Origin of the sequence: Pseudoalteromonas sp. ND6B, assembly GCF_000764215.1 — a bacterium.
GTDB lineage: Bacteria > Pseudomonadota > Gammaproteobacteria > Enterobacterales > Alteromonadaceae > Pseudoalteromonas > Pseudoalteromonas tetraodonis.
In genome coordinates this window covers 1-57671 of the sequence record NZ_JQFL01000021.1, presented here as the reverse complement: position 1 = coordinate 57671, position 57671 = coordinate 1, and the positions used below count along the sequence as shown (strand labels likewise).

Here is a 57671-nt window from a genome sequence, read left to right as displayed (position 1 = left end):
ATTCAAATTAGTACTCCTGTTGGTAAAGACGCCCTTTATTTAACACGCTTCGTTGCGCAAGAAGCCATGTCAGATTTGTTTGTTATGTCGGTCAATATGTACACCATAGGCCAACAAATTGCACATGAAGATCTGGTTGGCAAGCCTGTTTCTATCAAGGTAAAAAATGCCGAGGGTGGCGGAGAGCGTTATTATCACGGTATTGTGAGTCAGCTTGTTTCTAACGGAAGCCGAACGGCGGATGTTGATGAGCAAAAAAATTACATTGATTATCAAGCTACCATTGTACCTTTTGCCGCTTCTATGCGTAATCGTAAAAACAGTCGCATTTTCCAAAAGAAAACAATTAAAGATATATTTGCTGATTTGTTTGGCCAACACAATGTGGCTTTTTCAGATAAAACCAGTAAAACCTACCCCAAATACGAATACTGTGTGCAATACCAAGAGTCAGATTTTGACTTTATCCAACGCTTATTACAAAGCGAGGGGATTTTTTACTTCTTTGAGCATACAAAAAGTAACCATACATTAGTTTTAGCAGATGATATTACCGCATATGAAATGTGTGGTGAGGCTAAAGTTGTTCATTCAACTGGCCATTTAAGTGAGTCTCATGTTTCGCGTTGGCAGGGCGGATTAAGCTTAGCGCCAGGTAGTTTCAAACGTTTGGGCTACGATTTTAAACAGCCATCACGTTACCCTGATGCAGAGCAAGCAAACGCAGAATTACCGACCCAATCGGTATCAGAAATTTTTGAATATACAGCTGAAGCAGAGTGTCATCCCCGCGCGGCTAAATTGGCATCAGTTCAACTAGAGTCACTGCAAAGAGACATGAAGCTCTCGAGCGGGCGCAGTGACTGCCGCTCATTCTCTGTTGGTAAACTGTTTAGTTTCAAAAAACATGAAGACCCACGCCTTGAAGGTAAAACCTTTGCTATCACCTCGATGATGACGTCGATTGTGGTACCAAACCAATCAGGCGCTGCACAAGCATCAAGTGAAGAAGTGTATTCTAACCACTTTGAATGTGTGCCAAAAGACATTCCATACAGAGCGCAAGTGAGCAAAAAGAAACCGGTTATCAACGGCGTACAAACAGCCATAGTAACGGGTGATAGCGCCGATGAAATTATGATTGACCAATATGGCCGCGTTAAGGTGCAATTTGATTGGGATCGTGAAGGTAAAAAAGACTCTAAAAGTTCATGTTGGATCCGAGTTGCACAAAATTGGGCTGGCAAAAAGTGGGGCGCCTTTTTCTTTCCCCGCGTAGGTCAAGAAGTTCTGGTTGATTTTATTAATGGCGACCCAGATCAACCTATTATAAGCGGTGCTGTTTATAATGCAGACCTAATGCCTCCGTACGCATTACCTGGTGAAAAAACGCAAAGTGGTATTAAGACTCGCTCAACTAAAGAAGGTGGAGCAGATAACTTTAATGAGCTGCGCTTTGAGGATAAAAAAGGCAGCGAGCTTGTGTATATGCAAGCCGAAAAAGATAAACAGCTTTACGTTAAAAACGATCAAAACGAAAAAATAGATAACGACCGTAATGTTGAAATTCTTAATAACGATAATCTCAAAGTCACAGCTAACCGTGTTGCTGAAATGGGTGAAAATGACACCTTAAAAGTCGGTAAAACACTTAATATTGAAGCCGGTGACGAAATAGTGATTAAAACAGGCTCGGCGCAAATTAAAATGAGCAGTAGTGGCAATATTACTATTGAAGGTACAAACATTGATATTAAAGGCAGTAATGTAAAAGTAGATGGCAGTGCCATTACCTTATCTGCTGGTGTAATTAAGTTAAATTAATGATGGAAATAGTCAATAACTTTCAATCAGGATTTAGAAACGGCATTGCAAATAACGGGCACGTTGTTTACTGCCGTTATGGTTTACCGCATTTAGTGTGTTTACCGATAAACAGGCCAGATGATCCATTACTAAGCCCGGCTTTAAGTCATTTAAAAGCCATGAATGGCTATTATGCACAGCAGTTTTTTATTCATTTAAGTGATGCACTTAATAGTGAAAATGTAATTTCAAACTTATATCAATATGCAACTCAAAGCGCTGTGGCACTTTCTGATCACAGTAAAGATGAGTTAATTGAAGAAATTTCGCTACTGGTAACCAGTAACAAGCTATTAGTTATCCCGCTTTATGAATAGCATTTCATAAACCAACAAAGACACGACAAGGAGTCAAAATGGGTAAACCCGCTGCTACAATTGGTCATATGCATGTATGCCCTAAAGTGACCGCTAAAGTTCCACATGTGGGCGGACCTATAGTTGCTGGCTCTGGCAATGTATTAATAGGCGGCATGCCCGCTGCCCGCAAAGGCGACATGATAGTGTGTATTGGCCCACCAGACAGCGTAAAAACAGGCTCGGGTAGTGTTCAAATTAATGGTAAACCTGCCGCCAGAATGGGCGATGATAGTGGCCACGGCGGAAAAATCGTTGTGGGCAACCCAACCGTGTTAATTGGTGGTTAACTTTGCTAGCGACCTATTTAAGTGATCATCAAGCACAATTACTACAAATTAGTAACGCTCAACTGTGCCCGTTTACGTGTATAGGTCATGTTCGCTATTTAAGAAAAACCCTATTAGAAAGCTGTTGGTTAACGGCAAAAAATAATAATCAAAAAAATAACTTTGAATTGCCCACCACTGAGCAACTAGTCGAAATAATAACTAACACCAAAAACGAAGAATTAGTTGCCCAAGCATGTATTGAAGTCATGGCTAACTTGCCACAAAATAAAAATATTATATTTATAAATGAATTACTTAATGAGCCAGCGCTGAGTACCTTTTTTAAAATCATTATAAATAAAGTCGTTATTCAACAGCATAGCTTTAACTTAATTCGGCTATTAAATTTAAACACCTTGTTTTTTGCTTACAGTGCTGATGAAGAGATTGCCCCGCAAACACTGGCAACTATAAATAAAATTACCAAGCTTGCGCAGCACCACGACAGACAGATATTAACGACTATTTTTGATGCATTAAGTGAGCAAGCCCATCTATCACCCTTAATGTCGTTATTTTTGTTGTCGTTAAATTTTGAGCAAGTAAATAGCTTAAGCAATCATGCCAGTAATACCTTATCGGTTGATCATACATTGCATATTTTATTACAAAGCGGTTTTGTAAAACTGATTGTTTTAGCCAATTCTCTATTACAACAAGTAGAGCAACCCGCGTTAATTATTGCGCTAATAAGGCGCATGTTAGGTGATAAACTCGATCAGCTAGTGGAATACGATATCCAGCGACTCGCTTGGCAAGGTGATGAAAGCGCGCTAATAAATTTTCAGCAGCAGTTAAAACATAACTGGCCTAAATATGAAACCGCCATGTCGAGTTTACGACTGATTGCAGGGCACCCTCTTGATGAAGTGCCTAATGCCATTTATTTATCGGCCATGGATAGCTATAGCCAAGGGGTGTTTAATTTATATCGCTATTATCAACATCTCGCTGCCAATAAAACTCAGGACGAGGTGGCATCATGAGTGCATTTTCAATCGAGATGACATGCTTTTCAGCCCCAAATATTAGCAGCGTAGATGCATTATTATTTGACGATAACAGTGCTGTTTTTAATGAGTTGCAATGGCAGTCTTGGGATGCCTGTGTTTACGATTGCATAATTAAATCTAAAGAATTAATGGCAGAAGTCACCGACAGCACATTGCCGATGATTTGGTTACTACCGGCATTATCATTTCAAGATGAGCTCAAACAGTTATTAGCTCAAAGCTTACAACAGTTATACCCCGATCATAGCAGTGAGCTGATTTTTCATGGAACAACAGGTGCACACTCTGCTATAGCTTTGGCTGGTGAAAAAAAATGGCAAAAATTTAATGTAATTGCTTTAGATGCAACTTTTAAAGCAAATAAACAGCAGCAGTTTGTATATCAAGGTGTAGGTGGTGCGTTGGCTGTAGTTGAAATGGTGCCTTGCGGGTGGTCGCAGGTAAGCCATGAGATTGCAGCATCTATTGATTTTAGCAAACATAATCAGCTAGCAGGTATGCTTACGCGATTAGCTGAACAAACAGAGAATAAGATTGATCTAATTTTTGCACCAGGAAATGGGGTAGATGATGATAGTTGGCTAAACAATTTACAGCTACTTACTAGCTTAATTGATGAGCACACATATTACGAACTACCCAATTATAAATTAGGGAAAATAGGCGCACTAGAAGGGTTAGTTAATTTGTACCAATTAACCACAAGCCCTGCAATTGTTGAGCATTTTAGTTATGCATTAATGCTCTCCCAAGAGCAAGCTAAGCATCAAGGTGCAGCATCATACTTATGGATAAGTGAGGAAGTAGACAGCTAATGCAAAGTAATACCGTTGTTTTACAAGGAATAAGTTACCCAATTTGCCTCGTCGCTGGTAAAGGTTCTGCGCCGTCGGGCTTTGTTGCTGTAGCAGCTAACACGCCTGAAAGTGCCAAAAATCAAATTGCACAAGTCGGCAGTGCGCTTACTAGCGACGCCGCTAAACGTTTAGACGTTATTAACTTGCTTAACCTTGCAGGAATAAGCTGTTCGCGCGGTGCGTCTGCACGTGAAACCGCGAGTGTATTAACCCAAGCTTTGGTTGCAGGTACTATTAGTTGCTATCACCAAAAAGCTAAGTCGGCCATTCAGGTAAGTGATAACACCAATAGCGCCGCAGCAGGTAAAAAGCCAAGTAGCAAGAGTAGTTCAAAAGCCTCAGGTAAAAGTGCCTCCCAAGCGCCGGCTAAAAACAGTGGCGGTGCAAGTAATAATACCCCAAGTGAAGAACCTATCACCCAACAAGAGTGTCGTTCTGATCCGGTTTCTATGCTCTCGGGTGAAGAAATACTGCCGCTTATTGACTTCACCTTAGCAGGCAGCAAACAATTAATTTGGCGACGCCTATACCGTTCATCGCATGCGGATGTATGCAGTGTAATGGGGAATGGTTGGCGACATGACTTTATGGTGCAGTTAACTGAGCATTACTTACCGCCACCTAAAGTAGGCCCAAAACAAAAAGGCACCTACTGGTTAGAATACCAAGATGAGCATGGCGCTAAACATCGTTTTGAAAAAGTAAAACCGGGGCAATCGAGCTATCAATTAAGCAGTAATTTAGCGTTGCATTACCAAACTAATGGTAAGCAAGTATTAGTAACCCCAGATGATCAACACCTGACGTTTAAAGCCGGCGAAAACTCATGGTTGCTTGAAAAAGTTATTAACGAAAAAGGCCAAAGTATTGGTTTTTATTACGATGCCAAAGAGCGCTTGCATCGCGTTGAGGTAAATAAAGCGCGTGGCTGTATTTTAAAATATAACCCGCAAGGGCTGCTGGCGAACATTTCGGCTTACCGTACAGGTGATAACAACAAGCCTGTATTACTAACGCCGTTACTTGCGCAATATGATTATGATGAAAACAAAAACCTCGTTCGTGCGACCAATCAGCAAGGTGAAACAGAGCATTATGGCTATAACGCCGCTAACTTATTAACTAAGCGTACCCGTGCCAGTGGTTTTAGCCATCATTTTGAATGGGACAGTTACTCATCGAGTGCTAAATGTATAAAACAGTGGGGCGATAACAACACTTATACGTATCAGTTTGAATATAATGTAGACGCTGGTGAAACAACCTGTATAGATTCGCGTGGGCATAAAGAACACTTTGTACATAACGCGCAAGGTAAGTTAGTTAAGCACACCGACCCAAATGGTAATGTGTGGCAATACCGCTATAACGCGCAAGGTCAAAAAGTTACTGAAATAAAGCCAGACAGCAGTGAAATAAAATACAGCTATACCCCTTACGGCCAGTTAGAATCAATAACGCAGCCAGATGGCAGTGTCACAAAATTTGCTTATAACCAATTGGGTCAGCGTGTATTAACCACCTTGCCTGATGGCCAAACCATTACCCGTAAATATAGCGTGGCGGGTTTACTGCAAAGTGAAACCTTTGGCGACGGTCGCACCGTACTTTACAGCTATGACAAATTTGGCCAACTAACCCAACACATAAATAAAAATGGGCAAGTCACACAATTTGTATGGAACGAGCAAGGCGAGCTTTTAGCCAAGCACCATAACGATGAGCTTATTCGTTACAGCTACGACAGTTTAGGCCGTGTTAATGCCACCATTAATAACGCAGGTTTGTTGACTCAATATAAATACAATGAGCATGGCCAGCTTGCGCAAACCATTGCCTTTGACGAAAAAGACCCTGAGCACAAACAGCAGCAACATTTTAGTTACGACGATGCAGGGCGGTTAATTAGCTCAAAAAACAGTAAGGGTGATACCACCGAGCAACACTTTGAAGGGCTAAGCCAACCACATTGTGTTATTCAGCCCGATGGCAGTGCACTGCATTTAACTTACGATAAAGAGCGTAACCTAACCGCCATTGAGCGTAGCGACGGCCATGTATACCGTATAAGCTATGACGCTAACGAAAACCCAACGCAAGTAACTGGGTTTGACGGTACGGTACAGCAATATAAATACGATGCTTGCAACCGCTTAACCTCGGTGACACAAAGCGATAAACGCCATGTAAAAATTGAGCGCGATAAATTAGGCCGCGTGATTGCGCAGCATGCAAGTTTGGCAACCGATACTCACATCGTTAATAACGCCAATTACTACAGCTATAACCTGCAAGGTAAAATTACCCGTGCGCATAATGCACAATCAACCTTAAAGCAGCAGTTTGATAAAGGCGGGCGGTTACTGCATGCTGAGCAAGTACATAATCAGCAACAAGCGCACACCTTAAAATACAGTTACGACGACTACTGCAGAAGGCAATCACTGACCTTGCCAGATTCAAGTACGCTTAAATATAGCTACAATAAATTCGGCCAGCTAAGTGCTATTCACTTACAGCAAGCCAATAGCACGGCTGTTGAACTTGCAGCGCTTAGCTATGACAGTCAAGGCAATATTCAAACGCAAAAGTTTGGTAATGACGTAACCCTTATCCAACAATTTGACGTATTTAACCGCTTAACACAGCAGCAGTTAACCCATCCTGCGCAAGCACTATTTGATACCTGTAAGTACAATTACGACAGCGTAAATCAGTTGATTGCGCGTAAAGAGGAAGGTGTTAGCAGCCACAATATTAATTTTGAGTACAACAGCCTTGGCCAGTTAATTCAGCAAAATCTAGCCAGTGGTGAGAACACAAAAACTACCCAATACCAGTGGGATAGTTTTGGTAACCCAGTTAGCCAGTCAAAAATTAAAAATAACGAGTTAGCCGAGCAGCAAACTACTCAGCACAATGATGAGAGCGATGCTAGTGGCGCCAGTAATAAGGTTGAAAGTAACCAGTCAGAAAGCACACATAATGTAATTAATAGCGAATATAACGATTCAAATGCAGCAACGTTTGCTAGTGATTTAAGTGATAATGATGATGTTATTACAGGCACCACTGATGCCGACCGTTTAACCCACTTTGGCGACAGCGACTTTCATTATGATGAATTTGGTAACCAAATACGCGAAACCGGCAAAGGTATAAAAACCCGCCGCGAATACAATGCATTTAATCAGCTAAGTTGCTTTAACAACAACGGCACGCTTACTCAATACGATTACGACCCACTCGGCCGGCGTATCGCCAAGCACACCGAGCAGGGCAAAATTGACTACATTTGGGATAACGACCAGTTAATTGGTGAATACCAACACGGTGAATATACCTGGTACATTAACCTGCCAAATCAATTTCACCCAGTAGCGCTAATTAAAAAATGCGAGGTGTATTACTACCACCTAGACCAACTTAACACCCCACGTTTTGTAACCAACAACAAAGCAGAAGTCGTTTGGGAAAACCAAGCCGATGCGTATGGATATGAAGAGCCAGAAGTAGATTCAGGCTTTAATAAAGAAAGTAGCTTCACTCAGCCAATCCGCTTTCAAGGGCAGTATTTAGATGAAGAGAGCGGCTTACATTACAATCGCTACCGTTATTACAGCCCTAAACAACAACGCTTTATAAATCAAGACCCGATTGGCTTAGTGGGTGGCATAAACCACTATCAATATGCGCCAAATCCGGTTAATTGGGTGGATCCGTTTGGGTTATTGTGTAAAGAAGGGCAGGCAAAAGTAAGAGCAGCGCTTGATGTTAATGCAGCTATTTCGCCAGAACTAAAAGAAAAACTAATTAAACTTTCTCAACTCCCAGAGGATGCATCTCCTTATACAGCAGATGAAATGGTTAACCATATAAAGCAAGGCACTGCTGAACAATTAGTTTCAGAGGGAAACCTTGACTTTAATCCGGAACCAAAATCTTTAGAGGAATGTTTAGAAAGGTTAGATGTTGCTCGTAAAAATATTATTAAAAATGGCTATAAAGCAAAATATACAGATGCTGAGTTAGTGAAAAAGTCAAAGGATGGTTCTGTTGGCAAATCACGTTTTCTTATAAGCTTTCAACCAGTTAATGAAAATATTGATGCAAAACTAGCTTTCCAAAAACCAAATGGTTTAGTTGCTATGTGGGCTACTAGCTTTGATATGCTTGAAAATGCAGATAGTGATCCACAGATAATTGCTGATTTATTGGCAACTGGTTGCGACCCAAAAAAAGACTATGTACTTCATATTGTTGATCGTGGTGAAGATTTGAGTGATTTCGGTGAAAATACCTTCGTGCCTACATGGGATGAACTTGAAGAGCCAGCTAAGAAACAACTAGAGCCAAAATATCATGATGCAATAAATAGCGTACTGAACTCTGATTACCAAAAACAGTATGCGGCGCACATGCAAGATTATTGGGATAATGGTTTAAATGAATTTAATTCAAAAGATCAAGATGAGTTTATAGAAGACTTAAACGATCAGGCACAAGAGAACAAGTTTGCAGCAAGGCATGCGCTTAGAACTGAGTTCGGTGCAAATAGTGAGTTTACTGGTGATGGTATGACACAGTGCCGACATTCAGGAAACAATCATGGTGTGGTAGAAACTTTAACTTTGGAAAATGATCCCCCAGCGATTGCAGAAATGAAAAATGTAACCACAGTCCGTTTAACACCTATCTAAGGGTAAATACAGTGAATAACAAAATACAGCCACATTTGGGATTAGTAGACCATAATAACTTGAAAACAGGTGAAGAAATCCTTTCAACTATTAATTATGAAATGTTTCCAGATGAAAAAAATTTTCTTATAAAGAAAGAAAATTATTTGGTAATTTCGACTGAATTTTATTCAAAAATGAAAAAGAAAAAACGACTCACACAATCTGAGTATCCTCTAACTGCATTACCCTGGATAATTAATCAAATAGAAAATGGTTTTTTTAAAAAGAAGGATGAAGGTGGTTTTTCAGCCTTTGAACGCAGTACTACTGCTGAGTTTGATGGAGAAACCATCGGCATAAACGCCATGGTACATTGTTGTGCTGAAAACTTACCTGGTTTAAATATTTGGAATGGGAATAGAAAAAGCTATGTTTCTGACAAGACACCTCAAAGATGGGATATACCTAACTATATGTTAAAGGATGGTTTGCTAGAAGAATTGAAAAAAATAGCTGATAAATATTCATAGATTTACAGTCATGACTTTATCATAAATAAAAATGGATATTAGGACATCAACAAGAATGGCTCTTATTGGTTTGTCTAAATGACTTTTATTGCTTAAACGACGTAAAAATTGAAAGGTTTTATAAAATTAAAAGGAATTAGCTAATGTTTGGAAATGAATATCATCGCTATCAAGAAAGGCAGTTAAAAGTTCGGCTGAACCATGAAATAAATCAAGAAAGGTTATTTAAAGGTATCGATAAAATTCCGGGGTTAGCTGGTGCTGGAGTTGTTTATATTGACTCAGGTTTTACAGTTGTAGAATTGAGAGCTTATAGTGGCTCAGCTTTAACACGCCCCAAAATAGTTTTGCGTGAACAACCGAAAAATATGAATCAGCAAGAATTTGCAGGTCACTTAAAAAATAGCCAAAGCAATACGCGAGAGTCACGTTTAGTCGGTGAAGTTGCTGGTACAGTTTTAAGTTGTAGTGCGGCTGTTTTAGGTTGGATAGTCGTTTTTGGTAGCGCGGCAGCAATTCCTATATCGGGTGGAACAAGCTCTGCTGTTACATATTTAGCCGTAGCTGCTAGTACTGCGAGTTCACTGCAATGTATTAATGGTGGTGTTAGAACCTATAACGAAAGCGTAAACCCAGAGTTAAATGACTTATATGACTCAAAGGAATGGTATCAGAATATAACTACAGCGCTTGATGTTGTTTCATTGGCTGGAGCTGCTGCTGCGGGTGCTGCGACCTTAAAGGCAGTTAAATTACTAAAAGCGAATACAAAAAAAAGTACCGATGCTCTTTTAAAAGGACTTTCGAGTAGTGAAAGAAAGCGTTTAACACAAGACATAATTAGGTTAAATCATCCTGGTGTTTCTAATCAAGTTTTGAAAAGAATGGTTAGAAGCGGGCAGTTTCCGAAGCGGTATAGTGGAATTCAGATCACTCAAGCATTAAGGCTACAATTAAAAGATACTATTGGTGCATCTTTTAGTTTTGGTGGGAGTGCTTTATCAGGAACTGTAAACTCACTTGCAATTGGTATATATGAGGAGTTAAGTAAGTAGTGTCTAATAACGATGAGGTGTTTTTATTATTTCCCCCATGGAAGCTTTTACGTAGGTTCTTATTAGTAACGGTTATCTTACTTATGGGAACTGTTTATTCAGGCATGACATTGTTAACACAGTACTTTGATACAAGTCCTGAGTGGCTGTTGGGCATTTTGTTTTCCGTTGGAATTATGTTTTGCCTTTTAAACTTTAAAGTTAGTCAAGGCTCTTTTCTATGTGCAAAGATATTGAAATACTATGCTCTATTTTTAGCTTTGATTTGCTTACCATCATTTATAATTTTAGAGGGAAGTAGTTATCATATAGCTACAGTTACTAATATAGCCTTTATGCTGCTGTCTTTTTATCTAATTAAAGGAAATAAATACCAAGGCTTAATTAAATATCAATATAACTTTTTTAAAGATATAAAAGACGCTCGGGCCGCTGTTGAAAAAGAGATGGCTAAAGGAAATAAGAAGAAGAAAAAGTAAGGCTGCATAGCTTTGCTTACTTAATTGAAATATAAAGGAACATAGAGAAATTGTGGTGACGAGTATGTTAGCCGCGCAATGTCATTATGGCGTGGAGTTAAGGAATGTTTTTCAAAAAGTGAAGAATGTAACTTCACTGCAAAAGCGCTTTTATTTGCAATGAGTTATGAATATGCAGTTGCTCCTTACAGCTCTGAGAATAATGACGCTATTGAATTTTATAAATGGTGTTTTGAAAATTTAAATAAAGATCAAGGATAGGTAATGAATAAAATAAACACGGATGTAAATTACAAAACAATGGCCGGTAATGCGCGATTAGTGATGCTTGGTGAATCGAGCCATAATACCGCTGGCTATAAATATGAAGCTATTAAAGCCCTAAAACAGCTTAAAGGAGCTGGATTTACTCATTTTGCGATGGAGATGTTGCCACGCTCTATGCAAGAAAAAATTGATTTTTACCAACGTACGGGTAAAGGTTTTAGAGAAATTCAACAATACTTTGATGAAAACTGGGCTTGGGGTTATTTAGTTCCTAAAGCTTATGGTGAGTTAGCAAAAGCTGCTAGAGATATTGGCTTAAAAATTATTGCCTTAGATATTTCGCAACAAATAATGGAGGCTATGGATAAGGAGTGCTCTTATGATCAATATATTGGAGGGGACTGTTTGAGCACGCACACCCGTCGTAATAAAATATGGGCTGATAATATAGCGGGTGTTTTAAATCAATCGAAAGCAAATCGTATCGTTGCTTTTATGCATCGATGGCATGCTGTACAGGCTTCAAACTACGAGCCTGGTTTAGATACCCTAATGCCAATTAGGGGAATAAATAGCATTAGGTTTATAGATTTTATAGGGGGTATTGCTTGTCTATCTCAAAGGCGTTGTGAAGGCGATTCAACTGAAATAAATACTCTCAAGCAGCAATACTTTTATCGTGAAGGTTTCCCTTCTAAACATTCAGTTAAATCATTTCAAGTTCATATTCCTGAACAAAGAGTCAATTCTGATGGAACTCTCAAATGGTAAAAAGAATATTTATAGCTTTTTTTGTTCTTTGCACAATCACTGCTCAAGTTCAGGCTAAGTCGTTATCAAAGACTTTATGGCCAGATCTTGATATCAACAATCCTGAGTTGTCTAAAAATACAGTGATGCTTCAATGTCAAAAAAGCTTAATGTATGCGCCTAGACAGCTTGAAAAGTGGTGCGAAAAAGCTTACGACATGGGTGAGTATGAAGCATTACTTTTTATTGGCCATCATACTGGGGACGGCTCACGTTATGTTAATGAGTTAAAGCGCCGTGTGCTGAAAAATGAAAATTTGGCTATTCGCAGGCTTGCATGGCTTTATGATGGTGGTTTGTTTGTTGAGGAAGATTTAAAGGAAGCCGCACGTTTATATGAGCTTTTTTTAACTCAGGCAGAAGAGCCCTATCCAATTCTGTTAAGGTCGATTCATTACGATTTGGCAAAAATCTATACAAAGCTTGAAGATTGGCCAAATGTTATTATTAATGCGCAATATGTGATAGATCAAAAGTTATACGATGGCTCTGATACTTTAGCTAAAACATTAAAAGAAAATGCCGTAGCAGCAATGAACAATTAAAAAATATCAAATCCAAAAAGGAGCTATAAACGCCAAATTAAGGCGTTATAGAATTATTATGGAACAACAACACCAACAAACACTAACCAACCTTGTATACGATATTTACGAGGATCCAACTAAAATTGAAGAGCATCAAGAGCTTATTCAACCATTATTGAGCGATTTAGTCGCAACTGCGCCTGCGGGTTTTGAAGGCATGGCGACGATGATTAATACTCATATTTCAAACGGGTTTAAGTTTAAAAACCCTAAAATACAAAAGTTTGAGCTTGAGTCGGGCTTATTAAAGCTTAAAACCTACCTGCAAAAAATAAACCTTTAATTAGTTTCGAAATTGCCAATACTCTCGGCGCAGTGTGTTGGCAGTAATCAAGGATGATAAATGACTCTTATAAACACCTGCATTTTAATGCTGTTTTTACAGCCATTATTTGTTTATTTAGCACTTTTTAAACAGTCAAAATATAGCGTTGAGCCAAAAAGCTCGTTAGATAATGAAGATTCAATGTTTTTATTTATCGCCCCTGGCTTATCGGTTTTTTACCTTGATCAGTTTTGGGTCGCGCTGCTTTATTTAGGTAGTGTGTGCTTATTGGGTGTATTGCTAGCTAAAATTGTAGAAAGCAAAGCAAACAAGCGATTGACCAGAGATGATTCAATAGGGTTTATGGTCGCCAGTTTTATCTTTTTTGGAATGATAAAGTTAATAATTGTTGCGGCTGCGTATTTTTTTACCGTTGACGCTTCAAGCGCGATAACACAAGATTTAAGCCCAGCTAAAGAGCCCTCATTGACGATTAGCCAAATGTTTAGTGTGGATTATTTATATAGCCAGTTTAAACCTACGGTTTATTTTTTAGCATTAATGGTCGTGACCTTGGTGCTCAAAATTATTGAGTATAAGTTTTCTCTGAAGGAGGCGCTTTCAGGCATACTTATTATGCTAAGTGCGATATTAGTCGGTATTTCCCCATTATTTGGCGAAGCTTATATATTAGGCTTAATTGCTAACTTTTTTATCTTTTTTATAGTGTGCTCTACATGTATTGAAATAGACAAAATAGGGGATGCATCGGGTGGCGCTATTGCTATTTTATATGGCTATATATTAATGATGGGACTTGGGTTTAGCATTATATGTAAGCTTGTTTATGAATTGTTTTTTTAGGGAATGATTTATTGCTTGTTTTTTGCTCTACATGCTTGCAGTGCGCTTTGTACCCAATTAGAATAAATTTTAGTTGAAATGGTAATTTCATTAACGCTGATAGTTAAGAGTTTAAAACGTCATTAAATAGCAATACGACACGTGTATTTTGAGGCGAATAGTTGGGAGTTGTATATTTTGTTATCACGTTTTAAAGCTTACTTTTTGGTAATTATATCTATTACTATTATTTTTACTACAACACAGGCTTGTGCAGATATGTTTGGTTTTTTTAATAAACAGGATTTTGTTTTATCGGCTCCGGTAAAAGGGCAATTATTAGATAAAGGGCAGCCTGTTGCAAATACTAAGGTTGTACGTGCGCTTACTTATGGTGATGAATATAAAGATGAAGCAATAACCGATGAAAATGGTTTTTTTACCTTCACAGAAAAATCTATAAAAACGAGTAAGCCTGCAAACATGTTTGATAATGAATCATTGGTTCAGCATGTTTATTTAGAAAATGGTACGCCTGAGGGCGTTGTACTTTGGTACACAACCGTGTCTATGCACGAGGGGAGTGATACCCTAAAAAACTTACTCGCTAACTTAGAGTGTGATATTGCCGAAGAGCCACAAACATACGACATACCTATAGAAGAAGCGCCAGAGCATTTTTTTACGATATATGGTGCATGTAAAATGTAACTTTTAACATAATCATTTAAAGGGAATTTTATGAATACTTTAACTCCTACACAAGCTGTACAAGTTGCTTTGCTTGCTTATAAAGCAAAGAGTATTAAAAGTACCACGTTACTTAATAATTCTTTGCATCCTTCTCTGCGAGGTAGCTTTAACTTTGGGGTTAGCCCTGAAGCAGTACAAGGAATATCTGGTGGTTTTTTCTCTCATTTATTTGGTTTAAGCACTGGTTTTGGTTTGCTAGGACATGGCCAAGGGCTGTATCAGGGTGATTCAGTGATCACTATTCGCGGTACGGCTTCTCTTAGAGATGGCCTAACAGATGCACATTTTGGGTTAAGCGGTGGCTCTAACGGCAGTATGGTACATGCTGGGTTTAATAAAACCTTTTATAGCATGAAGCCCGCTTTACAAGAGTTTGTAGCGGCTAACATTCGAGACAAAATAACCGGCTGTGTGCACATTGTTGGTCACAGTTTAGGTGGGGCACTGGCTACGCTTTCTGCTGATTGGATAAAAGCAGAGTATTCGTTACCCGTTAAATTATATACATTTGGCTCGCCAAGAGTGGGGCTTGATAACTTTTCACGCGCTGCCACTTCTCGTATTGATAAAATATACCGCTGTACACACGGTGCTGATCCGGTTACAAAAGTGCCTTTGTGGCCATTTTCACATGCGCCCTACAATGGCCAAGAAATTCGTCTTGATAATGGTCAGGGCCTTAAAGGCGCAGCACACAAGTTAAGTGGTACGCCAGGCTATGTTAATACTGCAAACAGTAATGATTGGGGCAATTTAACTGTAAAAGCAAACCACTTTTTAAGCACGCCAGTACGCTTAAAGTTTGAAGACAGAAACCAAGCTTCATTTAGTTCACACTGGGCAGATAAACTGGGCGCTGCGTTAGTTACCTTATTAAAAGATTCGGGTTACTACAGTGCTGTTGCGGCACAAGCAGCCATAGGTACAGGCTTAACTTTTTACGATATGCTCGCGCGAACGCTTGATAAAATAGCCAAAGCGTCAGCCTCATTTGCAACGCAAACCTTAGGTTTACTCGGCCACATGCTAGTGTTTGCTGGCAAAGTTATTAGTAAAGCCGTAGAGCTGACTTACAGTTTTATAAAATCGGTATTTGACTCAACTCTAGGGGCGTTATATCGCGCAGCACGAGAAGGCTTAAATGGTCTAGATTAAGGTCTTATAAGCCTTAATCTCGCTCTAACAAAATGGCACCACTTTGGGTTTCACCTAAGTGGTCGTCTTTGTTATAAATAGGGCACTTACTCATTGATAAACACCCACAGCCAATACAGCCATCAACCCGTTCACGTAAACGTTGCATATAAGCAATGCGCTCATCAAGCTGTGCTTGCCATTGTTTTGAAAGTGCAGACCAGTCTTTTTGGGTAGGTGTGCGCTGCTCTGGTAACGTTGCCAGAGTTTGTTTAATTTCTTCCAGCGTGATCCCCATCGCTTGTGCCGCTTTTATAACTGCGACTCGCCTTAGTACATCTGGTTTAAAGCGTCGTTGGTTGCCACTGTTTCGCCAACTGCGTATTAGCCCTTTAGTTTCGTAAAAGTGCAGTGTAGATACCTTAACGCCACTGCGTTTAGCGACAAACCCAACCGTTAAGTTGGCTTCAGTAAGCTTTTTTTGTACCGCCATCACTTTAATTCCTTTTAAAAATTAAATTATTTTTTATTGACCTGAACTTAACTTGAGGTTTTAAGCTTTGCTCCATCATAAGAAAAGGAGCTAACCCAATGCAAGAAAAATCAGCACACCATATCGCAATCATATATTCAAGTGGACGTAAAAATGGCAATACTACCGCGCAAGTTAATGCCTAAAGTAAGCAACAAAGCGGCATTGTTTTTTGCTTAGATGATTATGTTATTTCACCTTATCGCTACGATAAGCAGTATCACAATGATGATTTTTATAATTTGTTTGAAGTGTTACTTCGTTACGAACATTGGGTGTTCGCATCGCCTGTGTACTGGTATAACACCACGCCAAAAATGAAAGCATTTATAGATAGGATCACAGATTACATGGATGATGAGGCGTTAAAACCGAAGCTTAGAACTTTACGTCAAAAACAGTTTTCACTGTTGTCTAATGCTGCATCTCCCTCTGCGCCAGACGCATTTATCGATATGTTTAAACATACCTTTAATTATTTAGGAATGACTTTTAAAGCGCATTCACATGTTCAGGCTAGTTAATCACGTTAAATAGCGTTAGGCTAAACAAAAAGTAAAAAGGATGATGTATGAAAACGTTACTTATTGGCTCAAGCTTACTTTTGGCTAGCTTTAGTACTCTTGCTGCAGAGCCTGCGCCTGTTATTAAAGACTATGGTTATTTTTATAATGTGCCCGAGCATGTGTCTGATTTAAGCCAAGCGCAGTTTAAGATAGCTTTTGATGTAGGTAAAGGCGCTGAAAAGGGCGCGCAAAATAATCATATTAATTCGTTAGCGCGATTTATTAATATGCATGTGGCTCACGGCGTAAAACCAGAAAATATTCAGCTTGCGCTGGTGGTACACGGTGGAGCCAGCGTTGATGTACTGCAAAACAGTGATTATAAAGCTCGGTTTGAAAAAGATAACAAAACCGAATCTTTAATTAAACAGCTGCTTGCTAATAACACGCAGGTATATGTATGCGGGCAGTCGGCAATGCATATGAAGGTAGCAGCAGATCAGCTTATCCCTGGGGTGAAAATGGCGCTTTCTGCGATGACTGCGCATGCGCAGTTACAGCAACAAGGCTATACATTGAATCCGTTTTAATGAATATTCTGTGTTTTGGTGATTCCAATACCTTTGGTATTTCTCCTGTTGATGGCAAACGGCTGAGCGAAATTGAACGCTGGCCTACTTTATTAAAGCAGCAGTTGGGCACTGGCTTTGAAGTGATTGAAGCCGGGGAGCCTAATCGTACTTTAGTCAATAACCCCCCGTTTATGGGAGATAAATCGGGCATTAAATATTTAAAACCGTATCTGGAAGCTCACACTGTTGATGTTGTTATTATTCAGCTTGGCACCAATGACTTAAAAGCACGTTTTGCACTGTCTGCTATCGATATTGGCAAAGCGCTGGAGGAGTTAATTTTAGCTATTAAAGCCTTTTATCACTGTAAAACAATACCAAAGATAATCATTATAAGCCCGCCCAAGGTTCGTGAAGTGGGAAGTTATAAAAGCATTTACGCAGGTGCAGGTAAAAAAGCTGAACAATTATCCATTGAGTTCAAAGCCGCCGCTGATCGTCACACGTGTGAATTTTTAGATTGTTATCCGCTGATAAAACCATGCAAGAAAGAGGGCATACACTTACCCGTTAGTGCGCATAGAGAGCTTGCTAATAGGTTGACACCTATAATAAAAAAAGCCGCCGTGTATTAAACACAGCGGCTTTAATTTATTGCTTAGGGAGTGTATTAAAATGCATAACTAACGCTTAAGCGTGTTGTACGCGGCATAATGTAACGCCCATTGGGCGCGTCGGCATTACGTGGGTCGCCTTCAGTGATACCTTGCTCGTCGGTTAGGTTATCTATGGCTAATTGCAGTTTAATGCCTTCCATTGGTTCAACAATTAAACCTAAGTCTACTTTTTCGTAGCCATCGAGTGTCACGGTGTTTTCGTTATTACCAAAGCGGTCATCCACCGCTGAAATTGTTCCATATAAAGTGGCATACATGCCGTCTACTTCAAAGTCATAGCTTGGTGTTACACGTACTTGCCATTTAGGCTGGCGCTGTGCTTCATTGCCTTTATTTTCTGGACTTTCAGTGATTTCGGTTTGTTGTAATGTGGTATTTAAATTAACAGAAAAGCCAGATTCATGATTAAAGTTGTAATCAAGTTCAACACCATACGCTTCGTTGGTTAAAATTTCAGCCGGCACACCCGGGCGACTTACAAAGGTATCGCCTTTTACTTCATTGACAAAAAAGGTGGCGTAGAAGTCGGTAGAGTCTGAAATAAGCTTGTAACCTAGTTCGCCCTGCGTTACTTCTTTAATTAGTTTTTCACCCCCTTGGTATGCGCCAAAGTTATCTCTAAAGTCATCAAAATATGGCATTTTATAACCACGGTTAACACGTGCAAACACGCCCATGTCGTCATTAATTGAATAGTTTAAACCGGTTGTCCATGAGGTTTTACTTTCATCGTAATCAACAGTTTTAGTGATAATACCGTCAAGGTCTTCATCAACACTGTACTGCACATCATGGTTTTCTTTACGTACACCTAAATCAAGCGTAAATGCATCTGCAAATTTATATTGGCTTGTAAAGTAAAGGGCATTGGTGCGTGCATCGCCTGTTGAGCTAATATCGTAATTAAAACCACACCCGTCAGTGTTTTGGTTACATTCAATACCATTTAATAACTCACCACCAGCTTCCAGCACATGATACGCGGTATTACCTAAGCTCCACCAATCGCTCGCAGATGTGCTTGCTGTGTAATAACCAAAAGTGGCTGATAAGTCACCAAATTGTTTTGAAAAAGCTAAGTCGTTAGTAAACGAGCTTATTTCTTTTAATACTACCCAGCGACCCAGTTGCTGAATCGCAGTGTCACTAGCATATTCGGTGTTAGTTACCGCACCGAATGCCGTTTGGCCATTGTCGGCCACTTCACCAACGGTTGTTGCTGAACCATTAGGTACTAGGCCAAATGTATTGGCATCGCCTTTGGTAATATTGAAGCGATCAATAAATTGCCAGCCATTATCAAATTCAAGTTTAATACTACCTCCGGATACATGGCCATCCCATCCTCGGCCATCACCTAGGTCAATGTCGTGTGGTTGCGCATTTGGGCCGGTAAAAATCGTCGCTTGACGGTTAAGTGTGCCAAGTTGGGTATATTCAGCATCAATGCCATTAACATTGAGTGGTGTTGGTAAGTACCATGCGCCATGATCGTCTGTTTGACGGGTATAAAAGTTAAGCTCGCCATTGTCTAACTCTTTAGTAATGTTAATTGTAAATTGGCTGCCTTTTTCTGAGGTAAACCCTGCATCACGAATACCCGGTGAGCTTTTAACATAGCCGCCTACCATAAAATATAGGTCGTCGGTGATTTCACCACTTACTACAGCATCAACCCGTTGTAAGTCGTAATCTGAGGTGGTGTATTTAAATAAGCCTTGAGTATCTTCACTGCCACGTTTTAATCTAAAGTTGGTTGTTAAACCAGGCTGACCATTGGATAGCACAGGATTAGGACCACCACGCAGTGCTTCCATTGTTTCAATCGTTTCATCGATTCTAAATAACGATGAGTTTTCTAAAAATGAAAGAGTAGGCGCAGGGTAAACTGGCGAGCCTTCTATACTGAGTGTTAAAAATGGCGCATCACCACCTCCTGGAAACCCACGCACAAATACGTTGGCACCAGACTCACCGCCAGAGCTTTCAACCCACACACCGGGAACGGCTTTAAATAAGTCAGCAGTACTTTTAGGTGATAATTTTATAATTTGTGATGAATCAATATTTGTTACAGCGTAGCTGGCATCAATCTTTCTGATCCCAACACCTGCGGGTGTACCAGAAACGACAATTCGCTCAACTTTTTTTTCTTTTGCTTGTTCTGCTGCAAGAGCAGCGTGTGTGCTTAGGGCTAAAGTAATTGCACAGGTTAGCATGCTTTTTGCTTTATTGAATTTCATGTGTGAGATCCCGTTTTTAGTGTGTTAAACAGTGTGTATTACAGCGAGATTGATTAAATTTTAATGTAAACAGGCTGTATAAATTGAAACTCTAGAGATAAATGCAAACGTTTGCAATATTTATTTGTAAATTATTTATTAATAAGGGCTGTTGTTTTATTGAGCGTAATTACACAAGAGCGTAATTTTTAAGTTAATGGGCAAGCCAGTAAAAAATAATAATGCTATATTGTCAGTAAGTTAGATATAGCAACAGCCGCAGTGGAGCGTTTAGGGTTTTATGAATAATAAAAAAATTAAATTAGCTGATTTAGCAAAGCTTGCTGGGGTGTCTACCTCAACGGTTTCGCGCGCGCTGAATAATAACCCGCTCATTAAGCAAGAAACCCGCGACAAGCTTCAGCAGCTTGCAAAAAAACATAATTTTAGCCTTAACACGGCGGCTAGCCGTTTGCGTACGCAAAAGACCAATGTTGTTGCCGTCATTATTAATCTTGATGAGCAAACCGAGCAATCAATCAGCGATCCATTTTTACTCAAGGTAGTGAGCGAAATTAACCTTGCGCTTAATCAACAGGGATTAGAGTTGTTGTTATCTAACTCTATTATGGCGCAAGATGACTGGGCTAATTACTTTATTAATGGCCGCCGAGCAGATGGCATTATTGTTGTGGGGCAAGGAAAAAACCAAACTAATATAGAAGCGGCTGCCGATGCAGGTATTCCTTTAGTTGTATGGGGGGATCCAAAAACACAAAGCAATTATCCTATTGTCGGCAGTGATAACTACTTAGGAGGAATGCAAGCGACCGCTCATTTAATAGAACACGGTGCTAAAAATATTTTATTTTTAGGCGATCCTGAGCATGGTGAAATTAGTGAAAGGCATCGTGGTTACGCTGCTGCACTTTCTACCCATAAACTTGAGCAGCATGTTATATCCATTGATCTTACCAGTCGCTCTGCTTATCAAGCAATTAATCAATTATTACGTGAAAAAGGGTTGTATTTTGACGCGATTATGGCCTGTAGTGACATGGTTGCACTGGGGGCGATGAAAGCGCTGAAAGAGCGCTACGTGAGTATTCCCAACGATGTGGCTCTGGTTGGATTTGATGACATTGCCATGGCTGATATCAGCCATCCTTCACTTTCTACAATTAAACAAAACACCCAATTCGCTGCGACTTTGTTAGTTAAAAAGTTAATACAGCAGTTTTCAGGTGAAAAAGTCGAATCACAAGTTATTGATATAGAATTAATTACTCGCCAGTCAAGCAAACGTTAACTTAGTATGCATGTATAAAAATTGTTAAATTTAAAATGCAAACGATTGCAATGATATTTATTCTACTCTAAACTCAGGATTCACTGACTAACACACACGGTAATTTACCAGCTATGGGTAATTTGCTTTATAAACGTTATGGCGTATGTCGCTATAAACGAGGCACGCAATGAGTAAAATAAAAATCACACTGGCAATTGCTGCAAGCTATTTTATTTTCGCAATTTTATTAAATAGCGTAGGCACTGTTATTTTGCAGGCTATAAACACATTAGGGGTAAGCAAAACAGAAGCGTCGGTTTTAGAGGGATTTAAAGACTTATCAATTGCAATAATGTCATTTGTTGTTGCTTCATTTATACCACGTTTAGGCTACAAGCTTGCAATGCTGCTAGCACTGATAGTTGTCGCTATAGCGTGTTTGAGTACGGCTGTAATAAGTGACTTTTACATGTTTAAAGTGTTATTTGCTGCTGTGGGTTGTGGTTTTGCGGTCGTTAAGGTGTCGGTTTATTCAATTATTGGCCAAGTGACTGAGGATGCAAATAGTCACTCATCATTACTGAACACCATAGAAGGCATTTTTATGGTGGGTGTATTAAGTGGCTATTGGGTATTCACCGCATTTATAGACCCTGTTGATAGCAATGCCTGGTTGAACGTTTATTACGTATTAGCAGCGCTTACGCTTTTGGTGATTATCAGTGTCGTAATAGCACCAATAAAACCTGCTATTAAAGGTCAAAAAAGCAACTCTGGTTGGAATGACTTTATTGCTATGCTCAAACTTACCTATCAACCGTTAGTGCTGATTTTTATTATTAGTGCATTTTTGTATGTGTTAATCGAGCAAGGGGTAGGGACTTGGTTGCCTACATTTAATAATCAAGTTTTGCAATTACCAGTAGCCATTAGTATTCAACTAGCGAGTATTTTTGCCGCAGCTCTTGCTTTAGGGCGCTTAGTGGCGGGCCAAGTATTAAAGCATATTCATTGGTTTGTAGTACTTAGCTGTTGTTTAGTTGCTATGGCTGCATTGATCATTATTACCTTACCACTAACGGAAAACTTACCTAAAAGCGAGGTGAATAGTTTATTTGATGCGCCTCTGGCGGCGTTTGTTTTGCCATTAATTGGCTTTTTTATGGCGCCCATTTATCCGGTCCTCAACTCAGTCATGCTCAGTGCGCTACAAAAGCATCAACATGCTGCAATGACAGGGTTAATCGTTGTGTTTTCAGCACTTGGTGGCACCACAGGGTCGGTGATAACGGGGTATGTATTTGAGCACTTTAGTGGCCAACATGCTTTTTATCTTTCACTTGTGCCCATGAGTTTAATTTTTATTAGCGTGATTATTTTTAAAAAACGCACCCATGCCATTTCACAACACGCAGTCAATAGTTAATAGATTAGGACAGTTATGAGTTTTTTTAATAGCCAATTATTTAAAGATGTACAAACACAGCATATATTTAGCGACTGTAAAACGTTTGCTGATGCAACCGCGCGTGTTGATTGGCAAAGTGCCTGTAAACAGTATGAGCAAATAGCACCCCTTGATAAAACTCAATTAAGAGAGTTTGTTGATGCGCATTTTATAACAACGCCTTTATTAACAATGAAAGGGGCTGCAAATACCACAAGTGTAAAAGGCTACATAAACTCACTGTGGAGCGGCCTTCGACGTGAAGCCGATACACCCAAAGCTAATTCTTTACTCGCTTTAAAGCACAGCTACATTGTACCTGGTGGACGTTTTCAAGAAATTTATTATTGGGATAGTTACTTTACTGCGCTGGGTTTAATTGATGCAGATAAAAGTGATGTAGTAGAAGACATGCTACAAAACTTCATAGACTTAATTAACGATTACGGCTGCATTCCAAATGGTAACCGCAGTTATTATTTATCGCGTTCACAACCGCCGATTTTAGCGCTGATGGTTGAGCTTTTATGGCAGCACACTCACAGTAAAACACATAATTTAGCTTGGCTTAAATTGTGTGTTGAAGCTTTAACAAAAGAGCACGCATTTTGGATGCAAGGAGCAGATACACTCGATGATGCGCAAACAAGTGTAAAACGCGTAGTAACAATGCCATGTGGTGGGGTATTAAATCGCTATTGGGATGATGAGGCGGCTCCTCGCGCAGAGTCATTAAGAGAAGACTTAGCGCTTGCATCAGGATTTAGCGATGATAAAAAATCTGAGTTTTATCGTAATATTCGTGCTGCGTGCGAATCTGGGTGGGACTTTAGCTCGCGCTGGTTAGCCGAGTCAAACTTACTAAGCTCAATTCAAACGACAGATATTGTACCCATAGATTTAAATTGCCTACTGTACAATTTAGAAAATCAGCTTAGTGAATGCTTTAAATTGCTTGGTAATGAGCAACAATCACAAACGTACAGCGGCTATGCTGTAAAAAGAAAGTCGCTTATTAATCAATACCTTTGGAGTAATGAGCAGCGTTTTTTTGTTGATTATAATCATAAGCTATCTAAGCCGTCTGCTATTTTAAGTGCAGCGGCAAGTACCCCGCTTTTTGTTAATTTAGCCTCGCAACAGCAAGCTGAACTGGTTGCAAACGTATTGAGCAAGCAGTTTTTAAAAGTAGGTGGTATTGTAACAACGGTTGTTGATACTCCACAACAATGGGACAGCCCGAATGGCTGGGCTCCATTACAATGGTTTGCGGTAAAAGGCTTGCGTAATTATGGTATTGATCAATTAGCTACACGCATAATGAAAAACTGGCTAACAATGGTAGAACAAGATTTTATTGAAAATAAATGCTTGTTGGAGAAATATAACGTATGCACACCGCAACAAAAAGCCAGCGGGGGTGAATATCAAGTACAACAAGGATTTGGTTGGACTAACGGTGTTACATCACGCTTTTATACCCTTTTATAGGGTAACTAAACTCATTGGCTTATACCAAAAGAGCATTGTGTTTTGTAGTTAATTTAGGTAATGTGACGATTGTTGTAAATCTAATGTTTCAAGGATGAGTTATATGTTGCAAAAAAGCTCGGCTTTTATTAAGACAACGCTTCAATCGTCTTTCCATTCTCAAAACTACACAGTTATTTTAAGAACACTTCAAGCCATTTTTGGTGATATAAAAATGGACAGTACTATCCCACATATTGATCAGCGTGGTGCTTATGACATTTTTCTAATTGATGGATCTCAAAATGATTGGCAGGACTTGATCCCAGCAGATTTAATTTGTTTGGCTAAACAGTATAAGGTTGTGCTTTTTAATGTAGAACTAGAGCAAGTATGTGAAAAAAACTTATTACTTAATCATTTTAATGGGGTATTTTATAAATCGGCAGCAGCAGAAGATATATTTAAAGGCTTAGTAAGAATTTCTACTGGTGAGCTTTGGTTTACTCGTAAAGTAATCTCTAAGGCCTTTAATGATATTCTAAGTGTGGCCTCTTCGTTTAGCTCCTTAAGCGAAGATATCACGTTAAATGAAGCTGACTATAAACATTTAACTAAACGAGAAAAGTCGGTTATTCATTTAATAGCACAAGGAGCGAGTAATAATAAAATAGCGGACAAACTAAACATTAGTGACCACACTGTTAAAACTCACCTTTATAGCGCATTTAAAAAAACTAATTCGCGTAATAGAGTTGAATTGGCCAATTGGGCGCAAAGATATATTTCAGTATTATTACCCGTTGAGAGCTAATCGTTATTTGTTTGGCCACATCAATGACGTTGTGGCCATCTGCAAGAGTAGGTTAAGTTGCCTGTTTAGCCCATAAGCCTTTATCAATACCTTTGGTGATAAGATCTGTAAGCGCTTTTTCTATTGCTTGCGTTACGCAAATACTCATTGGTTCATTATCACTAAAGCCCGCCTCAGCTTCCGCCAGACGTTTATAGCTAACATACCTAAAAAAACCTGCTCGCATTTCTTGGCTCAATACTTTTTTGCTGGTGGCTACTGATAACAATACCTGGCCAGTTCTTACATCTACGGCACGTAAATAGATTGATATTGCATCTTCACGATATAGCTCTGATGCGCCAATACCAAAATATTCCATTCCTAAGCCACCCGTTTTTACATTGGTGTCGTAACTAATTATACCGCCTTCTAAAATGATTTTCGCAGTGGTTAACGGCGGTAGCTCGCCTTGATTAGGGTTAGTCGCTTGTGCCGCTCTAATTATTTTTCTCTCTGTTAAAATATTTTGTAGACCCTCACGTTCAACCGGCGTAAACCAGTCAGACTCATGTAATGCTTGCACTAGAATAGAGTTTGCACCTTGAGTGACGGCCGTTGAAAACGAGCTAACATTAGTTTGTGGCTTATATTGACCGGTTTGATCGCGAAATGAATAAACCGAGACTGGAATGCTGCCCGCAGGTTTAGGTAAGCTTTTTAAATCAGAAAAGACATCTGTTGGCTCTAACGTTACCGCACTTTGTTTTGACGGAGGGATTAAATTACCCATAGTAGAGCAACCACTAAGAGAAAGAGCGATTGTTATTATTATTAATTTATACATTATCCAAACCTCGGTACTTCGATAACCACAACCGAGTCATCAATTACATTTGTTATTCTAACCGTGATAGTGTCGGTTGTACTGGTGATCACTTCTATTTGATAATCACCACTCATAAAAATGGAGTCTTGATTAAAAACACTGTCTTCAATATTTTCCCCAAAAGCCATGTCGGTGATTTCTCTCACCATTCGATTTAAGTATGTCCGCTCTAATGAATCTTGAAACTGCTCTGCATACCCTTTTTCGACAACCGGCGCTTTATGTTTATTTTGTGCTTGTGCCTTACTAAGCAGCATATTGGCATTGAGAGGGTTGCCACCAAAACTCGGGTTAATAGGGGTATAAATAATTTCAGTTGCGGAGACTGAAAAGCTTAAAGTTGTTATTATTGTTAATGCTATTTTTTTCATTGTTACCATCCATTCAATGCCATATCAGGACTCGCTGTTTGCATATTCGATCGCGCCATAGCGTCCATTACAGAGTGCACTGCTTGCTCTACTCGCTCGTCCAAAGGCTCTAACTTTCGTCCCAAATGGGTTGCATAAATAATCTTATGATTCATTATTAAAACTAATTTAGTACCAGCACGGGGTATAACCGTTTCTTTTATTTCTACATTAAAGCCAGCTGTTGAAGGCAGTTCACGCCAATAATTTGAAAATTCACTATAAAATTGATACCCAAAGCGACTAATACTTTTGTTTAGTAATAATCCATCGATTTCTAAATCAGCACTGGCATTACTCAAAGGAGTAAAAAAAGTTAAAAGTATAAAAAGATAGATATATTGTTTATTTTTCATAGTTAAAATAAGGGAGAGGGTTACTCTCCCCGTCTCATCAATTACATTTGTGTAATTGTTGCTGTATTACCATCACCAAGTTGAGTGACAGAGAATGTACTGTTAAAGCCAATTACGTTACCTTCAACAGTGTTGTAGTTACCGGTTTGAGTAACAGAGAATGAAACGTTTTCACCGCCTAATAAAAACGCTGAATCTCCAGTTCCACCTACCCAGTTACCTTCGCCTTGCTGTGCAATATCAATAGAGTGATTACTGCCTTCTACCATTAAGTCAATAACGTTAATATCACCATTTTGAGCAATATCAATTTGGTTTGCGTTACTATCAAGGATACCCGCTAGTGTAACAATCGCCTCGTTTTGATTACCGACTTGATTAACATCAATATCGTTATCGTTTGAAGTGAGAGAAACATCAGGGTATGAAGACTGCACTAAAATTGCGTTTTCATCGCCACCTGATTGGCTAAGATCAACATCGTTACCGCTACCATTAAAGTTAGCTAAATGAACCGAGTTAAAATCACTAACCTGGGTTACTGTAAATTCATTATTTGAACCAATGACACCCATGTATGCTTCATTAGTGTTACCAACTTGCATTGCTGTAAGCTCATTGTTATCGCCCATTAGCTCAGTAGTCGCAAGGTTTTCATCACCAATTTGATTAACTGTTACTTCATTGAATGAACCGTCAAAAAGACCAGACTCAATAGCATTATTCGAACCTTCTTGGTCTAGTTTTATTTCATTATCATTACCAGTAACGGCTGCAAAAGTAATGGTATTGTTATCACCGCTGCTTTGTTCAATAGCTATTTCGTTGTCATCACCAGCAATATCAGTAAATGTAATGATGTTACGTGAACCATCTTGGCTAACGTCAATCTCATTTTCGTTACCGCGTAATGAGCCTATTTTAAATTCATTCCAGGTGTCTGTTTGTTCAATTTCAATAATGTTTTCATCGCCTGATAAGCTAAGTACTTCAAATTCTTGCCACATACCAGACTGAGATGAAATAATTTCGTTACCATTACCTCTCATGTCCATGTTGTAAAACCAGTGACCGCCATTTCCTTGTTCAACGTCAATATTATTGTCGCTACCAGTGATAATATTGATTGCTTCATTGTTTTGAAATAACCCTTGGCCGAATTGAGAAACATAAACGCCGTTGTTATCACCCGTTATGCGTGTGATGAAACCATTAGCAACACCATCTTGTGCATAAGTTTGTTGGTTGTTATCACCTGTTGTTTCAACTTCGGCGTAATTACCATTTTGTAATTGAGCTATTTTAACATCGTTGTTGTTACCGATTTCAGTAGCTAGTGCAGTATTGCCATCGCCATCTTGAGAGACTAATGCCGTGTTGTCAGAAAATGATTGCTTAACTGTTACAGCATTCTCAATGCTACTTACAGATACTTTAGCTGCAAGCTCAGAAGTTGAACCTGCTTTTGTTTCTGTGTTTGCGTTTGCTGTAAAGCTGGCGCCCATTGCAATTGCAATTGCACAGCTTAAAAGTGATTTATTCAATTTCATTATTATTCTCCTTGAAAGATAAAATAAAATACCTTGATTATTTATTAAGTTTTAAAAAGGTATTTTCGTTGCAGCATGCCGTGCTGCCATAATGTGTGATTAGCTTTTTATTCTTAAACGTAAAATGCTGTTTTAAATATGAACTAGGGTTTGGTCATTAGTACTTGGTAAGGTGGTTTGCCATTCACTAATTCATAACTGCTCAGTCACTGTATTCTTCAATGAGTTCATTTTGAATCATCTTTTTTAATGGTAATTTAAATCTATAAATTTCAATTACTTACTCCTTTAATTTGTATTTTCTATCTATTTACATCAAAAACCAGTAAAAAATAATGAGTTAACACTATGTTAAAAATAAGTTATTTAATTCATTAAAATGGCTGCTATTAATGTTTTTTTTACTGTATTTCTAGTTAAAAATAATGGTTTTGTTCCTGATTTTGCTTTTTTTACTTGAGTTAGTGACTGATTACCCGTTTTCTTAACGCTTGCCACGTGATTACTTAAATTCATAAACGTAAATATTTCGCTTAGTAAAGCTAAGTTAACTTAATTACGGATAGAACAATGAAAACAAAATTATCTATTATTACACTTGCACTTTTACCTTGTTTAGCTGCGGCTAAATTGCCTGATGTTAACAGTACAACTCAAAAAGTAACTGCGAGCAGTGACTCGATTATTGTTAAATATAAAAAGAATGCTTCGCCGGAAATGCGTAAGCAAGCTCGTTCGTTAGTAAAAGCCAAAATATCTGATCTAAATAACGATGAAATTGATGATAACTTCACCTCGTTATTTTCAGGCCGCCTCGCAAAATTTAAAATATCAGGAATGAGCGCTAAAGAAGCAATTGAGCGCTTAAAATCGCATCAAGCTATTGAGTATGTTGAGCCTGATTACCGAGTGAGCATAGCAAGCGCAACTAATGACCCTCGTTTTGATGATTTATGGGGCTTAAACAACGAAGGCCAAACTGGTGGCACGGCTGATGCCGATATTGATGCACCAGAAGCATGGTCAATCTCTACAGGTAGTCGTGATGTTGTAGTAGGTGTTATTGATACGGGTGTTGATTATAGCCACCCTGATTTAGCTCCGAACGCGTGGGTAAACAGTGGTGAAATTGCCGGTGATGGTATCGATAATGACGGAAACGGTTACATTGATGACGTTCACGGTATTAATGCAATTACTGATGTTGGTGACCCGATGGATGACGAAGGCCATGGTACACACGTATCGGGTACAATCGGTGCCAGTGGTAACAATGGTGTCGGTGTTGTTGGTGTAAACCATGATGTTTCTATTGTTGGTTGTAAGTTTTTAGCCGCAGATGGTACAGGTTCTACCTCTGGTGCTATTAAGTGTATCGATTACATGGTTGGCCTTAAAAATGCGGGAGTTAATCTGCGTGTGTTAAATAATAGCTGGGGCGGCGGTGGTTTTAGCCAAGCGTTAGCTGATGCGATTACGGCTAGTGAGCAAGCTGATATTTTATTTGTTGCTGCTGCGGGTAACGATGCGGTTGATAACGATCAAAATCCACACTACCCATCTAACTATGAAAACGACAACGTATTATCGATAGCAAGTACTGATAGCAGAGATAATATGTCTAGTTTTTCTCAATGGGGCCTAACAAGTGTTGATATGGGCGCACCTGGCTCAGGTATTTTGTCGACCGTTCCTGGTAATAGCTATGCTACTTATTCAGGTACATCTATGGCAACACCGCATGTAGCTGGTGCTGCTGCACTTGTACTTTCAGTTAATCCTGATTTAACAACACTAGAGCTTAAAGAATTACTTATGTCTAGTGGTGATGCTAATGCGGCATTAAATGGTAAAACGGTTGCAGGTACACGTCTAAATGTTAACCAAGCGCTAATTGATGCTGATCCAACTCCAGGCTTTAAATTATCTGTATCGCCGGTTTCTCAGCAAGCGACTGTAGGTGATACGGTTACTTATACCTTTACGATTGGCTCAATTGCACAATGGGAAGGTGACGTTTCACTGGCTTTAGCTTCAGATCTTACCGATGCATCACTAAGCGCAACTACCGCTCGTCCGGGCGATGAAGTTGTTCTATCAGTTGCAACTAACAGCGATACTCAGTGGGGAAATTACGACTTTACTGTTACCGCAACATCAGACGAGCAAGTTAAAGAACAAACTGTTAGCTTAATGCTTCAACCTGCTGGTTTAAATGATTTTACTTACAGCAGTGATGAAAACATCGCTATTCCAGATAATTCTCCAGAGGGCGCAAGCTCGGTTATTACGGTTGCTGATGATTTAACTATTTTTGGCACCACTGCTGATGTAGATATTACGCATACTTGGTCTGGTGACTTAGTACTTACGCTTATTTCAGCGCAAGGTACAGAAGTAACTTTACAAAGCAATGAAGGTGGCAGTGCAGACGATATTGTTAAGTCATTTACATCAAGCGTATTTAATTCTGAAGTGGCAACCGGAGATTGGACACTTCATGTTGAAGATACAGCTGGTGCAGATACGGGTAATATCAATGGTTGGTCACTTACATTTAGCGCTATTGGTGAGGTAAGCCCACAACCACCACAAGCTGGCTTTAGTGTTTCAGCACAAGGTTTAACTGCTACATTTGTAGATACAAGTCGTGATGTAAATGATGACATTTCACAGTGGAGCTGGAACTTTGGTGATGGTTCAACATCAACAAACCCAAATCCTACACATGTTTACGCTCAGTCAGGAAGTTATGAGGTTGAATTAACCGTAACGGATAGTGAAAATAACTCAGATACATTCACTCAAACAGTGGTTGTTAGTGATGTTGAAATTGAATTGAGCTTAAAACGCGCTAACAAGTCACGTCTTGATACTATGCGTGTTGAGTTAAACTGGGCAGAAGTAGGGGCTGAGTCACTTAGCCTATACCGAAATGGCGAACTAGTAGATACCGTATCAGATAATGGCCGTTACCGTGATTATGTGCGTAACGCAACATTACCGGCATACGACTATCAGTTATGCGTATCTGAAAACGTATGTTCGAATATTATTACGGTTTCATTTTCTGAATAAAACGTTTACCCCTTAGACATTCAAAGCCCAGCAATGCTGGGCTTTTTTATGGAATATCCCCTCTTAATTTTATAGTAATAAATAATTAGTTGATTTTATAATCTAATTATTTTGTATTTATTTTGTTTGTTATTTGTGCATTATTTTCTTGATATTTACGATATCCATGTTAAGTTTGTACCTGAAAGGTAAAAAATAATGAGTATAAACATCGTTAATGGAGGAGCCAATGAGCTCACGTAAAATAATAACAAATGCCTTTAATCTAAGTGCTTTATCGTTAAGTTTTCTTAGTTTAAATGTACACGCGTCTATTGATTGCAGTGCGTTAGAACAGTGGCAAACAGGCCAGACACACGTTGCTGGAGATCAAGTGCAAGTGCAAGCGCAAAGCACAGCGTATGAAGCTAGCTGGTGGACGCAAGCCAATCCAGTGGAGAATGCTGGTGATTATAAAGATTGGAAAATTTTGGGTGCGTGTGACAACGCTGTCATTGATAATGAAATTCCAGTAATTACCGAGTTAATGCCTGCAGACGGTTTTCAACTAACCGATAAAGACAGCGTTGTCATATCGGCGCAAGCAATTGATAACGATGGAGAGGTAACCACCGTTGAGTTTTTTGTTGATGGTATTTTTCTAGCTGCAGATACTTCATCACCTTACAGCGTTGATTGGCGAGCTGTGGCGGGTTCTCATCAAATAAGTGCAATTGCAACGGATGATCAAGGTGCGCAGTCATTACAAATCATCAATACCTTAACAGTTGCAGATGACGTTACTAATCCTGTTAATCAAGTACCCGTTGCATCAATTTCATTGAGTACCTTACCTGAACAGCTAATTGTGGGTTCACAAGTTGTGTTTGAGCTTTCAGGTAGCGATAGCGATGGTGAGATCACCGCGCTTAATTTTGCTATAAATGGTAATGATACTCATCAAGCGACATCAGCAACTAGTCAGTATACATGGCAGGCTACAGCTCTTGGGCAAGCCAGCTTTACACTTACAGTGACTGATAACGAAGGGGCTACAGCACAAACCACAAAAACCCTAAATGTTGTTGACTCTGCAGCGCCCGGCAGTGGTGTAACTGATTGTCAACCACAAGGGTTATATCAAACCCCCGGTGTTAATACGCCTTATTGTACTGTGTATGATGCTGATGGTCGTGAAGTTATGGGAGCTGACCACCCGCGTCGTGTTATTGGTTATTTTACTAGTTGGCGAAATGGTGCTAATGACCAACCAAGTTATCTAGTTAATGATATTCCATGGGATAAAATTACTCATATTAATTATGCCTTTGCGCATGTTGATGCCAATAATAAAGTATCTATTGGCGATCCTAATTCAGCAAATAATCCTGCTACAAACATGGAATGGCCAGGCGTTATTGGCGCTGAAATGGATCCTGAGTTTGCATACAAAGGACACTTTAATCTTTTAAATAAATACAAAAAACAACACCCACACGTTAAAACCTTGGTATCGGTAGGTGGCTGGGCTGAAACGGGGGGGTATTTTGATGAAACCGGCCGCGTTGAAAGTGGTGGCTTTTATACCATGACCACCCATGCTGATGGCTCAGTCAATTATGAAGGTATTAATGCATTTGCAAAAAGCACCGTTGAGTTTATTGAAAAATATGGATTTGACGGCGTTGATATTGATTATGAATACCCATCTTCAATGAACGACTCAGGTCACCCCGATGATTTTCCTATATCCAACGCGCGCCGTGCAGGATTGAATGCCTCATACCAAGTGCTAATGAAAAAAGTACGTGAAGAGCTAGACCGTGCAGGTGAAGCAGCAGGTAAGCACTATTTACTCACTATTGCGTCTCCATCTTCTGGTTATTTATTACGAGGTATGGAAACCTTTCAAGCGGTTAAATATCTGGATTATGTAAACATTATGTCTTACGACTTACATGGCGCATGGAACTCACATGTAGGGCACAATGCTGCCTTATTTGACACCGGTTTAGACTCAGAACTGACACAATGGAACGTCTACGGCACTAAAGAATTTGAAGGGATTGGTTACTTAAACACCGATTGGGCGGTTCGTTATTTCCGAGGGGCAATGGCTGCCGGTCGAATCAATATCGGTATTCCTTATTATACTCGAGGTTTTAAAGATGTGTCGGGCGGAACTAATGGTCTATGGGGTCAATCGGCTTTACCAAACCAAGCTGATTGTGCCACAGGTACAGGGGTTGGTGAAAAGAACAAGTGTGGTAATGGTGCATTAGGTATTGATAACCTTTGGCACGATAAGAACGACGCAGGTCAAGAAATGCCCGCCGGTTCAAATCCTTTATGGCACGCTAAAAATCTCGAAAATGGTATTGTTGGCTCTTACCTCGAAGTGTATGGCTTAACCCCCGATACCGATACTGACGATCGCTTAACAGGTTCTTACACACGTTATTACGACAGTGTTGCCGTCGCACCTTGGCTTTGGAATGCCGATAAAAAAGTATTTCTGTCGATAGAAGATGAAGAGTCGATGGCCTCTAAAGTTGATTATGTTATTAACAACGGCCTTGGCGGTATCATGTTCTGGGAGCTTGCTGGTGATTTTGATTACGACTCAGCAAAAGGCGAGTACTTCATGGGGTCAACGCTTACTTCACTTGCATACGATAAGTTTAATCAAAGCGGTGTTGCATATGATGTACATGGCGGAAATCCAAACTTTACAGTGCCTGCTGAAGCTGTAGATATCACATTTGAAGCCAAAGACTTCCCTGTCGGTGATGATAACTACCCAATCAGCCCAACATTTGCGTTTACCAATAACTCAAGCCTTGATTTAAGCGGTGCAAAAATTTCATTTGATGTACCGGTATCAACCTCCGCTATTTTTAAATCCAACTGGAATGCACAAGAAAAACTGGGCATGGCAGTAGAAGTAAATGGCTCGAACGCAGCGGGTAATAATATTGGCGGTTTTGAGAACGAGTTCCACCGTTTCTCAATCACACTGAACAATGAATGGGGCGGTCAACCAAAAGACTTTAGCGCTGGTGCAACTGTGAATGCACAAGTGATGTACTACATGCCAATCACTGGGCCTAGCAACTTTACCATTGAAAAAGATGGAAAAACTTACGCATTCAAAGCTGAATACCCAATGCTACCAGATGCAACACCGGGTGATGGCACGAGCAATCCAGATAACGGTGGCGGTGACCCTGCAGGTACGTGTGAAGGAGTTGATATAGCCTCGATACCTGTTTATCCAAACTTCCCTCAAACTGACTGGGCGGGCAACCCAAGCCATGCCGCAGCAGGTGACTTAATGTCTCATAACAACGCGATATACAAAGCCAAGTGGTGGACAACGTCTGAGCCGGGTGTAACGGCTGATTGGACCCTAAGTTGTAGCCTGTAATTTTCAAAAACAATAAGGGGTAGGCCTGAGCTTGCCCCATGTATTGAGTCTTAGAAAGGATAAAATAATGGCATCAATTAAACTTAACACACTATCGCTATCTGCAATCGCAGGTGGCTTGCTACTGAGTATGCTAGCACCGCAAGTACAAGCACATGGTTATATGGATAGTCCTAAAGCACGCCAAGCATTTTGCCAAGATGATGGCGGATACTGGTGGCCAGAAGATGGCACAAATATTCCTAACCTTGCTTGTCGATCAGCATATCTAGAATCCGGCACGGTGCAGTTTGTGCAAGCGATTGAATTTTCTGTTAATACTCCTGACTATTTAAATCAAACCGCAGTTGAGGCCAGTGTACCAAACGGCACTTTATGTGCTGGTGGCGATACAGCCAAACGCGGTATGGATTTACCATCACCACATTGGCAACGTAGTGACGTAGTGCCCAATGCTAATGGTGAAATTCAAGTTCGTTACCTTGCATCAACGCCACATAATCCCAGCTTTTGGCAGTTTTACTTAACTAAGCCAACTTTTAATGCCGCTACTGATGTATTGACCTGGCAAGACTTAGAGCTAGTTCAGGAGTATCAAAATGTTGACGTGATTAAAGACACCGATGGTGAGCGTTATTATCAAATGAGTGTGGCTATTCCACAAGGACGCAACGGTGATGCCATTTTGTACAGCCGCTGGCAACGAAACGATGTTGTGGGTGAAGGCTTTTATAACTGTAGTGATATAAATATTGTAAACGACGCTGCTCCAACCAATCCGAATGCGTGGGCAAGCCTTGGGTACTTTGTACGTCAAGGGCAAAATGCCATTGTTGGCGACACCGTATGGGCTCGCTTATTTGATGAATCTGGCCAAGAGGTGATTAATCAACAACTTAAAATCAATGCCGATAATCAAGCAAATTGGCAGCAAGTGTTGGCGTCACAACTTAACCTTGATTATGCGCATTTAGTGCAGATTGGTGTGCAAAATCAAATTGGCGATGTTGTATTTAACAGCGCTGATGTACTAACAAACCAAGTCTATGGCAGCAATCCAAATTATACCTATACATTAAGCGTGCTGGGCACCCCTGATAATACAGCGCCTATTGTTAGTAAGCCAGAAAACCTAGTAGTTGATGAAAACACCACTACGGCTGTGCATTTACATGCGTTTGATGATGAGCAAAATGCGTTAATTTATACTTGGTCAGTACCGGCACCACTGAGTTTTACCGGTAGCGATGCCAATATCAACTTAATTTCACCTGAAGTTTCAACACCTACAGATTATACCGTTGTGGTATCTGTTTCTGATGGCCAATTAACGACCCAAACCGAGTTTGTTGTCACCGTTAATGACAGCGTTATCAATGATCCTGTTATAGCGCCTTGGAGCACTACTGAGGTTTATCAAGCAACAGATAAAGTGAGTTTTCAAGAGCGTGTTTACTTAGCTAAATGGTGGAATCAAGGTCAGCAGCCCGATAGTTCAAGTGCGTGGGAGCTTGTTGAGGAGGGTACTAATCCAGCAGCATGGAGTATTAACAAAGCCTATCAAGCGGGCGCAGAAATAATCTATCAAGGACAGCGCTATCGCGCTAATTGGTGGACTCAAGGCGATACGCCAGGACAAGCCGATGTATGGAAAACACTGTAACTAAAAGCCTAAGTTTTGTAGTTCAAACTTATTAAACCAAAATAATCACATTAAAAATAGATAAGAGAGAAATATGAATATTAAACAATTAACCGCAGCTATGGGTGTTGCACTATTTGCCGGTTCTGTATCGGCAGCGCCTTCTACACCAAGTATTAATTGGGAGCCACAGCAATATTCGTTTGTTGAGGTAGACCTTGAGGGAAACGGCTCTTACAAACAGCTGGTTACCCGTGTTGAGCAAGTTAATATCAACATTGAATGGAGTGCGTGGAGCGGTGATGGCGGCGATAGCTATAAAGTGTACTTTGATGACATGCTAGTGAATGAGGGCACGCTTGCTGCTGGTTCTAAAAGTGGCACTATTTCATTCCCTTATGATAAAGCAGGCCGCCATACAATGTATGTTGAGCTATGTGAAGGCGGCACGACCTGTGCGAGAAGTGCGGGTAAGCCAATTGTAATTGCTGACACTGACGGCGGACATTTAGCACCATTACCTATGGATGTTGACCCAAATAACCGTGATATTGGCGTTAAGCAAGATTTAGTGACGGGCGCTTACTTTGTTGAGTGGGGGATCTATGGCCGTGATTACGATGTAACGAATATGCCAGCACAAAACCTGAGTCATATTTTGTATGGCTTTATTCCAATTTGTGGGGAAAATGCGTCGTTAACTGGCGGTCCTAAGCGCGCACTGGAAACAGCCTGTGCGGGCTCTGCAGATTACGAAGTGGTTATTCACGACCCATGGGCCGCAGTACAAAAAGCATTGCCAGGGGTTGATGCTAAAGATCCCATTCGTGGTACTTACTCGCAGTTAATGGCACTAAAACAGCGTTACCCAGATATTAAAATTTTACCATCTGTAGGTGGTTGGACGTTATCAGACCCATTTGGTGGTTTTACTAATAAAGCAAACCGCGACACCTTTGTTGCCTCAATGGAAGAGTTTTTAAGAACCTGGAAGTTTTACGATGGTGTTGATATTGACTGGGAATTCCCAGGTGGTGACGGCCCCAATCCTGATATTGGCGATCCAATTAACGATGGCCCAGCCTATGTTGCATTAATGCAAGAACTACGCGCTATGCTTGATAAACTTGAAGCAGAAACGGGTCGTACTTACGAGTTAACCTCAGCCATTGGTGCTGGTTACGATAAAATTGAAGATGTAGATTATCAAGCCGCAAGCCAGTACATGGATTACATTTTTGCCATGACCTATGACTTTTATGGCGCATGGAGTAACGTAACCGGTCATCAAACTGCACTTTACTGTGGCGAGCATATGAGTGTTGGTCAATGTAATGGCACTGGGCTTGATGAAAATGGCGAACCTCGTAAAGGCCCTGCTTATACCACCGATAATGCAGTACAGCTATTACTTGCGCAAAATGTACCATCGAAAAAAATCGTCGTCGGCACAGCCATGTATGGCCGTGGTTGGGAAGGTGTTTACCCGCAAAATGCAGCGATTGATGGTAACCCAATGACCGCCCCTGGTAATGGCCCGTTAAAAGGCTCCACGGCACAAGGTGTATGGGAAGATGGAGTTATTGATTACAAGGGCGTTAAAGCCAATATGATTGGTGCGGCAGGCACCGGTATTAATGGTTTTGAAGTGGGTTATGATGAGCAAGCACAAGCCGCTTATGTATGGAATCGCTCAACCGGTAAACTAATTACTTATGATAGCCGTAAATCTGTGCTGGCCAAAGGTGCGTATGTTAATCAGCATAACTTAGGCGGTTTATTTGCATGGGAAATTGATGCTGACAATGGTGACATTCTAAATGCAATGCATGATGGCTTAGGGGGCGTAGTTGCGCCGCCAAGTAATAAAAAACCGGTTGTTTCAGTGTCTTCATCTGTGTCTGTTAATTCAGGCGAGAGCATCACAGTAACGGCTTCTGCAACCGATGCAGATAACGATCCACTGAGCTTTAGCTGGAGTGCTGATAGCGCGCTAGTAGTATCTGGACAAAATACATCATCACTGGTTATTACCGCGCCAACAGTAACTGCAGATACACAGTATGTTGCAACCGTTGCGGTATCAGATGGTCAAGCAACAGTGAATCGTGATGTTGTTGTTAATGTTATTGCGCCAACATCAGGCGGCGAAAATACAGCACCGAGTGTTAATGCAATTGCTAATGTTAGTGTTGACGAAGGCGCATCAGCAAGTGTTGCTGTAGTTGCAAACGATGCACAAAACGATGCGCTTACATATACGTGGACAGTACCAACAGGCTTAACGTTAGTGGGCAGCGGTGCAAATGTGAGCATTGAGGCAGGCGCTGTAGATACAGATACAAACTTCACTGTTTCAGTTGCAGTCAGTGATGGCGAATTAACTACAACACAAAGCTTTAGCGTAACAGTGACAAATGGTGATACTACCACTCCACCAACAGGAGATTGGGATGCGAGTGTTGCATACGTTGGTGGCGATGTCGTCACTTATAACGGCGTTGAATATAAAGCAAAGTGGTGGACTCAAGGCGAGCGTCCTGATTTAGGTGGTGCGTGGGAGGCAACAACACAGCCTACAGATGGTACGGGTGTCGAAGTTTGGCAGCCAACGGCTATTTATAACAGTGGTGATGAAGTTTCTTATCAAGGTAATAAGTACCAAGCTAAATGGTGGACTCAAGGGAACGAGCCAGGCGTAACCGATGTATGGTTAGCACTTTAATGTAAAACCTTATTGTTTGATTTTATAAAAAGCAGCTTTCGAGCTGCTTTTTTTATCGCGAACAGTCACTTTGATTGTTCAAAACAAGGCTTTATTACTAATAATTAATCCATTGACATCAGCATACACCCAATCACCGGTATTAATTGTGGTGTTTAACATATTAACCGGGTGATCTTTGGCACCTAAACCGCGCTTAGTGGTGCAGCGCGGCGTAGCGCCTAGCGCCATCACGGGTAAATCAAGCGTGGCAAGAATTTCAATATCGCGGCAGCAACCATTAATAATAATGCCTTGCCAGCCATTTTTTAGGGCTCGCTCTGCAATCATATCGCCAATGAATGCAAAACGCTTACTAGCAAAGCCATCCACAACCAACACTTTGCCTTCACCATTTTCATGTAATATGTTGCCAGCAAACGAGTTATCGTCTGGGCAGGTGACAGTCACTACTTGACCATAAAAGAGAGTTTTATTACCAAAGTGTTGCAAGCCACTGTCAGCGACTTGCACATGGTCGCGATGTTCATCGTATAAATCGGGCGTAGTAAACTGTGTCATTGAGGGCATCCTTGTTTTTTATAAAGCCACGTAGGCCAACGGCAGTACATTAAAAGTAGTAATAATGTTTATCGTAGGCTAATTAATCATTCAGGTGTAGCTATTGTTGTAAATTGGCGTATAGATTTTAGTCGCAATATAAGCACTTTTAACGTTTTTTTATAAGTAACTTATGCTGTTACTTAGTTTTATTTTTTTAAATAAATTTGATTTTGCCAGAGCATTAGCCAAACGTCTCATTGTTGCGTGCTTTTTCATATGCTACGTTCAATTGTTATTTTAAAATTTGGGCTGCAATACTTGGCCCTATACACACATACAAAAAGAGAAGCGTGCTTTATGATCATCTTTTTTATTTGCCTAACTATTTTAATATTAGGCTATAAGTTTTATAGCCCGTTTGTTGAAAAGCAAGCGGGCATGGATTCAACGGTCGACACACCACAAAAACGCTTTAGCGAAGGTGTTGATTACGTTGCAATTCACCCTGTTCGTGCATTTTTGATTCAATTTTTAAATATAGCAGGCGTAGGCCCCATATTTGGCCCAATATTGGGTGCATTATATGGTCCGGTTGCGCTTGTATGGATTGTGCTTGGTAATGTTTTGGGTGGCGCTGTACACGACTTCTTCTCAGGAGTAATGAGTATAAAAGAAGACGGTAAAAGCTTACCGGAAATAGCAGGGCACTACTACAACGTTGTATTTAAAGGCTTTATGCTTATTTTTACTGCGATGCTACTATTTTTTGTTGGTGTTGTATTTATTATGAGCCCGGCAGGATTATTAAGTAACCTTGATATATTTAAGGATACAATATTTGCAAATAATACCTTTTGGGTTTTGGCCATTTTAGCTTACTACTTTTTAGCCACGTTATTACCCATTGATAAAATCATCACTAAGTTTTACCCTATTTTTGGTTTGTTAATGATTGTAATGACAGTAGCTATTGCGGTATCACTGCTAATAAACGCACCGCATTTACCAGTAGCGGGCGACTTTTTAGCATACTTTGAGGCTGATCACGCTCATGACTTCTTAGCACCAAATCCTGATGGACTGCCCACTTGGCCGCTGCTATTTATAACCATTACCTGTGGTGCTATTAGTGGTTTTCACTCAACGCAAGCACCTATTATTGCTCGTTGTTTAACCAACGAAAAATACGTACGCCCAGTTTATTATGGTGCGATGATGTGTGAAGGTATTGTAGGTTGTGTATGGGCATTAGCGGGTATTGCTGCATTCCCTGAAGGCTATGCGGGTTTAAAAGCTATGCTTGATTTAGGCGGTCCAGGTTTGGTGGTTAACCATATTGCAAACAGCTACTTAGGTGTATTTGGCGGTATTATGGCAATTATTGCTGTTGCTGTTTTCCCTATTACGTCAGGCGATACGGCGTTTCGTTCACTGCGCTTAACCGTGGTTGATGCGTTTAGTATTCCGCAAAGTTTACGTAATCGTTTATTGCTAGCAATCCCTATTTTAACCATTGCTTACTTTATGACTAAGCTCGATTTCTCTGTGATTTGGCGCTACTTCGCATTCTCAAATATGCTGCTTTCAACCAGTGTGTTGTGGCTTGCGACCAAGTATTTATTTGACCGTGGTACATTCCACTGGATCACTAGTATACCAGCAGTAATCGCTACAGCAGTGACCTTGTCATACATAATGACTGCGGCAATAGGGTTAAACTTATCAAGTGATTTAGGTAAACCGATTGGTGCAGCGGTGGCTGTTATAGGGTTTATTGTATTAGCTGTTGTGCATTCAAAGCATAAAGTGCGTACGGCTTAATAAATCGTAATCTCAAAAATGTAAAAGCGAGCCTTATAAAGGCTCGCTTTTTTTATACTTGATCGCCAATCGCTAAAAAGTGGCTTGTTCGAAGTAGCTGATATCATCTAGGGTTTTACTAATCATCATCGCCCCCTCTAATAAGCTCACTGTTTGTATTGCCGCGCGAGCAGGGTTTTTTTCACCATTCGCAGCGTGTGCTTGGGTTAACCAGGCTAAATTTTTATTAAAAAACCGCTGAACTTCAACCCGCACTTTATCAGGTAGGCTGTCGCTTTCTGCGCCGAGCAAGCCACATAAACACATTTTTTTATCAATCACGAGTGCATTTCTAAATAACTGAGTGTAAATATCAATAGGGTTTTTACCGTTTGCTTTGTGTGCCTCTGGTTCACCAAGTACAGCGATAAAGGCATCGGTATATTGATGCGCAAGCTCTGCACCTAAATCAGCTTTAGTTGGAAAGTGATAATGCACACTGGCACTTTTAATACCAATTTCATTGGCCAACTCTCTAAAGCTAAAATTGCTATAGCCACCAAGTCTAACTTTGTTTTCTGCTGCTTTTAACAGGGCTGCTTTTTTTGTCATTTTAAACTTCCTTCATATCGCTGCAAAAAATTATCAACCAGTAGGTAGTTATTTTCAAGCTCTTTTATTTTTAGTTTGCAAAGGTCGAGATCTTAATATAAATTACCTACCAGTAGGTAGGTAATTTATTCTTGCCAGTATTAGCTCAAACTGTGATTAAAAATATAAAGAGATAATTATGAAAATTTATGATGTAGAAAACTTTCCTAATCCATTACGTGTACGTATTGCGCTTGCTGAAAAAAAGGCGACTGATAAAGTAGAATTTGTTGCTGTCGATTTATTAAATGGTGAGCACCGTACTGAGGCTTTTTTAGCTAAAAACCCCTTAGCAGGCGTACCTGTTTTAGAGCTAGATGATGGAACGTTCATCGCAGAATGCACCGCAATTACTGAATATATTGATACCGCTTTTGCAGGCCCTTCATTAACCGGTGTTGAGGCAAAAGAGCGTGCAGTGATTAATATGATGCAAAAACGTGCGGAGTCAATGGTACTTGATGCTGTAGCCACTTACTTTCATCATGCAACGGATGGTTTAGGCCCAGCGCTTGAAACCTATCAAAATGTTGCTTGGGGAGAAAAGCAAGGTGAAAAAGCGCGCCAAGGCTTTGTTTATTTTAATACAGTGTTAGCCAACTCTGCTTATGTTGCTGGTGAGAATTTCAGTGTTGCAGATATTACTTTGTACGCCGGTCTGGTGTTTGCAGGCTTTGCAAAAATAGCTATTCCTAGTGAGCTATCACATTTAATAGCATGGCAAGAAAAGGTCGCTCAACGTCCAAGCATTGCTGTTTAGATATGGAGTCAAATATGAAAATTGCAGCTGATTTTAACGAACGTGTTGTTGTACATAGCGAATCGTTAGAATGGATAGCCTCACCGATGGCGGGTGTTGATAGGCGTCCACTTGATAGAGTGGGCAATGAGGTTGCACGCGCAACCAGCATTGTACGTTATGCGCCAAACAGCCATTTTTCTGCCCATACACATACCGGCGGTGAAGAATTTATTGTGCTTGAAGGTGTTTTTCAAGATGAACATGGTGATTTCCCCAAGGGCTCTTATATTCGTAATCCGCCTGAGTCAAAACATACACCAAGCTCTGAAAACGGGTGCGTGATATTTGTGAAATTATGGCAGTTTCAGCCAGAGGATAGAGAGCATGTTCGCTTGCAAACTAATACCATGTGCAGCGTTCCTCACCCTGAGTTTAGTAATGTAAATGTAGTTTCTCTTTATAAAGATGCCTTTGAAGAGGTGAGTATTTTAGCATTTGCACCTAACAGTGAAATATCGTTAAACGCCTTAGGTGGGGGCGAGCTTTTAGTACTTGAGGGCTTGCTTGAAGAGCAAGGCGATACATTAGTACAGCACAGCTGGTTAAGAGTGCCGCCTAACAGCGAAATTAAAGCAACAGCAGGCAGTGAAGGAGCCAGAGTGTGGCTTAAAACCGGTCATTTAACAGATGTTGAAAACCAAATAGCACGGCTTAAAAATGCATAATTAAGCATTTAATTAAAATGGGCACAATAAAAGTGATGTGCCTGTTTTTTGATCTACTTCACTATTGGTTAATAAGCTATCACCTATACTTGATGCTCATATTATTGCGGAGTTCAGGTTATGGTAAATTTAACACACGGCTTATCTATTGGTATTGAGCGCTCAGGTTGCGAGTTTTTTTTAACCTTAAAAGCTATAGGTACACTCACTCATAAAGATTATGAAGTGATCACGCCGATGATTGACTCTGCGCTTGGTGAAGTTAAACATCCTATTGTTAATGTACTCATAGATGGTACTGAGCTTGATGGCTGGGAACTTAGAGCTGCATGGGATGATTTAAAACTTGGCTTAAAGCATAACAAAGAATTTAAAAAAATAGCCATATACGGCAACAAAGACTGGCAATCAACCATCGCTAAATTAGGCAGTTGGTTTGTATCAGGTGAAATTCAATATTTTGAGAACGCCACTGCGGCTTTAGAATGGTTAAAAAGTAATGATGAAGAAGCGGATGCTTAAATAAAGGCCATAATCGGCCTTTATTTTTAAAGTATTTATACCAATTCGTTTAATTAAGTGATCTATTTTAGGCTGGAAAACGTGTTGATAGCTAGGCAAAAAATTTGCTATTTAGTTGTTCTAAATGAGAATTTTTTAACGCAGATAGCGACACGTTTAGCCTCGTAAAATGATTAAGTATTATTGCGGATTGGTATTATACCTCTTGAAGTGTAGGTAATGCGGGAAATGCCCCCTTGGCTAAGCAGGCTTTAGAGCCACAACGCAAACCAAAACTTAAAGCGTGTTTTACTAGGTGCTCATTATTAATTTTTTCGATGAGCGGGCTATTTTCATCGGTGTGATTTAAATAATATAACACGCCTGCAATAAACGCATCACCGGCACTGGTAGTATCCACAGCATTAATGATTGGCGCCGATTCATTTAATATAAATCCCTTATGGTAAACCGTTGCCGGTGCAGGGCCATCGGTTAAAAATACCAATTTAACACCTATATTTAAAATAGATTGTAAGTAATCATCAGGTGCATGCTGTGTTTGCTCAGCTAAAAAGTTCAGCTCATCACGCGATAGCTTAACAATATCGCAATACGCATAACACGCGTGTACATTGTGTTCAATGTCATTGCTATTTTGCCACAAGCTATAGCGTAAATTTACATCAAAGCTAACGAGTTTATGGTTGTTTTTAGCCAGCTTTAAAGCACACACGGTGGTGTTTGCAATGGCTGGATTGGTTAACGTGTTGGAACAAAAGTGTAGGGTACTCAATTCATCCCATTTGATATGGCTTAAGTGATCACTCGTTAACAGTAAATCGGCGGTATTGTGGCGATAAAAATTAAAGCTGCGTTCACCGGTTTCATCTAAACTCACAATAACCACGGCCGTTTGAGAGTCTTTAATCGTAAATAAGTACTCTGTACTTACTTTATATTGCTCAAGCGATTTACTTAATTGTTTAGCAAAGTAGTCATCACCCATACCGCCACAAAAAGCAGCCTTGCCGCCTAACTTTGCATAACCTACCGCTACATTGGCAGGGGCACCTCCTGCAATGGGCAAATAAGCACTGTTTTGAGAATCTTGTGGCAGCATATCAATAAGTAGCTCGCCGAGGCTAAGTAATTTGGTCATAGTGTAAATCCTAAAAAACCCAGCAGAGCTAGGTCAAAATTCAAGGGAGAATTATTAAAACTAATTAAAGTTAGTGTAACAATCGCTGAAAAACATAGCTTCAGCGCTTGTTACACTAAAGATGGTTAGTTAAACGCGTATTTAAGCGTTATTGATGTTGTGCGGCCATTAATAGTACGGGCGCGAATAATGTTATTATCTGGAATTGAGCCTTCTTCAGCTTCTGTAATACCTACCGTATCGAATAAGTTATTTACATTAAGTGCAATATTAAGGTTTTCAGATAAATCGTAACTTACAAAGCCATTTACTTGAGTGTAACCGTCAAATTTAAGGTCGTTATTGTCTTGAGCGTAAGCATCAGTAGTACCAATAAAGTTGACACCGGCAGCACCTTTATCAAAGCTATAACGAGCCATTAAAGAGTAGATTAAATCAGCTTGGCGGCGTGGCGTATTACCTACCACTTCAGGGGTAAGTGCATCCTTAGCAATTTCTGCATCAGTCCATGTTAAGTTACCACGAAAATCCCATGCATCGATGAAGTAAGTTGATTCAATTTCAATCCCTTTTGCTTCGTACTCACGGTCAAAAAAGGTTTGCGATGTTGCTTCAAAGTTTTGCTCTTCTGTTTCTGCATAAAACGCTGTTGCAAAAACTGAGAGTGAATCAAAACGTTTTTTAACCCCAAATTCATACTGGTTTACTTCATCAACGGCATCTTCATCAGCAACCGAACCGTCAGCGCGTACTTTACCAAATAAAAGTCGGTCAGCATTTGCACGGCCACCTTTACTCAATCGTGCAAATGTCGCAAGGCTTGAATCTATTTGGTAGTTAGCCCCAATTGAATAGGATGCATAATCCCAATCGTAATTTACTGGGCTAGCATTTGCGGTATCAATGCCTGCTACATTTTGTTCAGGAACTGAAATCACTCCATCGCGATTCATATCGACCGTTGAGGTAACGGCACCTGCATAGTTGCCGCGTGCTTCACCACTATCGTAACGAGCACTTGCGTCAATACTTACATCACCCACTTTTGTTGAAAATGAAACGTACGGGGCGCGGGTATCGTATTCTGTATCGTAATCACGCTGACAACAGTTACCCCAAAAAGGCGTTCCGTATGCATATAAACCATTTTCAGAAAACGCTGTACCATCGGCAGCTGTTACATTTAGTAGCGCCGCATTATCGCCCTTAAGCTCCATTAGGTAAGAGTTCCATAACCATGACATAGCAATATTTTGTGTTGAAGCATAGTAACCAAACGTAACGCTTGTATCATCGCTTAGTGATTTAGTCAGTTTGAAGTCGTTTACAATAGAGTCAAAGTCGTTCATTGTGACGTCAAACGTATGAATACGCATAGCTAAATCGTCATTAAATGCAGCTCCGGTATTGGCATTACTAAGCGTTGCACCTGCGCCGCCAATACTTTGTGCAATAGCAGTCGCGCTGCCTACTTCAGCAGGAATAAGTGAATTAAAGTTACCGCTAACAGAGGATTTACGAAAACGGTTTTCAATACGCCAATCGTTATCTAAGTCAAATACAGCTTCAAAACCCACTGAGTCAACTTGCGGGTTCATGCCATCGCGAATATCGCCGCTACTAATTTGATTTTCGCCATTTAAACGCACTGTTTTAGTAAATAATGCTGAATGCGGGGTATCTGATTGTGCGTCAAACCCTGGGATTGAGTCACCATTTGCATACATTGGCATTGGTAAGTAACCCACGCTTTTGTCATCTAAATGTTTGTAATAAAGACGCACGTAACCGTTTTCAAAGTCTTTGGTAAGGTTGGCTTTAATTTGCCCACCTTTATTTGATGTGTAACCTGTTTCACGCGGGCCTTCACCTTGGCGCACAAAACCACCTACATGAAAACGTACGCTATCACTAAGGTAAGTGCCGTATTCAAAGTCTGTACGAATAGTGTCGTAATCAAGGCCCAGTGTTGTAGAAACACTGCCTGATTCGTTTTCACCATTTTTAGATATAAAGTTAATTATGCCGCCCGGTGCATTACTTGCTGCAGTCGAGGCCGAACCACCACGAATTGATTCGATAGTTTGTACGGTATTATCTAGGCGCATAAATATATCAGCGTTACCAAAAGCAATATCACCGTATTGCATAACGGGTAAACCGTCTTCTTGTAATTGTAAAAACTTAGCACCACCAGAGGCCACAGGTAAGCCGCGTACAGCAATGTTTGCGTTACCTTCACCGCCGGTTGACTCTGAGCGTACGCCCGGAATAATTCTAAACGCTTCAGCAGTTGAACGCGGTGTAGATACTTCAACTTGAGCAAGCGATAAACTGCTCACTGATGAGCTTGATGCCATAATGGTTGTACGACGTGGTACACCGGTTACAACGATAGTCTCAAGACCTTTGTTAGCTTGCGCTTGTGTGTTTTGCTCTTCTTGTTGTGCATAAACGCCTTGGCTTACAGCCAGCGCTAAAGCACTCATTAAATATAAAGGTGTGTTGTGTGTTGTCATGTGAACGCCTCGTTTTGTGAGCCCGAAGGGGTTTGTTATTTTTACTTAATCGATTAAGTAAAAATAACAAATCTTTTACAATAAGCAAATTATTTTATTCTTTATTTGCTGTTTTTTTACTCATCTATTGATTTATATAGTGTTTTTTTAGCCCCCAATTTGTTGATTTACTCAGTTATTAGGTTGCTCTCTTGTAAAGCGCTGGCTGATGGGTCACGGAAATAGTTAAACAGCATCGCTAAAAATAAAATAATGGCAAAGCCGGTTGCAAGATAAAAACCATAACGTACATGACCAAAGTAATCGCTGATCATACCCATAAATAAAGGCGCTAATGCGGCTGAAAGTGCAGTGAAAAATAATATAACCCCAGCAACTGCGCCATGTTGTTGTACCGGGAAGCACGATATTCCTTTGGAGTTTAAGGTCGGGTAAACCATCGACATAAATAACCCTGAAAGCGGCAATAAACCAACAGCCCAATCAACGCCACCGACTAAAGTACCCACATAACACAGTGCAATACCTAAACTTAAGTAAGCCATAACACCTTGCCAGCTATAGCGGTTTAATAACCACACAGCAATAAAACGACCTGCGGCACGCAGTATAAAAAATATGGTGAGTGCATAGGTTGCCAAAAGGGGCCAAGAGCCCGTGTAGTCTTTTAACAGCGTCGGCATCCATACGTAAATGGCAACCTCGGTTGCAACATAAAGCGCAATGGCGAGCGAAAAGCCAAGCGCGTAGGGGTTTTTAATCATTTTCATGGTAGTAGCAAGTGAAGCGGGCTTTTCAGTGCTTTTAACAACGCTCGGATACTCTGCACGCCACGCTAAAAACGCTAAAATTAAGCACATAATGCCGGCAATAATATATAAATAAGTCCAACTTACATTTTGTACCAGTAATACACCAACAAGTGCAGGTCCAACAATGGCACCAATACCAAAAAAGCCTTCTACTTTGTTCATGGTTTTAGTGTGCTCTGCGTTGCTATGAGAAATATCGCCTAATAACGCCAAAGCGCCGGTTTTAAATAAGCCAATAGCTAAACCAATACAGCAAAGCAAAAAAACAAAAAATATAAAGCTGCTACTAATGGCGAATAAAAAGCAACTCGCAGAAAATATTAATAACCCAAGCATAATCGTTTTTTTACGCCCGAGGCTATCGGCTAAAAAGCCTAAAAATAATCCGCTAAAGGCAATGAGTGCCATAGGCGCATAGTGGAATGCGCTGGCTTGGGTCATGCTTAAACCAAATTCAGTTATGAGCTCGGGAATGATCATGCCAACGGCATCGGAGGTCATGGCAAACATAAAAAACATCATATATGTGAGCCAGCGAATTTGTTGCAACGGATCGCTGCTTACGTGTGTGTGTGATTTTGTCATGTGCTTTTCCTCGTTAAATGCGTTCTTAACACTCAGTAAGTCAGTCAGTTACTGATTATAGTATTAATGTCGCCACGATATTTGTATGTAAAATTTATAAAAATAACTTGTAAATTCGTACGTGCTAGTTAAAGATATATCTTAATCGATTAAGTTTCAACATGGTAATCACACAATGATGAAGAATAAAGTTCAATTGATCACATACGCTGATCGAATTACTGGCCAAGATATAAATGCACTTACCACTCTTTTACATGGCCCATTAGAGGGCGTTTTTGGTGGTGTGCACTTATTGCCATTTTATAACCCAATTGATGGCAGCGATGCAGGCTTTGACCCGATTGATCATAGTGAAGTTGATTCTCGAATCGGTACTTGGGACGACATAAAGGCACTCGGTAAAGACCATGATTTAATGGCTGATCTAATAGTGAACCATGTGTCGGCGCAATCTTTTCAATTTCAAGATGTGCTGGCTAAAGGTAAAGCGTCAGCATTTTGGGATTTATTTTTAACCAAAGAAGACGTGTTTCCCAGTGGTATGAGCGAGGCTGAGCAGCAAGCTATTTACCGTCCACGCCCAGGCAGTTGTTTTACGCCAATGAAATGCGGTGATGGTCAAACATATGATTTTTGGACCACTTTTACCGACAATCAAATTGATATAAACGTAAAAGTAGAGGCGGGAATTGCGTATTTAAATAATGTACTTACTAAGTTCTCTGCTAACAACGTTAATATTATTCGTTTAGATGCAGCGGGTTATGCTATTAAGCAGGCGGGTACTAATTGTTTTATGCTAGATGAAACGTTTGGCTACTTAGATAACTTATCAAAGCAAGCCAACGATTTAGGCATGGAAACCATTGCAGAAATTCATAGCCATTATCAAACACAAGTAGATGTAGCTAAGCGCGTTAATATGGTTTATGACTTTGCGTTGCCACCACTAATTCTACATAGCTTGTTTAATAACAATGCGGATGCATTACTCAAATGGCTAAAAATATCGCCGCGTAACTGTTTAACGGTACTTGATACCCATGATGGCATAGGCATTATTGATGCAGGCCCTATGGGTGAAAAACCAGGCTTATTAAATGCAGAGCAAATTGATAACCTAGTAGAAACCATGCATGCAAATAGTAACAATCAAAGCCGTCAAGCAACAGGCGCGGCTGCCAGTAATGTCGATTTATATCAAGTAAACTGTACTTATTACAATGCATTAGGCGCTAATGATTATGACTATTTGCTGTCGCGCGCAATTCAATTTTTTGCGCCAGGTGTACCGCAAGTTTATTACGGCGGCTTATTTGCCTGTGAAAACGATATGGAACTGTTAGCAAAAACCAATGTTGGCCGTGATATAAATCGCCCATATTTGAACGCGGCTAAAATAGAGCAAGCCCTTAATAAACCGGTAGTAAAAGGGCTCATAGAGCTAATTAAAATGCGTAATGAACATCCCGCATTTGCAGGTGAATTTTCGGCTCAAGGCGGCGCAAGTGTTTGTTGTTTAATGTGGAAGCTTGAACAACAATCAATTTCATTGAGGATTGACTTTGCAAGCCGTATTGCACTTATTTCGCAGGTTAATGGCACTCAAGAAAGCACTCTAAACTTACAAAGTTTATTGGCTTAAATAGCTTTATTTGTTGAAAATCAAAAGCCAAGCAGCCTCTGTTTGGCTTTTTTATTTGCTTTATTAACAGTGCTTAGCTACTTGCACCAATATCGAGTGCGTAACCTACTTCATATTGTTTTTCTTCTTTAGAAATAAATAAGTTAGCAGCCATAACGCCCTTTTCTTGGCTATTTTGATGAATTGTAGTGAGACGAGGTACAAAACGAGCGGCTTCTTCTATGCCATCAAACCCCACAATACGCAGCTCACTGCCTATTTTTATCCCTTGTTTTATGGCTTCTCGCATGGTGGCAAGGGCAATTAAATCGCTCATGCATATAATCACGTTAGGGCGAGGGGAGGCTGTTAATACCTCTTTTGCGGCAATATTTGCAAAGCGCTCACTGCTTTCAGGAATATTCCAAATGCGGTCGTCGGCAACCGTTATATTAGCCTCACTTAAGGCGCGTTGATAACCACGCAAACGTTGATGCGAAATAGATTGGCCAGTTTCAAATTCGTGATGTTCGTATACCCGGCACAATACATTTTCATCAAGTAATCTTAAGCCTAATATAGCCACTTTATCATCTTGATTATGTAAAACATGTTTGGCTATTTCATAACTGGCTTGCTCGTTATTAACATTAATTGAGGCGTTACGGGCAATGTCAAAATCAACCGTCACCACATGTTTAGAGATTGTTTTTAGTTGCTCTACTAGTGCTTTATTGCGCGGGCGACCATAACAAATAAAGCCATCGACAAAATCAACAACGCTGTTGAGATTATCACTATTGCCTGAAAACAATAAAACATTAATATTGTTTTTTTCAAGTACCGAGGTTACTCCCCGCATAAAACTGCTCGCAACAGGGTCTGATACCATGTATTCCACGCTATCAGGAAGGACTAATGCAACAATATTAAACGTGCCACTTCGCAAAGACTGCGCCGCTTTATTAGGGCCATAATACCCTAGCTCTTTGCACGCTTTAAGTATGGCTTCGCGGCGTTTAGCAGAGAGTTGATCCGGGCGATTAAACGCATTTGATACCGTAGCATTAGACACACCTAATTCTTTGGCAATACTCTTTAATGTCCAGCGGGTGGGTTTACTCATCGGTGACTCATTACTACTTACAACATTGCAAACAATCTAGCATATTAGGCTGTTTAATATAACAAAAACTGTTGTGTTAGGTTAGTGGCGACACGCTTTTGGTGCAATACCAAAAGTTTGCTTAAATAAACGACTAAAATGACTGGCGCTATTAAAACCCAGGTCGTAGCACACTTTGCTTATAGCTTGGCCTTCTAATAAAAGCGTGCGGGCTTTTTTAAGCCTAAGTTGTTGCTGCCAAAGGGCAGGGCTAGTACCAAAAGCAAGTTTAAATTGCTGGTAAAACTTACTACGACTCATACAGGTTATTTTGCATAAGGTATCGATGTCGAGTGTGTCGCTTAAATGCTCTTCAATATAATGCAGTGCATCACTCACGTTACTTTTTAGGCGCAGCTTATCACAGTTTGCCAGCAATAAATCACGGCTTTGTTGTTGTAATAAACGGGTGATCAATTCGTTTAACGATAAATCAATTAAGTAGTGTCGCTCAGCGCCTTGCTCACTAAATAAATGCACCATGCGCTCTAATAACTGCTGCGTTTGCGTATTATGTCGGGTATGCACTAAATTAGGGGTGTATTCAAACAAGGCATCGTTTGCAAAATTTTGCTGCATATTAAGCGCATTAGCCACATTGGTTATTTTATCGGTGCTTATTTCAATGGCTAAACAGGTGGTGGGTGCGTTCATACATGCATGCGGAAAATCAATCAGCACGCTTTGCTCAGGCGCTAATACAAACGATTCATGTGGTAAAAACGCTTTGTGGTATTGACTGCTCTCAACATGCATTATTTTTTTACCACTGAGCATAGCGCAAAACAGTAATTCGTTTGAATGCAGCGCCACTTTTTGCGCACTTTTATAGGTATCGTAAATACTTAGCTCGGAGTTATCGGCAGCAAAGGTCACTTTGTTTTCAATCAGTACATCAAGTTGTTGGCGTTTTTTATTTAACTGAGATGTGTGCATGTTCAGCCTTTTTTAATCGTTATAGAGCGTTTTTAATATGGACTCACAGACAACTTTTTTGGACAGCTAAGCAAGTTTTTAAGCGCTTAATGGTCTAATGTCAATCAATACCGATTAAATATAAAGCAACTAGCTACATTACTCTAACAAGTTGCTGGTATTTCGGCTTAGACTTTTAGCTAACAACAACAAGAGAACACACATATGATTTACGCAAATCCAGGCACAGCAGACGCACTCATCACATTTAAACAGCAGTATGGTAACTATATTGGCGGCGAGTGGGTTGAACCCGTTAATGGTCAATACTTCGAGAATATTAGCCCTGTAAATGGCAAAGTGTTTTGTAAAATTCCCCGCTCTGACAAAGACGATATTAATTTGGCGCTTGATAAAGCGCATGCCGTAAAAACGCAGTGGGGCACCACCTCAGTCGCCGAGCGTAGCAATATACTATTAAAAATTGCCGACCGTATTGAACAAAACTTGGAGCTACTTGCAGTGGCCGAAACATGGGATAACGGCAAAGCGGTTCGCGAAACTCTTGCCGCTGATATTCCACTGGCCGCCGATCACTTTCGTTACTTTGCCGGTTGTTTGCGTGCTCAAGAGGGCAGCATTGGCGAGATAGACGAAACCACGGTGGCGTATCATTTTCATGAGCCACTAGGCGTTGTAGGACAAATTATTCCGTGGAACTTCCCATTATTAATGGCCGCATGGAAATTAGCGCCTGCACTTGCAGCAGGTAACTGTGTAATATTAAAACCAGCCGAGCAAACACCTGCCTCAATCTTAGTGTTGATGGAAATTATTGGCGATTTACTGCCAGGAGGTGTTTTAAATGTGGTAAACGGCTTTGGTAAAGAAGCAGGTGAAGCACTGGCAACCAGTACGCGGATTGCTAAAATTGCTTTTACAGGCTCAACTCCTGTGGGCTCACATATTTTAAAATGTGCAGCCGAAAATATTATTCCTTCAACGGTAGAGCTTGGGGGGAAATCACCTAATATCTTCTTTAGCGATGTTATGGAAAAAGACGACTCATATTTAGATAAGGCAATTGAGGGTGCCATTCTTGCCTACTTTAACCAAGGTGAAGTATGTACTTGTCCATCACGCTTGTTCATTCAAGAAGATATTTATGAGCAATTTATAGAACGTATTTTAAAACGTACTAAACAAATTAAACGTGGCAACCCGCTTGATAGTGAAACCATGGTAGGCGCACAAGCCTCTAAAGCGCAGTTTGATAAAATTTTAAGCTACATTGAAATTGGTAAAGAAGAAGGTGCTGAAGTATTAACTGGCGGCCATGTTGAGCAATTAAGCGACGAGCTAAACGGCGGGTATTACATTCAACCTACACTATTAAAAGGACGTAATGACATGCGCGTGTTCCAAGAAGAAATTTTTGGCCCCGTTATTTCAATGTCGACCTTTAAAGACGAAGCCGAAGCACTTGAACTGGCTAACAGCTCAGAATTTGGTTTAGGCGCAGGGGTATGGAGCCGTAATATGAATCGTGCTTATCACTTTGGTCGCAAAATAGAAGCAGGTCGTGTATGGACTAATTGTTACCATATGTACCCAGCACATGCAGCGTTTGGCGGTTATAAAAAGTCTGGTATAGGCCGCGAAACGCACAAACTCGCGCTTGATCATTACCAACAAACTAAAAACTTGCTAGTAAGTTACAGCGAAGATCCGCTTGGCTTTTTTTAATAACGCGTTTTAGTTTAAACAAACAACCTATAAGTAATGAAAGCGCTACATTTTTGTAGCGCTTTGTTTTTTAAAACCCAATACCCATTGCATTAAATTAGTGGCCAATTATAACAATAAAGAAATGGCTTAATAATGAGGCGAAAAAATCTCAGTGAATTATCCACATAGAGGGTAAAGAGACGCTGCGCTTTTAGAGGTACAAACAAATAATCAGATTTTAGACATCAGGCATCAGTAAATGTTTTTTGTTGAGACATAAGGTATCCACACAGCAGTGTAAGGTTTGTATATTTCGGCTTGTTGGAGTGATAACCTCAGATATTGCGACGAATGAAATAGTTCGAACGAGTTAGCTTCCTAGCTTGCTTCATCAAATCAACGAGTTAACCTGCTTAGCGGCCTAGTTTATTAGCGACTGTACGAGCGATAAATACCCTTGCTTAACGATTAAACATTAGGTTTAATGGATAGATAATAAACGCTGAGCAATGCAGGGAAAGCTTAAATTATAATAGGTAAGCTGATTTAGCTAGAGCTTCTAAAAAGCCTTTCTTTTATATGAAAAGTCCATAGCATAAACAATACCAACTCTGACACACCGAGCAGGTAGCGCCTCAGTCCAACAAGCGACACTACAACACAAACTGCGTGTCGCATAAATGCTAAAATGTTAAGATTTTTATGGCGGGAGCTATGAGTAAAATATCTGAACGGATAAAACATACAAAAATTACGCATGGCTACTGCTTAATATGTGGTACACATGGGAAGTTGTCCATTGATCATGTTCCCCCTCAAGGGGCTGTTACAATAACAAAAGTTGAACAAAGACATATCAGTGAAATGATGGGTATCAAGGCTACTTCTATCAAAGGTGTTCCATCTACAAATGGTAGTAAATTTCGTACTATTTGTAATAAATGTAACAGTAAAGTTTTGGGCGTAGTTGACTCTGAAGTTGCACTGGTTAGTAAAAATTTAACTTTAAAAATAAAAGATCATTTTCAGTATTTTAATAATATTTATAATTCTGTCTCTGTTAATATAAACTCATTAAATTATGCTCGTGCAATGATTGGGCATATTTTAGCAGCAACATCAGTTACTGAATGCTTTCAGCCATCTGAACCCACACCATACTTTACTCCTCTTCAGAATTTCGTTTTGGGTGATGACCATGCGCTTGATGAAACACATGATTTGTATTTTTGGTTTTACCCTCGAGATCGGCATGTCAGTGCAAAATATGTTCATTTTGTAAATAAAGGGCATTCTGCTGGTATTAGCTTGTTGGCATTTTATCCTTTGGCATTTCTAATTACACCTAAAAATGCAGGTATATATCCAGCACATGCACAGAAGTTTGAGTTAACAATGAGTAGACTTGTTCTTAATTTATCGTTACATAACATAAAATATGTAGATTTTCCATTTGTTGAATTACATGGAAACTCAATGTATTTATTATCTGAGCATCAGGCCGTAATTAGCTATCCTGTTAAAAATAAAAAGTTAAAAAAATAAATTTAAACTTAACTAAAACAGTGGGTTAATTTTTTTTCGCTACACATTATAACCCATTGTTGAGTCCGCTTAATATGACTTCAGAGGTTTTTTATGGATTTTGACTTCGACACAATGGATCGAGTAGAGAAAGGTTTTTCAGGTTTATTCGTAACTTTATCCATGACACAGAGAAAAATCAGAGAATTACTCGCCGAGCACTCTGATGGGAAAGTACTAAAAGGAGATGAGCTAGTAGGATGGCTGGGTGAAATCTATACAAAAATTATTGTAGGTGGTTATCTTGTAGATGATAGCTTCGAGCATGATGTTGAGACAACTACTGGAATGGCCATTTCGGTTAAAACACGTCGTGGTACAAATAGTGGGTGGACTCGAACTAGCGCAATCCCAAAAATTGAAGGGGAGGAAGTCCCCTCGCATTTGATGTTTGTGCACCTTAACGAGGATTATGTTGTTTCTGAAATGTGGCTATATCCTTGGCAAGATTTGATTGAGCAAGAGCGCTGAGGGCGTTCAGAATTCTGTGTCAGCCTAAGTTGCTAAATATCTAGCACACCATCTAACCTACCTTCGAAGTGGATGGCCAATTGCGACAATGTCAGATTCCAATTATGGATTGGCATTGTCCATTTCTTCGAGGCATTCAATATGCCTGCATACAATAATTTCATCAAGCTGTTTTCATTAGGGAATGCTCCCTTAGTCTTGGTGAGTCGTCTAAACTGGCGATGTACAGCTTCAATTGCATTTGTGGTATAAATAGCTTTACGCACGTAATCTGGATACTTGAAGTAAACCGACAGATTGCCCCACTTACGACGCCAAGACTCGATAACGATAGGGTATAACTTGCCCCATTTGGCATCTAATTCGGCGAGAGCGGCTTCTGCTGCATCTTTAGTGGCTGCCTTATAAACGGGTTTCAAGTCAGCCATAAACTCTTTTTGGTGCTTTGAAGCAACATACTTCATCGAATTACGAATTTGATGAATAACGCACTCCTGCACTTCGGCGTCAGGATAGATTGTTGCTATTGCTTCAGGGAAGCCTTTTAGTCCATCAACACAGGCAATTAAAATATCGGATACACCACGATTATGTAAATCTGTTAATACTGATAGCCAATAGTTAGCCCCTTCACTTTCAGAGATATATAAACCAAGTAACTCTTTGCGGCCCTCGATATTGACACCTAGTACGGTATAAATAGCCTTACTCACGTAGCGCCCATTTTCTTTAATCTTATAATGAAT

Annotated in this window: 48 protein-coding genes and 1 pseudogene (1 of these 49 running past the window's edge); 35 read left to right on the top strand and 14 right to left on the bottom strand. The window is 40.1% G+C overall.

Features of this window, described 5'->3' with window-relative positions; translation table 11 throughout:
• The 16 genes from tssI to ND6B_RS13510 form a co-directional block, all read left to right on the top strand.
• Positions 1-1824: the 3' portion of a type VI secretion system tip protein TssI/VgrG gene (gene tssI / locus ND6B_RS13440; protein ID WP_033102980.1), read on the top strand. It extends 30 nt beyond the left edge of the window; the window shows 1824 of its 1854 coding nt (coding positions 31-1854); its start codon lies off the left edge, out of view; the stop codon is at positions 1822-1824.
• Positions 1824-2183, top strand: a complete 360-nt coding sequence (locus ND6B_RS13445; protein WP_016900103.1) for a hypothetical protein — start codon at positions 1824-1826, stop codon at positions 2181-2183. Before tssI ends, ND6B_RS13445 begins: the two co-directional genes overlap by 1 nt.
• A 38-nt stretch (positions 2184-2221) precedes the next feature.
• Positions 2222-2512, top strand: a complete 291-nt coding sequence (locus tag ND6B_RS13450) for a PAAR domain-containing protein (protein ID WP_033102979.1) — start codon at positions 2222-2224, stop codon at positions 2510-2512.
• Between the two features lie 2 nt (positions 2513-2514).
• Positions 2515-3540, top strand: coding sequence for a hypothetical protein (locus ND6B_RS13455; protein WP_033102978.1), 1026 nt, complete (start codon positions 2515-2517; stop codon positions 3538-3540).
• Positions 3537-4382, top strand: a complete 846-nt coding sequence (locus ND6B_RS13460; protein ID WP_033102977.1) for a hypothetical protein — start codon at positions 3537-3539, stop codon at positions 4380-4382. The genes ND6B_RS13455 and ND6B_RS13460 overlap by 4 nt, the downstream gene beginning before the upstream one ends.
• Positions 4382-9124, top strand: a complete 4743-nt coding sequence (locus ND6B_RS0119080; protein WP_235420447.1) for an RHS repeat-associated core domain-containing protein — start codon at positions 4382-4384, stop codon at positions 9122-9124. The genes ND6B_RS13460 and ND6B_RS0119080 overlap by 1 nt, the downstream gene beginning before the upstream one ends.
• Before the next feature lie 11 nt (positions 9125-9135).
• Positions 9136-9636 (top strand): hypothetical protein, encoded by a 501-nt coding sequence (locus tag ND6B_RS13465; protein WP_033102976.1) that lies wholly within the window; start codon positions 9136-9138, stop codon positions 9634-9636.
• 143 nt (positions 9637-9779) lie between these two features.
• Positions 9780-10691 (top strand): hypothetical protein, encoded by a 912-nt coding sequence (locus ND6B_RS13470; protein WP_033102975.1) that lies wholly within the window; start codon positions 9780-9782, stop codon positions 10689-10691.
• Positions 10691-11170 carry a hypothetical protein gene (locus ND6B_RS13475; RefSeq protein ID WP_033102974.1) on the top strand — a complete coding sequence of 160 codons (480 nt, stop codon included), beginning with the start codon at positions 10691-10693 and terminating at the stop codon, positions 11168-11170. Before ND6B_RS13470 ends, ND6B_RS13475 begins: the two co-directional genes overlap by 1 nt.
• Positions 11171-11248: 78 nt before the next feature.
• Positions 11249-11431: a hypothetical protein gene (locus tag ND6B_RS13480; protein WP_235420446.1), complete on the top strand. Its 183-nt coding sequence runs from the start codon at positions 11249-11251 to the stop codon at positions 11429-11431.
• Positions 11432-11434: 3 nt separating this feature from the next.
• Positions 11435-12208, top strand: a complete 774-nt coding sequence (locus ND6B_RS13485) for a ChaN family lipoprotein (RefSeq protein WP_033102973.1) — start codon at positions 11435-11437, stop codon at positions 12206-12208.
• Positions 12202-12792 (top strand): hypothetical protein, encoded by a 591-nt coding sequence (locus ND6B_RS13490; protein ID WP_033102972.1) that lies wholly within the window; start codon positions 12202-12204, stop codon positions 12790-12792. Before ND6B_RS13485 ends, ND6B_RS13490 begins: the two co-directional genes overlap by 7 nt.
• A 58-nt stretch (positions 12793-12850) precedes the next feature.
• Positions 12851-13117 carry a hypothetical protein gene (locus ND6B_RS13495; protein WP_010389341.1) on the top strand — a complete coding sequence of 89 codons (267 nt, stop codon included), beginning with the start codon at positions 12851-12853 and terminating at the stop codon, positions 13115-13117.
• A gap of 60 nt (positions 13118-13177) precedes the next feature.
• Positions 13178-13963 (top strand): hypothetical protein, encoded by a 786-nt coding sequence (locus ND6B_RS13500; RefSeq protein ID WP_033102971.1) that lies wholly within the window; start codon positions 13178-13180, stop codon positions 13961-13963.
• A 177-nt stretch (positions 13964-14140) separates the two neighbouring features.
• The gene (locus ND6B_RS13505) at positions 14141-14653 is read left to right on the top strand and encodes a DUF6795 domain-containing protein (protein WP_081844601.1); all 513 of its coding nucleotides are present in this window, start codon (positions 14141-14143) and stop codon (positions 14651-14653) included.
• A gap of 30 nt (positions 14654-14683) precedes the next feature.
• The gene (locus ND6B_RS13510) at positions 14684-15850 is read left to right on the top strand and encodes a lipase family protein (RefSeq protein ID WP_013462988.1); all 1167 of its coding nucleotides are present in this window, start codon (positions 14684-14686) and stop codon (positions 15848-15850) included.
• Positions 15851-15863: 13 nt separating this feature from the next.
• Here ND6B_RS13510 and soxR read toward each other — a convergent pair whose 3' ends face one another.
• A complete protein-coding gene (soxR, locus tag ND6B_RS13515; protein WP_013462989.1) occupies positions 15864-16322 on the bottom strand; it encodes a redox-sensitive transcriptional activator SoxR in 459 nt (152 codons plus the stop codon).
• Between the two features lie 98 nt (positions 16323-16420).
• On the opposite strand from soxR, the pseudogene ND6B_RS19560 reads away from it, so the two are divergent.
• The 3 genes and pseudogenes from ND6B_RS19560 to ND6B_RS13525 all read left to right on the top strand — a co-directional run bounded on the left by ND6B_RS19560 (position 16421) and on the right by ND6B_RS13525 (position 18074).
• Positions 16421-16885, top strand: a pseudogene (locus ND6B_RS19560) (flavodoxin family protein).
• A 47-nt stretch (positions 16886-16932) separates the two neighbouring features.
• Complete coding sequence (locus tag ND6B_RS13520; RefSeq protein ID WP_016900110.1) at positions 16933-17457, top strand: DsrE family protein; 525 nt, start codon at positions 16933-16935, stop codon at positions 17455-17457.
• Positions 17457-18074 carry a GDSL-type esterase/lipase family protein gene (locus ND6B_RS13525; protein WP_033102970.1) on the top strand — a complete coding sequence of 206 codons (618 nt, stop codon included), beginning with the start codon at positions 17457-17459 and terminating at the stop codon, positions 18072-18074. The genes ND6B_RS13520 and ND6B_RS13525 overlap by 1 nt, the downstream gene beginning before the upstream one ends.
• Positions 18075-18109: 35 nt before the next feature.
• Here ND6B_RS13525 and ND6B_RS13530 read toward each other — a convergent pair whose 3' ends face one another.
• Positions 18110-20359, bottom strand: coding sequence for a TonB-dependent receptor (locus ND6B_RS13530; protein WP_033102969.1), 2250 nt, complete (start codon positions 20357-20359; stop codon positions 18110-18112).
• 280 nt (positions 20360-20639) lie between these two features.
• Between ND6B_RS13530 and ND6B_RS13535 the strand changes: the two genes are divergently transcribed.
• The 4 genes from ND6B_RS13535 to ND6B_RS13550 all read left to right on the top strand — a co-directional run bounded on the left by ND6B_RS13535 (position 20640) and on the right by ND6B_RS13550 (position 25360).
• Positions 20640-21647: a LacI family DNA-binding transcriptional regulator gene (locus tag ND6B_RS13535; protein ID WP_010389326.1), complete on the top strand. Its 1008-nt coding sequence runs from the start codon at positions 20640-20642 to the stop codon at positions 21645-21647.
• Between the two features lie 169 nt (positions 21648-21816).
• The gene (locus tag ND6B_RS13540) at positions 21817-23055 is read left to right on the top strand and encodes an MFS transporter (protein WP_033102968.1); all 1239 of its coding nucleotides are present in this window, start codon (positions 21817-21819) and stop codon (positions 23053-23055) included.
• Positions 23056-23070: 15 nt separating this feature from the next.
• Positions 23071-24567 carry an alpha,alpha-trehalase TreF gene (gene treF / locus ND6B_RS13545; RefSeq protein WP_051686685.1) on the top strand — a complete coding sequence of 499 codons (1497 nt, stop codon included), beginning with the start codon at positions 23071-23073 and terminating at the stop codon, positions 24565-24567.
• Between the two features lie 103 nt (positions 24568-24670).
• Complete coding sequence (locus ND6B_RS13550) at positions 24671-25360, top strand: response regulator transcription factor (protein WP_013462996.1); 690 nt, start codon at positions 24671-24673, stop codon at positions 25358-25360.
• Positions 25361-25412: 52 nt separating this feature from the next.
• Here the strand turns inward: ND6B_RS13550 and ND6B_RS13555 are convergent, their stop codons facing one another.
• Genes ND6B_RS13555 through ND6B_RS13570 form a run of 4 tightly spaced genes read right to left on the bottom strand, consistent with a single transcriptional unit; the run spans position 25413 to position 28544 of the window.
• Entirely contained in the window at positions 25413-26186 is a 774-nt protein-coding gene (locus ND6B_RS13555) for a CsgG/HfaB family protein (protein ID WP_024602690.1), read from the bottom strand.
• A complete protein-coding gene (locus tag ND6B_RS13560; RefSeq protein ID WP_016900115.1) occupies positions 26186-26608 on the bottom strand; it encodes a curli assembly protein CsgF in 423 nt (140 codons plus the stop codon). Before ND6B_RS13560 ends, ND6B_RS13555 begins: the two co-directional genes overlap by 1 nt.
• Positions 26602-26994, bottom strand: a complete 393-nt coding sequence (locus tag ND6B_RS13565) for a curli production assembly/transport protein CsgE (RefSeq protein WP_016900116.1) — start codon at positions 26992-26994, stop codon at positions 26602-26604. Before ND6B_RS13565 ends, ND6B_RS13560 begins: the two co-directional genes overlap by 7 nt.
• 41 nt (positions 26995-27035) lie before the next feature.
• A complete protein-coding gene (locus tag ND6B_RS13570) occupies positions 27036-28544 on the bottom strand; it encodes a curlin (protein ID WP_013463001.1) in 1509 nt (502 codons plus the stop codon).
• A gap of 570 nt (positions 28545-29114) precedes the next feature.
• On the opposite strand from ND6B_RS13570, the gene ND6B_RS13575 reads away from it, so the two are divergent.
• The 4 genes from ND6B_RS13575 (at position 29115) to ND6B_RS13590 (ending at position 39395) form a co-directional block, all read left to right on the top strand.
• The gene (locus ND6B_RS13575) at positions 29115-31622 is read left to right on the top strand and encodes a S8 family serine peptidase (protein ID WP_033102966.1); all 2508 of its coding nucleotides are present in this window, start codon (positions 29115-29117) and stop codon (positions 31620-31622) included.
• A gap of 229 nt (positions 31623-31851) precedes the next feature.
• Positions 31852-35028 carry a glycosyl hydrolase family 18 protein gene (locus tag ND6B_RS13580; protein ID WP_152333071.1) on the top strand — a complete coding sequence of 1059 codons (3177 nt, stop codon included), beginning with the start codon at positions 31852-31854 and terminating at the stop codon, positions 35026-35028.
• 67 nt (positions 35029-35095) lie between these two features.
• Entirely contained in the window at positions 35096-36691 is a 1596-nt protein-coding gene (locus tag ND6B_RS13585) for a lytic polysaccharide monooxygenase (protein ID WP_033102964.1), read from the top strand.
• Between the two features lie 73 nt (positions 36692-36764).
• A complete protein-coding gene (locus tag ND6B_RS13590) occupies positions 36765-39395 on the top strand; it encodes a glycosyl hydrolase family 18 protein (RefSeq protein WP_033102963.1) in 2631 nt (876 codons plus the stop codon).
• A 78-nt stretch (positions 39396-39473) separates the two neighbouring features.
• Here ND6B_RS13590 and ND6B_RS13595 read toward each other — a convergent pair whose 3' ends face one another.
• The gene (locus ND6B_RS13595; protein ID WP_013463007.1) at positions 39474-39956 is read right to left on the bottom strand and encodes a putative 4-hydroxy-4-methyl-2-oxoglutarate aldolase; all 483 of its coding nucleotides are present in this window, start codon (positions 39954-39956) and stop codon (positions 39474-39476) included.
• 339 nt (positions 39957-40295) lie between these two features.
• Here ND6B_RS13595 and ND6B_RS13600 point away from each other — a divergent pair, with 339 nt between their 5' ends.
• Positions 40296-41759, top strand: a complete 1464-nt coding sequence (locus ND6B_RS13600; RefSeq protein WP_013463008.1) for a carbon starvation CstA family protein — start codon at positions 40296-40298, stop codon at positions 41757-41759.
• Between the two features lie 72 nt (positions 41760-41831).
• On the opposite strand, the gene ND6B_RS13605 is transcribed toward ND6B_RS13600, so the two are convergent.
• Positions 41832-42350 (bottom strand): TetR/AcrR family transcriptional regulator, encoded by a 519-nt coding sequence (locus tag ND6B_RS13605; RefSeq protein WP_013463009.1) that lies wholly within the window; start codon positions 42348-42350, stop codon positions 41832-41834.
• A gap of 178 nt (positions 42351-42528) precedes the next feature.
• Between ND6B_RS13605 and ND6B_RS13610 the strand changes: the two genes are divergently transcribed.
• The 3 genes from ND6B_RS13610 to ND6B_RS13620 all read left to right on the top strand — a co-directional run bounded on the left by ND6B_RS13610 (position 42529) and on the right by ND6B_RS13620 (position 44378).
• Positions 42529-43149 carry a glutathione S-transferase gene (locus ND6B_RS13610; RefSeq protein ID WP_016900120.1) on the top strand — a complete coding sequence of 207 codons (621 nt, stop codon included), beginning with the start codon at positions 42529-42531 and terminating at the stop codon, positions 43147-43149.
• 14 nt (positions 43150-43163) lie between these two features.
• On the top strand, positions 43164-43856 hold the full coding sequence (locus ND6B_RS13615; protein WP_033103030.1) for a cupin domain-containing protein: 693 nt from the start codon (positions 43164-43166) through the stop codon (positions 43854-43856).
• A gap of 120 nt (positions 43857-43976) precedes the next feature.
• Complete coding sequence (locus ND6B_RS13620) at positions 43977-44378, top strand: STAS/SEC14 domain-containing protein (RefSeq protein ID WP_013463012.1); 402 nt, start codon at positions 43977-43979, stop codon at positions 44376-44378.
• Positions 44379-44574: 196 nt separating this feature from the next.
• On the opposite strand, the gene ND6B_RS13625 is transcribed toward ND6B_RS13620, so the two are convergent.
• From ND6B_RS13625 to ND6B_RS13635, 3 genes are all read right to left on the bottom strand, one after another.
• Positions 44575-45519, bottom strand: a complete 945-nt coding sequence (locus ND6B_RS13625) for a carbohydrate kinase family protein (protein WP_033102962.1) — start codon at positions 45517-45519, stop codon at positions 44575-44577.
• 125 nt (positions 45520-45644) lie between these two features.
• The gene (locus ND6B_RS13630) at positions 45645-48038 is read right to left on the bottom strand and encodes a TonB-dependent siderophore receptor (RefSeq protein ID WP_013463014.1); all 2394 of its coding nucleotides are present in this window, start codon (positions 48036-48038) and stop codon (positions 45645-45647) included.
• Between the two features lie 167 nt (positions 48039-48205).
• Positions 48206-49435: an MFS transporter gene (locus ND6B_RS13635; protein ID WP_013463015.1), complete on the bottom strand. Its 1230-nt coding sequence runs from the start codon at positions 49433-49435 to the stop codon at positions 48206-48208.
• Between the two features lie 175 nt (positions 49436-49610).
• Between ND6B_RS13635 and gtfA the strand changes: the two genes are divergently transcribed.
• Positions 49611-51083, top strand: a complete 1473-nt coding sequence (gene gtfA, locus ND6B_RS13640) for a sucrose phosphorylase (protein WP_033102961.1) — start codon at positions 49611-49613, stop codon at positions 51081-51083.
• Between the two features lie 73 nt (positions 51084-51156).
• On the opposite strand, the gene ND6B_RS13645 is transcribed toward gtfA, so the two are convergent.
• Both ND6B_RS13645 and ND6B_RS13650 read right to left on the bottom strand, forming a co-directional pair.
• Entirely contained in the window at positions 51157-52188 is a 1032-nt protein-coding gene (locus tag ND6B_RS13645) for a LacI family DNA-binding transcriptional regulator (RefSeq protein WP_033102960.1), read from the bottom strand.
• An 81-nt stretch (positions 52189-52269) separates the two neighbouring features.
• Positions 52270-53163 (bottom strand): AraC family transcriptional regulator, encoded by an 894-nt coding sequence (locus ND6B_RS13650; protein WP_033102959.1) that lies wholly within the window; start codon positions 53161-53163, stop codon positions 52270-52272.
• Between the two features lie 204 nt (positions 53164-53367).
• Between ND6B_RS13650 and exaC the strand changes: the two genes are divergently transcribed.
• From exaC to ND6B_RS13665, 3 genes are all read left to right on the top strand, one after another.
• Complete coding sequence (gene exaC, locus ND6B_RS13655; RefSeq protein ID WP_033102958.1) at positions 53368-54888, top strand: acetaldehyde dehydrogenase ExaC; 1521 nt, start codon at positions 53368-53370, stop codon at positions 54886-54888.
• A gap of 696 nt (positions 54889-55584) precedes the next feature.
• Positions 55585-56415, top strand: coding sequence for a hypothetical protein (locus ND6B_RS13660; RefSeq protein ID WP_033102957.1), 831 nt, complete (start codon positions 55585-55587; stop codon positions 56413-56415).
• A gap of 93 nt (positions 56416-56508) precedes the next feature.
• Positions 56509-56925 carry a hypothetical protein gene (locus ND6B_RS13665; protein WP_033102956.1) on the top strand — a complete coding sequence of 139 codons (417 nt, stop codon included), beginning with the start codon at positions 56509-56511 and terminating at the stop codon, positions 56923-56925.
• A 32-nt stretch (positions 56926-56957) separates the two neighbouring features.
• Here the strand turns inward: ND6B_RS13665 and ND6B_RS13670 are convergent.
• Positions 56958-57671 (bottom strand): IS256 family transposase (locus ND6B_RS13670; RefSeq protein ID WP_033102931.1); only part of this gene is annotated, 714 nt, incomplete at its 5' end.

What these genes read in the sequence shown, in the direction of transcription:
- ND6B_RS13550 (WP_013462996.1), top strand. Translation starts at nt 24,671, where the DNA reads ATGTTGCAAAAAAGCTCGGCTTTTATTAAGACAACGCTTCAATCGTCT.
- ND6B_RS13540 (WP_033102968.1), top strand. Translation starts at nt 21,817, where the DNA reads ATGAGTAAAATAAAAATCACACTGGCAATTGCTGCAAGCTATTTTATT.
- ND6B_RS13480 (WP_235420446.1), top strand. Translation starts at nt 11,249, where the DNA reads ATGTCATTATGGCGTGGAGTTAAGGAATGTTTTTCAAAAAGTGAAGAA.
- ND6B_RS13450 (WP_033102979.1), top strand. Translation starts at nt 2,222, where the DNA reads ATGGGTAAACCCGCTGCTACAATTGGTCATATGCATGTATGCCCTAAA.
- ND6B_RS13530 (WP_033102969.1), bottom strand. Translation starts at nt 20,359, where the DNA reads ATGAAATTCAATAAAGCAAAAAGCATGCTAACCTGTGCAATTACTTTA.
- ND6B_RS13650 (WP_033102959.1), bottom strand. Translation starts at nt 53,163, where the DNA reads ATGCACACATCTCAGTTAAATAAAAAACGCCAACAACTTGATGTACTG.
- ND6B_RS13620 (WP_013463012.1), top strand. Translation starts at nt 43,977, where the DNA reads ATGGTAAATTTAACACACGGCTTATCTATTGGTATTGAGCGCTCAGGT.
- ND6B_RS13555 (WP_024602690.1), bottom strand. Translation starts at nt 26,186, where the DNA reads ATGTATAAATTAATAATAATAACAATCGCTCTTTCTCTTAGTGGTTGC.
- ND6B_RS13595 (WP_013463007.1), bottom strand. Translation starts at nt 39,956, where the DNA reads ATGACACAGTTTACTACGCCCGATTTATACGATGAACATCGCGACCAT.
- ND6B_RS13575 (WP_033102966.1), top strand. Translation starts at nt 29,115, where the DNA reads ATGAAAACAAAATTATCTATTATTACACTTGCACTTTTACCTTGTTTA.
- soxR (WP_013462989.1), bottom strand. Translation starts at nt 16,322, where the DNA reads ATGGCGGTACAAAAAAAGCTTACTGAAGCCAACTTAACGGTTGGGTTT.
- exaC (WP_033102958.1), top strand. Translation starts at nt 53,368, where the DNA reads ATGATTTACGCAAATCCAGGCACAGCAGACGCACTCATCACATTTAAA.
- ND6B_RS13500 (WP_033102971.1), top strand. Translation starts at nt 13,178, where the DNA reads ATGACTCTTATAAACACCTGCATTTTAATGCTGTTTTTACAGCCATTA.
- ND6B_RS13460 (WP_033102977.1), top strand. Translation starts at nt 3,537, where the DNA reads ATGAGTGCATTTTCAATCGAGATGACATGCTTTTCAGCCCCAAATATT.
- ND6B_RS13590 (WP_033102963.1), top strand. Translation starts at nt 36,765, where the DNA reads ATGAATATTAAACAATTAACCGCAGCTATGGGTGTTGCACTATTTGCC.
- ND6B_RS13490 (WP_033102972.1), top strand. Translation starts at nt 12,202, where the DNA reads ATGGTAAAAAGAATATTTATAGCTTTTTTTGTTCTTTGCACAATCACT.
- ND6B_RS13635 (WP_013463015.1), bottom strand. Translation starts at nt 49,435, where the DNA reads ATGACAAAATCACACACACACGTAAGCAGCGATCCGTTGCAACAAATT.
- ND6B_RS13470 (WP_033102975.1), top strand. Translation starts at nt 9,780, where the DNA reads ATGTTTGGAAATGAATATCATCGCTATCAAGAAAGGCAGTTAAAAGTT.
- ND6B_RS13580 (WP_152333071.1), top strand. Translation starts at nt 31,852, where the DNA reads ATGAGCTCACGTAAAATAATAACAAATGCCTTTAATCTAAGTGCTTTA.
- ND6B_RS13535 (WP_010389326.1), top strand. Translation starts at nt 20,640, where the DNA reads ATGAATAATAAAAAAATTAAATTAGCTGATTTAGCAAAGCTTGCTGGG.
- ND6B_RS13600 (WP_013463008.1), top strand. Translation starts at nt 40,296, where the DNA reads ATGATCATCTTTTTTATTTGCCTAACTATTTTAATATTAGGCTATAAG.
- ND6B_RS13630 (WP_013463014.1), bottom strand. Translation starts at nt 48,038, where the DNA reads ATGACAACACACAACACACCTTTATATTTAATGAGTGCTTTAGCGCTG.
- ND6B_RS13445 (WP_016900103.1), top strand. Translation starts at nt 1,824, where the DNA reads ATGATGGAAATAGTCAATAACTTTCAATCAGGATTTAGAAACGGCATT.
- ND6B_RS0119080 (WP_235420447.1), top strand. Translation starts at nt 4,382, where the DNA reads ATGCAAAGTAATACCGTTGTTTTACAAGGAATAAGTTACCCAATTTGC.
- ND6B_RS13660 (WP_033102957.1), top strand. Translation starts at nt 55,585, where the DNA reads ATGAGTAAAATATCTGAACGGATAAAACATACAAAAATTACGCATGGC.
- ND6B_RS13615 (WP_033103030.1), top strand. Translation starts at nt 43,164, where the DNA reads ATGAAAATTGCAGCTGATTTTAACGAACGTGTTGTTGTACATAGCGAA.
- ND6B_RS13585 (WP_033102964.1), top strand. Translation starts at nt 35,096, where the DNA reads ATGGCATCAATTAAACTTAACACACTATCGCTATCTGCAATCGCAGGT.
- ND6B_RS13520 (WP_016900110.1), top strand. Translation starts at nt 16,933, where the DNA reads ATGAAAACGTTACTTATTGGCTCAAGCTTACTTTTGGCTAGCTTTAGT.
- ND6B_RS13510 (WP_013462988.1), top strand. Translation starts at nt 14,684, where the DNA reads ATGAATACTTTAACTCCTACACAAGCTGTACAAGTTGCTTTGCTTGCT.
- treF (WP_051686685.1), top strand. Translation starts at nt 23,071, where the DNA reads ATGAGTTTTTTTAATAGCCAATTATTTAAAGATGTACAAACACAGCAT.
- gtfA (WP_033102961.1), top strand. Translation starts at nt 49,611, where the DNA reads ATGATGAAGAATAAAGTTCAATTGATCACATACGCTGATCGAATTACT.
- ND6B_RS13495 (WP_010389341.1), top strand. Translation starts at nt 12,851, where the DNA reads ATGGAACAACAACACCAACAAACACTAACCAACCTTGTATACGATATT.
- ND6B_RS13570 (WP_013463001.1), bottom strand. Translation starts at nt 28,544, where the DNA reads ATGAAATTGAATAAATCACTTTTAAGCTGTGCAATTGCAATTGCAATG.
- ND6B_RS13665 (WP_033102956.1), top strand. Translation starts at nt 56,509, where the DNA reads ATGGATTTTGACTTCGACACAATGGATCGAGTAGAGAAAGGTTTTTCA.
- ND6B_RS13525 (WP_033102970.1), top strand. Translation starts at nt 17,457, where the DNA reads ATGAATATTCTGTGTTTTGGTGATTCCAATACCTTTGGTATTTCTCCT.
- ND6B_RS13625 (WP_033102962.1), bottom strand. Translation starts at nt 45,519, where the DNA reads ATGACCAAATTACTTAGCCTCGGCGAGCTACTTATTGATATGCTGCCA.
- ND6B_RS13485 (WP_033102973.1), top strand. Translation starts at nt 11,435, where the DNA reads ATGAATAAAATAAACACGGATGTAAATTACAAAACAATGGCCGGTAAT.
- ND6B_RS13565 (WP_016900116.1), bottom strand. Translation starts at nt 26,994, where the DNA reads ATGAAAAATAAACAATATATCTATCTTTTTATACTTTTAACTTTTTTT.
- ND6B_RS13605 (WP_013463009.1), bottom strand. Translation starts at nt 42,350, where the DNA reads ATGACAAAAAAAGCAGCCCTGTTAAAAGCAGCAGAAAACAAAGTTAGA.
- ND6B_RS13560 (WP_016900115.1), bottom strand. Translation starts at nt 26,608, where the DNA reads ATGGTAACAATGAAAAAAATAGCATTAACAATAATAACAACTTTAAGC.
- ND6B_RS13645 (WP_033102960.1), bottom strand. Translation starts at nt 52,188, where the DNA reads ATGAGTAAACCCACCCGCTGGACATTAAAGAGTATTGCCAAAGAATTA.
- ND6B_RS13610 (WP_016900120.1), top strand. Translation starts at nt 42,529, where the DNA reads ATGAAAATTTATGATGTAGAAAACTTTCCTAATCCATTACGTGTACGT.